This is a genomic window from Peribacillus sp. NPDC097675, assembly GCF_050277655.1.
Taxonomy (GTDB): Bacteria; Bacillota; Bacilli; order Bacillales; family DSM-1321; genus Peribacillus.
Map to the genome: position 1 here is coordinate 1 of NZ_JBNNSK010000009.1, position 57,671 is coordinate 57,671.

56 protein-coding genes (1 of these 56 running past the window's edge) are annotated in these 57,671 nt (G+C 37.5%); 12 read left to right on the forward strand and 44 right to left on the reverse strand.

What is annotated here, in order from left to right:
• Positions 1 to 118 precede the first annotated feature (118 nt).
• From ACQKL5_RS14010 to pdxS, 16 genes are all read right to left on the reverse strand, one after another.
• Positions 119 to 1,132: a glycoside hydrolase family 15 protein gene (locus ACQKL5_RS14010; protein WP_427609507.1), complete on the reverse strand. Its 1,014-nt coding sequence runs from the start codon at positions 1,130 to 1,132 to the stop codon at positions 119 to 121.
• Between the two features lie 274 nt (positions 1,133 to 1,406).
• Positions 1,407 to 1,733 (reverse strand): AzlD domain-containing protein, encoded by a 327-nt coding sequence (locus ACQKL5_RS14015; RefSeq protein ID WP_427609508.1) that lies wholly within the window; start codon positions 1,731 to 1,733, stop codon positions 1,407 to 1,409.
• Positions 1,724 to 2,461 carry an AzlC family ABC transporter permease gene (locus ACQKL5_RS14020; protein WP_427609509.1) on the reverse strand — a complete coding sequence of 246 codons (738 nt, stop codon included), beginning with the start codon at positions 2,459 to 2,461 and terminating at the stop codon, positions 1,724 to 1,726. The genes ACQKL5_RS14015 and ACQKL5_RS14020 overlap by 10 nt, the downstream gene beginning before the upstream one ends.
• A gap of 24 nt (positions 2,462 to 2,485) precedes the next feature.
• Positions 2,486 to 2,992 carry a mismatch-specific DNA-glycosylase gene (locus ACQKL5_RS14025; protein ID WP_427609510.1) on the reverse strand — a complete coding sequence of 169 codons (507 nt, stop codon included), beginning with the start codon at positions 2,990 to 2,992 and terminating at the stop codon, positions 2,486 to 2,488.
• A 398-nt stretch (positions 2,993 to 3,390) separates the two neighbouring features.
• On the reverse strand, positions 3,391 to 3,600 hold the full coding sequence (locus ACQKL5_RS14030) for a hypothetical protein (protein ID WP_427609511.1): 210 nt from the start codon (positions 3,598 to 3,600) through the stop codon (positions 3,391 to 3,393).
• Positions 3,601 to 3,972: 372 nt separating this feature from the next.
• Complete coding sequence (locus ACQKL5_RS14035) at positions 3,973 to 4,587, reverse strand: NAD(P)-binding protein (RefSeq protein WP_427609512.1); 615 nt, start codon at positions 4,585 to 4,587, stop codon at positions 3,973 to 3,975.
• Positions 4,568 to 5,329: a sirohydrochlorin chelatase gene (locus tag ACQKL5_RS14040; RefSeq protein WP_427609513.1), complete on the reverse strand. Its 762-nt coding sequence runs from the start codon at positions 5,327 to 5,329 to the stop codon at positions 4,568 to 4,570. Before ACQKL5_RS14040 ends, ACQKL5_RS14035 begins: the two co-directional genes overlap by 20 nt.
• The gene (gene cobA / locus ACQKL5_RS14045) at positions 5,329 to 6,105 is read right to left on the reverse strand and encodes a uroporphyrinogen-III C-methyltransferase (RefSeq protein ID WP_427609514.1); all 777 of its coding nucleotides are present in this window, start codon (positions 6,103 to 6,105) and stop codon (positions 5,329 to 5,331) included. Before cobA ends, ACQKL5_RS14040 begins: the two co-directional genes overlap by 1 nt.
• A 68-nt stretch (positions 6,106 to 6,173) precedes the next feature.
• Positions 6,174 to 6,329, reverse strand: coding sequence for a DUF3906 family protein (locus ACQKL5_RS14050; protein WP_427609515.1), 156 nt, complete (start codon positions 6,327 to 6,329; stop codon positions 6,174 to 6,176).
• A gap of 207 nt (positions 6,330 to 6,536) precedes the next feature.
• Positions 6,537 to 7,142: an adenylyl-sulfate kinase gene (cysC, locus tag ACQKL5_RS14055; protein WP_427609516.1), complete on the reverse strand. Its 606-nt coding sequence runs from the start codon at positions 7,140 to 7,142 to the stop codon at positions 6,537 to 6,539.
• 31 nt (positions 7,143 to 7,173) lie between these two features.
• A complete protein-coding gene (gene sat / locus ACQKL5_RS14060; protein WP_427609517.1) occupies positions 7,174 to 8,322 on the reverse strand; it encodes a sulfate adenylyltransferase in 1,149 nt (382 codons plus the stop codon).
• A gap of 25 nt (positions 8,323 to 8,347) precedes the next feature.
• A complete protein-coding gene (locus ACQKL5_RS14065) occupies positions 8,348 to 9,055 on the reverse strand; it encodes a phosphoadenylyl-sulfate reductase (RefSeq protein ID WP_427609714.1) in 708 nt (235 codons plus the stop codon).
• 166 nt (positions 9,056 to 9,221) lie between these two features.
• Positions 9,222 to 9,338 (reverse strand): YezD family protein, encoded by a 117-nt coding sequence (locus tag ACQKL5_RS14070; RefSeq protein ID WP_427609715.1) that lies wholly within the window; start codon positions 9,336 to 9,338, stop codon positions 9,222 to 9,224.
• A gap of 531 nt (positions 9,339 to 9,869) precedes the next feature.
• Positions 9,870 to 10,403 carry an NADPH-dependent FMN reductase gene (gene ssuE, locus ACQKL5_RS14075; RefSeq protein ID WP_427609518.1) on the reverse strand — a complete coding sequence of 178 codons (534 nt, stop codon included), beginning with the start codon at positions 10,401 to 10,403 and terminating at the stop codon, positions 9,870 to 9,872.
• Between the two features lie 220 nt (positions 10,404 to 10,623).
• A complete protein-coding gene (pdxT, locus tag ACQKL5_RS14080; protein WP_427609519.1) occupies positions 10,624 to 11,202 on the reverse strand; it encodes a pyridoxal 5'-phosphate synthase glutaminase subunit PdxT in 579 nt (192 codons plus the stop codon).
• Position 11,203: 1 nt separating this feature from the next.
• The gene (gene pdxS, locus ACQKL5_RS14085; RefSeq protein WP_427609520.1) at positions 11,204 to 12,091 is read right to left on the reverse strand and encodes a pyridoxal 5'-phosphate synthase subunit PdxS; all 888 of its coding nucleotides are present in this window, start codon (positions 12,089 to 12,091) and stop codon (positions 11,204 to 11,206) included.
• A gap of 133 nt (positions 12,092 to 12,224) precedes the next feature.
• Here pdxS and ACQKL5_RS14090 point away from each other — a divergent pair, with 133 nt between their 5' ends.
• Entirely contained in the window at positions 12,225 to 13,622 is a 1,398-nt protein-coding gene (locus tag ACQKL5_RS14090; protein ID WP_427609521.1) for a PLP-dependent aminotransferase family protein, read from the forward strand.
• Positions 13,623 to 13,671: 49 nt separating this feature from the next.
• Here the strand turns inward: ACQKL5_RS14090 and ACQKL5_RS14095 are convergent, their stop codons facing one another.
• The 7 genes from ACQKL5_RS14095 to ACQKL5_RS14125 form a co-directional block, all read right to left on the reverse strand.
• A complete protein-coding gene (locus ACQKL5_RS14095) occupies positions 13,672 to 15,006 on the reverse strand; it encodes a D-serine ammonia-lyase (protein WP_427609522.1) in 1,335 nt (444 codons plus the stop codon).
• 43 nt (positions 15,007 to 15,049) lie between these two features.
• Positions 15,050 to 16,798 (reverse strand): aminodeoxychorismate synthase component I, encoded by a 1,749-nt coding sequence (pabB, locus tag ACQKL5_RS14100; protein WP_427609523.1) that lies wholly within the window; start codon positions 16,796 to 16,798, stop codon positions 15,050 to 15,052.
• Positions 16,799 to 16,901: 103 nt separating this feature from the next.
• Complete coding sequence (locus ACQKL5_RS14105) at positions 16,902 to 17,924, reverse strand: LLM class flavin-dependent oxidoreductase (protein WP_427609524.1); 1,023 nt, start codon at positions 17,922 to 17,924, stop codon at positions 16,902 to 16,904.
• A gap of 86 nt (positions 17,925 to 18,010) precedes the next feature.
• Positions 18,011 to 19,012 (reverse strand): LLM class flavin-dependent oxidoreductase, encoded by a 1,002-nt coding sequence (locus tag ACQKL5_RS14110; RefSeq protein WP_427609525.1) that lies wholly within the window; start codon positions 19,010 to 19,012, stop codon positions 18,011 to 18,013.
• Between the two features lie 273 nt (positions 19,013 to 19,285).
• Positions 19,286 to 21,532 carry an AAA domain-containing protein gene (locus ACQKL5_RS14115; RefSeq protein ID WP_427609526.1) on the reverse strand — a complete coding sequence of 749 codons (2,247 nt, stop codon included), beginning with the start codon at positions 21,530 to 21,532 and terminating at the stop codon, positions 19,286 to 19,288.
• 236 nt (positions 21,533 to 21,768) lie between these two features.
• Positions 21,769 to 23,565: an oligoendopeptidase F gene (gene pepF, locus ACQKL5_RS14120; RefSeq protein ID WP_427609527.1), complete on the reverse strand. Its 1,797-nt coding sequence runs from the start codon at positions 23,563 to 23,565 to the stop codon at positions 21,769 to 21,771.
• Between the two features lie 167 nt (positions 23,566 to 23,732).
• Complete coding sequence (locus ACQKL5_RS14125; RefSeq protein ID WP_427609528.1) at positions 23,733 to 24,464, reverse strand: YqcI/YcgG family protein; 732 nt, start codon at positions 24,462 to 24,464, stop codon at positions 23,733 to 23,735.
• A gap of 263 nt (positions 24,465 to 24,727) precedes the next feature.
• Here ACQKL5_RS14125 and ACQKL5_RS14130 point away from each other — a divergent pair, with 263 nt between their 5' ends.
• A complete protein-coding gene (locus ACQKL5_RS14130) occupies positions 24,728 to 24,985 on the forward strand; it encodes a small, acid-soluble spore protein, alpha/beta type (RefSeq protein WP_427609529.1) in 258 nt (85 codons plus the stop codon).
• A 433-nt stretch (positions 24,986 to 25,418) separates the two neighbouring features.
• Here ACQKL5_RS14130 and ACQKL5_RS14135 read toward each other — a convergent pair whose 3' ends face one another.
• Positions 25,419 to 26,507 (reverse strand): branched-chain amino acid aminotransferase, encoded by a 1,089-nt coding sequence (locus tag ACQKL5_RS14135; protein ID WP_427609530.1) that lies wholly within the window; start codon positions 26,505 to 26,507, stop codon positions 25,419 to 25,421.
• A gap of 558 nt (positions 26,508 to 27,065) precedes the next feature.
• Here ACQKL5_RS14135 and ACQKL5_RS14140 point away from each other — a divergent pair.
• The 3 genes from ACQKL5_RS14140 (at position 27,066) to ACQKL5_RS14150 (ending at position 30,243) form a co-directional block, all read left to right on the forward strand.
• Positions 27,066 to 27,392, forward strand: coding sequence for a hypothetical protein (locus ACQKL5_RS14140; RefSeq protein WP_427609531.1), 327 nt, complete (start codon positions 27,066 to 27,068; stop codon positions 27,390 to 27,392).
• Between the two features lie 823 nt (positions 27,393 to 28,215).
• Positions 28,216 to 29,028, forward strand: a complete 813-nt coding sequence (locus tag ACQKL5_RS14145; protein WP_427609532.1) for a formate/nitrite transporter family protein — start codon at positions 28,216 to 28,218, stop codon at positions 29,026 to 29,028.
• A gap of 147 nt (positions 29,029 to 29,175) precedes the next feature.
• On the forward strand, positions 29,176 to 30,243 hold the full coding sequence (locus ACQKL5_RS14150; RefSeq protein ID WP_427609533.1) for an AI-2E family transporter: 1,068 nt from the start codon (positions 29,176 to 29,178) through the stop codon (positions 30,241 to 30,243).
• 97 nt (positions 30,244 to 30,340) lie between these two features.
• Here ACQKL5_RS14150 and ACQKL5_RS14155 read toward each other — a convergent pair whose 3' ends face one another.
• The 9 genes from ACQKL5_RS14155 to ACQKL5_RS14195 form a co-directional block, all read right to left on the reverse strand.
• The gene (locus tag ACQKL5_RS14155; RefSeq protein WP_427609534.1) at positions 30,341 to 30,793 is read right to left on the reverse strand and encodes a YueI family protein; all 453 of its coding nucleotides are present in this window, start codon (positions 30,791 to 30,793) and stop codon (positions 30,341 to 30,343) included.
• Between the two features lie 530 nt (positions 30,794 to 31,323).
• Entirely contained in the window at positions 31,324 to 31,446 is a 123-nt protein-coding gene (locus ACQKL5_RS14160) for a hypothetical protein (RefSeq protein WP_402868629.1), read from the reverse strand.
• 112 nt (positions 31,447 to 31,558) lie between these two features.
• Positions 31,559 to 31,984, reverse strand: a complete 426-nt coding sequence (locus tag ACQKL5_RS14165; protein WP_427609535.1) for a nucleoside 2-deoxyribosyltransferase — start codon at positions 31,982 to 31,984, stop codon at positions 31,559 to 31,561.
• Between the two features lie 757 nt (positions 31,985 to 32,741).
• Positions 32,742 to 33,092: a type II toxin-antitoxin system HicB family antitoxin gene (locus tag ACQKL5_RS14170; protein WP_427609536.1), complete on the reverse strand. Its 351-nt coding sequence runs from the start codon at positions 33,090 to 33,092 to the stop codon at positions 32,742 to 32,744.
• A gap of 469 nt (positions 33,093 to 33,561) precedes the next feature.
• On the reverse strand, positions 33,562 to 34,212 hold the full coding sequence (locus ACQKL5_RS14175) for an amino acid ABC transporter permease (protein ID WP_427609537.1): 651 nt from the start codon (positions 34,210 to 34,212) through the stop codon (positions 33,562 to 33,564).
• Between the two features lie 14 nt (positions 34,213 to 34,226).
• Positions 34,227 to 34,865 carry an amino acid ABC transporter permease gene (locus ACQKL5_RS14180; RefSeq protein WP_427609716.1) on the reverse strand — a complete coding sequence of 213 codons (639 nt, stop codon included), beginning with the start codon at positions 34,863 to 34,865 and terminating at the stop codon, positions 34,227 to 34,229.
• A 135-nt stretch (positions 34,866 to 35,000) separates the two neighbouring features.
• Positions 35,001 to 35,822: a transporter substrate-binding domain-containing protein gene (locus tag ACQKL5_RS14185; protein WP_427609717.1), complete on the reverse strand. Its 822-nt coding sequence runs from the start codon at positions 35,820 to 35,822 to the stop codon at positions 35,001 to 35,003.
• 34 nt (positions 35,823 to 35,856) lie between these two features.
• The gene (locus tag ACQKL5_RS14190; protein WP_427609538.1) at positions 35,857 to 36,585 is read right to left on the reverse strand and encodes an amino acid ABC transporter ATP-binding protein; all 729 of its coding nucleotides are present in this window, start codon (positions 36,583 to 36,585) and stop codon (positions 35,857 to 35,859) included.
• A 454-nt stretch (positions 36,586 to 37,039) separates the two neighbouring features.
• Entirely contained in the window at positions 37,040 to 37,453 is a 414-nt protein-coding gene (locus ACQKL5_RS14195; protein WP_427609539.1) for a hypothetical protein, read from the reverse strand.
• A 571-nt stretch (positions 37,454 to 38,024) separates the two neighbouring features.
• Between ACQKL5_RS14195 and ACQKL5_RS14200 the strand changes: the two genes are divergently transcribed.
• The 3 genes from ACQKL5_RS14200 to ACQKL5_RS14210 all read left to right on the forward strand — a co-directional run bounded on the left by ACQKL5_RS14200 (position 38,025) and on the right by ACQKL5_RS14210 (position 41,477).
• The gene (locus ACQKL5_RS14200) at positions 38,025 to 38,477 is read left to right on the forward strand and encodes a nucleoside deaminase (protein WP_427609718.1); all 453 of its coding nucleotides are present in this window, start codon (positions 38,025 to 38,027) and stop codon (positions 38,475 to 38,477) included.
• Between the two features lie 35 nt (positions 38,478 to 38,512).
• Positions 38,513 to 40,279 carry an adenine deaminase gene (gene ade / locus ACQKL5_RS14205; protein WP_427609540.1) on the forward strand — a complete coding sequence of 589 codons (1,767 nt, stop codon included), beginning with the start codon at positions 38,513 to 38,515 and terminating at the stop codon, positions 40,277 to 40,279.
• A 139-nt stretch (positions 40,280 to 40,418) separates the two neighbouring features.
• Positions 40,419 to 41,477, forward strand: a complete 1,059-nt coding sequence (locus ACQKL5_RS14210; protein WP_427609719.1) for a lactonase family protein — start codon at positions 40,419 to 40,421, stop codon at positions 41,475 to 41,477.
• A gap of 124 nt (positions 41,478 to 41,601) precedes the next feature.
• On the opposite strand, the gene ACQKL5_RS14215 is transcribed toward ACQKL5_RS14210, so the two are convergent.
• From ACQKL5_RS14215 to ACQKL5_RS14225, 3 genes are all read right to left on the reverse strand, one after another.
• Positions 41,602 to 42,402: an endonuclease I family protein gene (locus ACQKL5_RS14215; protein WP_427609541.1), complete on the reverse strand. Its 801-nt coding sequence runs from the start codon at positions 42,400 to 42,402 to the stop codon at positions 41,602 to 41,604.
• Positions 42,403 to 42,483: 81 nt separating this feature from the next.
• A complete protein-coding gene (locus ACQKL5_RS14220; RefSeq protein WP_427609542.1) occupies positions 42,484 to 43,098 on the reverse strand; it encodes an NUDIX hydrolase in 615 nt (204 codons plus the stop codon).
• A 345-nt stretch (positions 43,099 to 43,443) separates the two neighbouring features.
• Positions 43,444 to 44,784 (reverse strand): aspartate aminotransferase family protein, encoded by a 1,341-nt coding sequence (locus tag ACQKL5_RS14225; RefSeq protein ID WP_427609543.1) that lies wholly within the window; start codon positions 44,782 to 44,784, stop codon positions 43,444 to 43,446.
• Positions 44,785 to 45,176: 392 nt separating this feature from the next.
• On the opposite strand from ACQKL5_RS14225, the gene ACQKL5_RS14230 reads away from it, so the two are divergent.
• Together ACQKL5_RS14230 and ACQKL5_RS14235 are read left to right on the forward strand one after the other, a co-directional pair.
• Entirely contained in the window at positions 45,177 to 46,142 is a 966-nt protein-coding gene (locus ACQKL5_RS14230; RefSeq protein WP_427609544.1) for a D-2-hydroxyacid dehydrogenase, read from the forward strand.
• Between the two features lie 181 nt (positions 46,143 to 46,323).
• Positions 46,324 to 46,524, forward strand: a complete 201-nt coding sequence (locus tag ACQKL5_RS14235; protein ID WP_025908891.1) for a cold-shock protein — start codon at positions 46,324 to 46,326, stop codon at positions 46,522 to 46,524.
• A 227-nt stretch (positions 46,525 to 46,751) separates the two neighbouring features.
• Here the strand turns inward: ACQKL5_RS14235 and ACQKL5_RS14240 are convergent, their stop codons facing one another.
• The 8 genes from ACQKL5_RS14240 to ACQKL5_RS14275 all read right to left on the reverse strand — a co-directional run bounded on the left by ACQKL5_RS14240 (position 46,752) and on the right by ACQKL5_RS14275 (position 56,066).
• The gene (locus ACQKL5_RS14240) at positions 46,752 to 47,582 is read right to left on the reverse strand and encodes an enoyl-CoA hydratase-related protein (RefSeq protein ID WP_427609545.1); all 831 of its coding nucleotides are present in this window, start codon (positions 47,580 to 47,582) and stop codon (positions 46,752 to 46,754) included.
• 190 nt (positions 47,583 to 47,772) lie between these two features.
• The gene (locus ACQKL5_RS14245) at positions 47,773 to 48,765 is read right to left on the reverse strand and encodes an ABC transporter ATP-binding protein (protein WP_427609546.1); all 993 of its coding nucleotides are present in this window, start codon (positions 48,763 to 48,765) and stop codon (positions 47,773 to 47,775) included.
• A 12-nt stretch (positions 48,766 to 48,777) separates the two neighbouring features.
• Positions 48,778 to 49,788 (reverse strand): ABC transporter ATP-binding protein, encoded by a 1,011-nt coding sequence (locus ACQKL5_RS14250; protein WP_427609547.1) that lies wholly within the window; start codon positions 49,786 to 49,788, stop codon positions 48,778 to 48,780.
• Positions 49,789 to 49,835: 47 nt separating this feature from the next.
• On the reverse strand, positions 49,836 to 50,765 hold the full coding sequence (locus tag ACQKL5_RS14255) for an ABC transporter permease (RefSeq protein ID WP_427609548.1): 930 nt from the start codon (positions 50,763 to 50,765) through the stop codon (positions 49,836 to 49,838).
• A complete protein-coding gene (locus tag ACQKL5_RS14260; RefSeq protein WP_427609720.1) occupies positions 50,765 to 51,694 on the reverse strand; it encodes an ABC transporter permease in 930 nt (309 codons plus the stop codon). Before ACQKL5_RS14260 ends, ACQKL5_RS14255 begins: the two co-directional genes overlap by 1 nt.
• 119 nt (positions 51,695 to 51,813) lie before the next feature.
• A complete protein-coding gene (locus ACQKL5_RS14265) occupies positions 51,814 to 53,448 on the reverse strand; it encodes a peptide ABC transporter substrate-binding protein (RefSeq protein ID WP_427609549.1) in 1,635 nt (544 codons plus the stop codon).
• Between the two features lie 769 nt (positions 53,449 to 54,217).
• Positions 54,218 to 54,769, reverse strand: coding sequence for a GNAT family N-acetyltransferase (locus ACQKL5_RS14270; protein WP_427609550.1), 552 nt, complete (start codon positions 54,767 to 54,769; stop codon positions 54,218 to 54,220).
• Positions 54,770 to 54,830: 61 nt separating this feature from the next.
• Entirely contained in the window at positions 54,831 to 56,066 is a 1,236-nt protein-coding gene (locus tag ACQKL5_RS14275; RefSeq protein WP_427609551.1) for an NAD(P)/FAD-dependent oxidoreductase, read from the reverse strand.
• A 347-nt stretch (positions 56,067 to 56,413) separates the two neighbouring features.
• On the opposite strand from ACQKL5_RS14275, the gene ACQKL5_RS14280 reads away from it, so the two are divergent.
• Both ACQKL5_RS14280 and ACQKL5_RS14285 read left to right on the forward strand, forming a co-directional pair.
• A complete protein-coding gene (locus ACQKL5_RS14280; RefSeq protein WP_427609552.1) occupies positions 56,414 to 57,040 on the forward strand; it encodes a CAP domain-containing protein in 627 nt (208 codons plus the stop codon).
• A gap of 217 nt (positions 57,041 to 57,257) precedes the next feature.
• Positions 57,258 to 57,671: the 5' portion of an exonuclease domain-containing protein gene (locus tag ACQKL5_RS14285; RefSeq protein ID WP_427609553.1), read on the forward strand. It continues 186 nt past the right edge of the window; only the first 414 of its 600 coding nucleotides appear in the window; the start codon lies at positions 57,258 to 57,260; the stop codon falls past the right edge of the window.

Here is a 57,671-nt window from a genome sequence, read left to right on the forward strand (position 1 = left end):
TCAATGAATAATTATAACAATAGAAAAACAGGTGGAGAAAAACGAGTTGTTTTTCTCCACCTGTTTTATTTTAGGGACTTATTAGACAGCCCCCTAATTAATCGTATATGAAATTAGTTCACTTAATTTGTTCATTTTGCAACATGCTGGTTTTTTCCAAAAATAAATATGATAAGGAAACTGACCAAGCTAATGGGGTATTCCCATTAGGAATATTACTTCCCCCAATATATAATTCTGGTACTTCCCAATTCAAAGGTATGATTTTTTTTGTTTTATCAATATAGTCCATTGCCTTGTTCACCATACCTAATTCGAGGTAGCACAATCCAATCCAAGGTAGGCCGAAGCACCATTCGGCTTCTTGGCCATCATTATAATATAGGTCATTCTCATAACGGATACATCCGTGGGTCCTTTCAAGACGGTCAGTAACATTCTCTAAAATTTTCAGAGCTATATTACGGTCAACAAGACGGTATGGATAAATCAATGATAAAAGGGAAAGATCAGTTTCTTTCGTGTAGCTTTCTCTCGGGAGCAGGAAACGAAGTGCCTCCTCCCCATTCTTGATTAATTCTTCCTTTACCGTGACAAGCATTTTCACGGAAGTTAACCCGGCTACACAAGCACCAATGCTCGATGCATGTATTTCAATATTTTCTTCCCACATTCCGTTATCGCCGGCCTGCCAATATTGAAGGCACTCCAAATAGTCGACTAGCTTTTGAACAATTTGTAAGTCGTGTTCATCTCTCAAGACCTTTTGTCCATTCCGGTAACCTTCTCCGACACCCCATAAGAAAGCTCCAATAGCATCATTCTGGGCATGCCCCCATTCAACTGGAAGTTCTTTAAGATCAGTGGAATATCTCGCATGAATATACTCAAATAGATACTGAGGTTTCTTTTTGGTATGAATGTCTATCTTCCATTCATACGTACGAAATATATCAAATAAAGCATGGTAGGCTTTTATATAACGGTCGGATGAATCATTTACATAAGGTAACACAGTATAAACTACGTCCCTTATCCATACATAATTATAATCTTGCGAAATACTTGCCGTATATGCTCCATTAGAAAGACGCATACGATCAAGAACCTCTAAGGCACCATTTACATTCATTACTTAAACACCTCCGAGCGATTTGCTTATTCCCATTGTTAACAGCCATTCGGTTTTTAAACATTCACCATTAAATTAAAGCGCTTACAATTTGATATCATCTCTTATAGAATATGTAGTTCAATGTAAATTTGATAATCAAGCACCCCCTTTTCTTTTACAGTGCGTATTTATTTTAATGGTTCTTTTTTCACAAAAAGAATACCAGTAAGAATATCCCCTTACTGGTTATATCGACCTATTTTAAAAACATTTAGCACTTTCATTAACTTTCTTATAATAATATTCGTAATGCCATTAGAGAAAGTATTCCTACAAGCACAGTAATCATTAAACTTCTTGTTAAAATGGCCACTGCAAAGGAAGGTATTGCAGCACCTAGTTTCACTATATTGTCTTTTACGGAAAAGACCTGGTCAGCCAAAAGAAGTTCCTGGGCAAGCAAGGCAGCCATGACCGCAACTGGAACTTGTTTGAGCCAATTAATACCCCACTCTGGAATTTGAATCTTGCTCAGTATAATTAACGGAATGACTCTAGGGATGAATGTGACGATTGAAGCCCCTAAAATGACAAAAAGTATATAAACATTTATTTCCACCGTTCAATCACCATCCCTATAGTTGATGCAAGTATGGTAGCAATGATAACACCTGTACTACCGGAAAATACAAAGCTTGCTAGTACAACAATGAAGATGGCGGTTACGGCTACGACAATATCAAAAAAGTACTTTTTTTGACTTAAAATCTGTAATACGAGAAGTCCGATAAACATCGCGGGCAATGCAAAGTCCATACCATATTTCTCGGGAGTGGGAATCCATTGACCAAAAAAGCCTCCTGCCATGTTTGCAATGAACCAGTTTAAATATGCTGTAACATTCAGGCCTAACATCCACTTAAAATCGACAGTTTTCTTTAGTTGAGCATGGTTAATGGCAACAGCAAATGTCTCATCTGTTAACAAAGCACCTGTTAATAGATTTTGTTTCGTTGTTTGATATTGAAAATATGGTGCCAATGCCGCACTTAATAAAACATGACGGCTATTAATGAAAAAAATCGTAAAAACAATGGCAGAGACCGGATGACTTGCCGCAATCATCCCTGCCGCTATAAATTGTCCGGAACCTGCATAAAGTAAAAGTGACATTAGTGCAACTTCAACCATGCTTAAACCAGCGGTCTTTTCTACTACCCCTGCTGCGAATCCAATACTAAGATAACTAAGTAAAGTAGGGATGCAATCTCTTACGCCTAACCAAAAGCTATGCCTACCACCAAAATCAGTAAATGCACGATTTTTTTCCAACCTATCCTGCGCCATAAGTTCCGCCTTTAGTATGTATTTTTACTCTCTCAATAGCTCTGGCAATTCTCGATATATTTTAATAACATCCTCTATCTTCATCCTAACCAGACCGCTTGAAGACGGAGCTACAAATTCCATAGTATCCTTTGATAAGGGTTCTTCCTGTAATCCCCATGGAATGTTTCGTTTTTGTCGATACTCTTGATATACTCCCTTACCGACGAAACAAACTAGTTTAGGTTTATAAACTGCGATTTTTTCAAGCAGCTGCTTTCTTCCTTCTTTATACTCTTCTTTTGTGATATCAACAGCACCTTGAGTTGGTCTAGAAACAATATTAGTAAACCCATAACCTAAGTCTAATAAAGTGATGTCTTCAGAAGGATGATATTTTCTTCTTGTTAATCCTGACTCGAATAGAATCTTCCAGAAGCGGTTGTTCGGGTTGGCATAATGATGTCCTGTCTGTCCGGAACGAATACTAGGATTGAAACCAACAAATAAAATATCCAGATTTTTCTTTAGATGATCGGGTATGCTATGCATTGTAAATCTCCTTCTATATCGTAAACTTATCTATTTTTTATTATTGTACAAAACTGTAAAATATTTAACTACCTTTTCGGATGTTTTTATCTTGAAAAAAATATCTAAAGCCTATTAAGATATTGTATAAAAAACTTTTACATTTTCAAAAAATATAAAAGTAAACTAAGTACCGCTAATCTCTATTTACCTTGACATGGGGAGCTTATTTCTTTCCTAGTTCCACTTACAATGTTTATAAAACCGCTATATGTAGTTCGCTTCAGATTCTCCTTTTAAAAAACTGTTTCTGCCTGTGAGTGCACTTGTACATTTCCAAACATTAAAGAAACAGCCATCACACAGAAGGCTGTTTCTATTTATAGTTCATACCACTATCCAGAACCTAAAAGATTGAATTACTCTTCTTTCATATTATCGTGTTTTTTACACTTATTATCATGCTTACACTTGTCCTCTTCTTTTTTCTTAAGTGCAGCATTGAACTTATTATCGACCGTAAAAATATACCCTGGAAAGATTTCAATAGTAATCGAATCACCCGATTGAAACTGCGCAAGAATTTTCCCTATACCAAATTTATTAGAACCTTTGGAAAAAATGGACATTAAATGACCCCCTTTTCATTGCCTTCAACCATAGTATATGGATGCCTTGTCCCATCCGCTTGGACTTATTCTTTTAGATTCTGGAAAATAGTTGATAGGTAATGAGGGAGGGGAATTTAAAAGTAAAAATAATAAACCGATGAGCAGTTTGACAGGAAATTATTCTGGATATCAAAAAACAACCACGAGGGTTGTTTTTAAGAGACATTTTGCTTTTGTTGAATAAGTGCTCGTTTTTTTTACGCAGTTATTTTTGTGACTGTATGTTAGGTTTCAGCAAACCACCCGATGATAACCATTTCATAACTATCGGAACCGCCACCACGCCACCTATAATGAATGCAGCACAATAGAGCCAATTCCAATCAGCCATTATTCAACTTCCACCGGCATAAGACTTACTAAAAAACGATATCTTTCTTTAACGGAATGCTTATACAACTCTTTAATCGAATCTTTTAGTAACCTATATTTTTCTGTTGTTGTAAATGAACTGTTTTTAATGTGCATTCTTGCTTCGAAAAGAAATTCGAGATACTCTTCATATGATTCATCATATACTTCCATAAGATCATTACGAATCTTTTTAGCAAGCTGTGGGCTTGCACCATTAGTAGAAACACTAATTGAAAGCTTTCCCCTATGCAGTGATGCTGGGATATGGAAATTCCCGAGCTCAAGATTGCTGATAACGTTGACAAGTTGGTTCTGGTGAGCATTTTTGTATATTTCCTCATTTATCTCTGAAGAGTTGGTTGCCGCAATGATTAAAAAGGCATCTTTATAATCCGCCGGTTCAACTTCTTTAAGAACGACATGAACGTTACCCTGTTCTTGAAGTGGCCTGAACCCTTCACATATCTCAGGACTTATTACAGTTACAGTAGCTCCTGCTTCAAGCAAAGGAACAGCTTTCATTAAAGCGATTTTACCACCGCCAATAATGACACACTTCTTATTTTCAATCTTAAGCGTAATCGGATACATAAGCACTCTCCCCAGACAATTCTAGTATTCTTTCTCCTATTATTTGTTCAATCTTTGGATGATAGCCGAGATAATGGCAAAGGACAAATTCTTGCTTGCTTGCCCGTTGGATTTCCACTATAGCCTTTTGCATCGATTGCATTAAAAGCCCGGTGAATAATAGATAAGGAATAATAAAGATTTGTTTTACTGGATATGAATCCACCTGTATCAGTGCATCTTCAAAACTTGGTGTGGCAGCTGTCAAATAACAGTCTTTCACTGTAGTATTGGGCATCCGAATTTGAAGTAACTCTGCTATATGGCTTAAGTCCTTTTTCACGTCAGGATCACTGCTACCCCGGCCAACTAAGAGAACCAGTGATTCCCCAGTCATCATTTTTTTCGTTTCTAGCAATCGCTCTTCTAGAATATCAACCATTTTCTCGCTGACGCCTATCGGTCTGCCATATTTCAATTCGACCTCCGGAAAATGATTTTTCATTTTACGTAAAACATCCGGAATATCATGTTTAGCATGTGCAGCAGTTAATAATAGAACAGGGATTACGTTAATTTTTGTAGCCCCCCGTTGTACACACGTTGCATAAGCGTCCTCTATCGTCGGACTAGCCAATTCCAGAAAGCAATACTCTTGAATCGTGTTTGGCTGCCGTTTCATACATTCTTTTATAAAATTAACAGCTTGCGAAGAAGCCTCTTTAACACGACTTCCATGGCATATGTAAAGAATAGCTTCCATCAAAAGGCCTCGTTGGCCAATAACTTTTCGACTTGCCTTGGTTCAAACCAGTTAATTTTTTCATTTAGTGCAACCACTTCTCCTACTAAAATCATACAAGGATTCGAGATACTTTCGTTTTTGGCAGTTTCCAATATATTAGCCAGTGTACTGATGGCCGTTTGTTGTGTATTTAGTGTCCCCCAATGGATTAATGCTACAGGTGTTTCCGGTTTTTTTCCATGTTCCAGGAGTTTTTCTTGGATATATGGAAGATTTTTAATACCCATATAGATGGCCAATGTATCGATACCTTTAGCGAGAGATTCCCATTTGATATTATCTTCTTCATCCTTTTTTCGATGACCTGTTATAATGGCGAATGATGAAGCATGTTCTCTATGGGTCACCGGAATCCCCGCATATGCAGGAGCGGCTATACCTGCAGTGATGCCTGGCACAATTTCAAAGTGTATTCCATTTTCGGCAAGCTCCTCTGCTTCCTCTCCCCCTCTCCCGAACACAAATGGGTCTCCACCTTTTAAACGTGTGACAACCTTACCTTTTTTTGCATACTTGACAAGAAATCGATTGATTGTTTCTTGTTGCAGAAGATGATAATCCGGCAATTTCCCACAATTAATCAATTCGACTCCTTCTTTTGCATATGTCAACAATTCTTTGTTGACAAGACGATCATATAAAATTACATCCGCTTCTTGGATGCATCTCAATCCTTTTACCGTTATTAAATCTGGATCTCCAGGACCGGCTCCTACTAGATACACTTTCCCCATTTGCAATCCGCCTTTCCCTAGGAGTATTGTTTAAAATCATACATGCTCCACTTTCAATGTTTTTCTTTTCATATGACGATACGTCTGTAATGCAAGGTATTCCCAAAGAAATGTTTTTCCAAATCAATTTCAATGAACTGGGCTACCATCTCCTCTGAATCAGCCGTGATTATGACATGGTCTAGTTCATTATTGATTGTAACTTCAAACTGATAAAGATTCATCGTTTATTTATCTTTTGATATATTTGTAAGACTAATCTGTTGGACATAGGTGAGAATAAAACCTGTAATTTCAACACACATCATCCAATGGCATGCTGCTTTAGGAAGTTGTAAGTATAGTCCTGCTCCTTTGAACATATTCCTTTTTTAAAGCACGTGCTGGTCTCCAAATCTTTACGGACTCCATTTCTTTCTCTTAATCTATATTTATATGGCTCTCTTTGTTGTCAAATAGTCGATAACCTGTTCGACGCACTCTTCTATGCTATACTGATCGGATTCCAAAACGATTTCAGGATGTTCAGGTTCTTCATAGGGAGAATCGATTCCAGTAAAGTCTTTAATGATACCTTTACGTGCCTTGTCGTAAAGACCCTTCGGATCGCGGACTTCGCATTCTTCAAGTGGACATTTTATGTACACCTCAATAAACTCACCTTCATCAAGCAGGTCGCGTACGATTTGACGATCTGCCCGAAAAGGTGATATAAATGCCGTTAATACGAACTGTCCACTGTCAACGAAAAGCTTGGAAACTTCACCAATACGTCTAATATTCTCCGTGCGATCTTCTTCTGAGAAGCCTAAATCTTTATTGAGACCATGACGGATGTTATCCCCGTCCAAAACATAACTTCTTATATTCCGATTATATAGCTCTTTTGCGACAGCATTGGCAATCGTTGATTTTCCAGATCCTGAAAGCCCGGTGAACCATAAGACGGTACTCTCATGTCCGTTTTGCTTCCGACGTAATTCCTTAGATAAAGAGGATTCATGCCAAGTTACATTACTACTGCTACTTTTACTCATTAATATCCCTCCTTTAATCGCTTACTATCCATTAGTTATATACCTCATTCTTTTTAAGACCTTCTATTAACACTTCAATTACTTCTTTGCGGCTGAATGTCGCTGGCGGGATTTCTCCGTTTCGCAGCATTTCCCTAACCTTCGTACCCGATAAGATAACATGATCTTCTTTGCCATGTGGACATGTCTTTGCAGAAGCCATATTTCCACATGTTTTACAATAGAAACTATGTTCAAAGAATAATAATGTTATTCCTAACTCATCAGAAGTAAAAGTACTGAAGATTTTTTGTGCATCATACGTTCCATAATAATTGCCGACTCCCGCATGGTCACGACCGACAATAAAGTGAGTACATCCGTAGTTTTTACGTACCATTGCGTGGAAAATAGCTTCTCTAGGTCCTGCATAACGCATCGCAGCAGGGAAAACAGCGAGTGAAACTCGCTCTTTAGGATAATACTTTTCAAGTAATACTTTATAGCTATCCATACGAACATCAGCAGGGATGTCGTCGGATTTGGTAGCACCAACTAATGGATTTAAGAAGAGTCCGTCTACTATCTCCAGCGCTGTCTTTTGAATATATTCATGTGCACGGTGAACAGGATTCCTAGTTTGAAATCCAACAACCGTTTTCCAACCTTTTTCTTCAAAAGCCTTACGTGTTTCAATTGGATCTAAATAATGATCCTCGAATAATGAACGCTCAATTCGTTTAACAAGTTTAATTTCTCCACCCACATAAACATCGCCACGATTATACAGGTTTTTAACACCCGGGTGGTTCTCATCATCCGTTTGATAGACTAGAGTGGCTTCCAATTGCTTATCAGGAGTGAAAATATCGGAAATCGTAAGGACTCCATAAATTTGTCCTTCGTGCGTCAACTTTACTTTTTCCCCGATAGAAAGTTCCTTTGCAATATCATCATCAAGAGGTAATGTAATAGGTATACTCCACACATGTCCGCTCCTCAGGCGCATGTCCTTGACAACAGATTGATAGTCTTCTTTTGTAAAGAAACCTTCAATTGGACTATAGGCTCCATTCCCAATAAGTTCTAGGTCACTTAGAGCAATTTCATCTATCTCCACTGATTTTTCAATATTTGTCAAATCATAATCTGGTTCAAAACGGTTGATTAATGTTCCTCCATGCGGCAAACTTATAGTCACTTTGATATCCCCCTGAATTTTTTATTTAAGATAAATGTAATCCACACTCTGTTTTTTGTGCACCTTGCCAACGTCCTGAACGAAGATCCTCTGCATTTATAGCTGGTGCCGTACATGTTTTACAACCGATACTTGGATACCCATTATCATGGAGTACATTATATGGTAAGCCATTTTTATGTGCATACCTCCAGACATCTTTCCAAGTCCAATGTATGAGCGGGCAAATTTTTATGGATTTGAATTTGTTATCCTTATTTATATATTCGGTCAAGGCCCTTGTTTCCGATTGTTCCCTTCGAAGACCAGATAGCCAAGCGGTCGCCATGGAAAGCACATCAGTTAGCGGCGTAATTTTGCGGAGGTTACAGCATTTATTTGAATCACGAAGCCATAATTCATCACCGAATTGAGCTGCCTGTTCTTCTAATGTCAATTCCGGTTTCTTCATTTCAATTGATAACTGTGGGTACCGCTTTTTTACTTGTTCGATTAATTGGTATGTTTCTGTAAAATGAACATCCGTATCTAAAAAAACGATTTTAGCTGCAGGGTTGACCTTTGCTAGCAGGTCCGTCAAAACAATTCCTTCAATACCAAAACTACAAGCATAAATGAGCTTATCAGCATACTCGGAATTAGCCCATTCGAGTACTTCTAGAGCGCCTTTTGACTCACTATCTACTGGAAATGAAGGAAGTATCGCTGTATCAATGTTTTCATAGTTTAATATTTCTGCCAATTCTATCCCCCCTAAGTATCTCCTTATGATCCCTCAAGTATTTGTTATAACCTCTCAAACATAATTAATTGTTTAATAAAATAAAAAGGCAGTTTTAACCAATAATTCCTCATATATCAGTTAAAACCACCTCTAGTTTTTCTAGTCAGCAGTCACTTTATTTAATTCTCATTTTTTCATTTCTTTCCATCTGAATAACCTTACCGTCCTGAATGATAAGTGTTATGGATCCATATTTCATCGTTTTCAGCATTTCTTGCAACCGTTCAAATATTTCCCCCAGCTGATTTTCTTTTTCCAAGGCCATTCCTCCTCTAAGAAAACTCGTCGACTATCTTGTCGTAAAGATGATCAGCTTGTTAAATGGATTCACCTAAATATAAGACCATCATTTATATATTCATTAATTTTCAAAATAAGAAAATCCCTCCATGATGGAAAGATTGATAAGGTAATCTTATTAACCTTATCTTCAAAAATGATGACATTTTCCCTGGGTTTAGCACCTTGAATACATCATGTAGGTCGCTGAATATCAAAGGGTCAGACCCTTCCTCACCCTGGTAAAGTTTTATTATTTTAAATATTAACATATATTAAATCGTTGTCAATCTAGTTTTCATATAAAATAACTCGGTTTAATATTTTGGATGAACTGCTATTATTATACACAAACTGCTTATACTTGCTACATTATTCTTTACATTAAATAAAAAGGCTTATTTATTCCAAAACACACTCGAATTAAATAAGCCAATAGTCATCTATAAGGAAATCATAATATCTTTACTTAGATTATTATGCCTTACTTTCTTTTTTGAATGGCTTCTACAAATTCATTTACTTGGCTTTGTGTACGATTCAGCAATTCTTCATCCCTAATGGGGCTTAATGGATTCTGCTTTTCCACTTCCTTATCCACAAAGTATAAACCCTGCATCGGTTCTCCTTTTAAAATTGAAATTAATGGTTTCAAAGCATAATCTATTGCTAATAAATGCCTGTTGCTTCCCCCAATCATAATCGGTAACACTGGCTTATCTTTAAATGCGCCCTCAGGCAATAAATCAATTAAAGCTTTCAACACCCCTGTATACGATGCCTTATAGACAGGGGAGCCGATAATGATACCGTTAGCTTGTTTAATCTTTTCTGCAAGCAATAGTATATCTTCGCTGTCATAGCGTCCTTGGAATAAATCAATTGGTGAAAAGTCCGTAATAGAATAATATTCAGTGGTAAATCCCTCTTTTTCAACTAATTTCTCGATATATTTTAATGAGATATCTGTTCTTGAAGGTATAGCAGGACTGCCTGACAAAATTACGATTTTGCTCATTTATGATTCCTCCTTATGTCTTATCCAGAAAAAGATTATTGATCCAAGCAAGGCCATGTCTATCCTCTCATGAGATATGATTCCTTTCAGATCAAGAATTCCTTACTTAATTATCTAAATAATCAGAAAAAAGTCAAATAATATGGTTGGTCTTTATATACTAATCCTCCACTTTAAAAAAACTGTCCGTATAGGACAGCCCATTGTAAAACACCCCGACTTAATATACAGGATTTTTAATCATATCAATAAAAAGTTGCATGAACCGATTATCTTCTGTTAGTTCTGGATGAAATGCACTGATGAGGACATGTTCTTGCCTAGCAGCGACAATATTTTCTTCAAAACTTGCTAATACCTCCACATTTTCACTTACTCGTACTGCAAGTGGAGCTCTGATAAAGATCCCCTGAAAAGGATCATCCATCCCTTTTATAAGTAATGGTGCTTCAAAGCTTTCCCGCTGCCGGCCGAAACCATTCCTTTTCACCGTAATATCCATCAACTCAAGATGAGGTGCTTCCGAACTACATAATTCCTTGGCCACTAATACCATGCCAGCACAAGTGCCGAAAATCGGTTTCTTTTGTTTGTAAAACGCGGCAATCGGTTCCTTGAAACCGTAATGATCCATCAGTTTTCCCATTGTGGTACTTTCTCCACCCGGTATGATTAAGCCGTCAATATCTCCTAATTGTTCGGGCTTCTTGACAAGTACTGCCTGTTCACCTGCCGACTTGACTTGATTCATGTGTTCATCGACAGCCCCCTGTAAACCTAAAACCCCTATGGTTATCATGTTACCACCCACGTTCCTGCATTCTCTCAGATGGGACTAACTTAGAAATATCCATTCCTTTCATGGCGCTTCCCAATTCTCTTGACAGTTTACCCATCAATTCATAATCGGTAAAATATGTAGTTGCTTGTACGATGGCAGCTGCGAATTTTTCGGGATCCTCCGATTTGAAAATACCTGAACCAACAAATACACCATCTGCTCCAAGTTCCATCATCAGTGCAGCATCAGCTGGCGTAGCTATACCACCTGCTGCGAAGTTTACTACAGGCAATTTCCCAGTTCTTCTGATTTCTTTAAGAACTTCATAAGGCGCACCAATGTTTTTTGCTTCAGTCATTAATTCATCCTCACTCATCATACTGACTTTACGTATTTGGGACTGAACTTTTCTCATGTGCCGGACAGCTTCAACAATATTCCCCGTTCCAGGTTCACCCTTAGTTCGAAGCATGGATGCCCCTTCACCGATTCGTCTGGAAGCTTCACCTAAATCGCGGCAACCACATACAAAAGGTACCGTATAATCGCTTTTCAATATATGGTATTCTTCATCGGCCGGAGTCAGTACTTCACTTTCATCGATGTAATCCACTCCCATCGATTCTAAAATTCTTGCTTCAACAATATGGCCAATTCTTGCTTTAGCCATAACAGGTATGGAAACGGCATTCATTACCTCCTCAACGATTCTCGGATTGGCCATCCTTGCCACCCCTCCTGCTGCACGAATATCCGATGGTACCCTTTCAAGGGCCATAACAGCGACAGCACCTGCTGCTTCGGCAATTTTTGCTTGCTCCGCATTTACGACATCCATAATGACGCCACCCTTTTGCATTTGTGCCATTCCTCTTTTAACAGTGTCGGTTCCTACTAACTTTTCCATTATTCTTCCCCCTAATATTTGCATTTTTTAGATTTGTTTATTAGTATAAGCAAGAATTGACCACATTAAAAGTATCAGTTTTTCAAAAAACTATAGGGTCAGTAGTTAATCTTGAATTAAGGTGGAAGATAAAATGAATATGCTAGCATGCAACTTAAATCGCTTAAACGAAGAACCATTGTATGAACAGTTATATTTACACATAAAGAACGAAATCATTGATGGACGGCTTCCCTTTGGTACAAAACTTCCCTCAAAGAGAAAATTAGCGGAGTTTCTTCAAATTAGTCAAAACACAGTCGAAACTGCATATGAGCAGTTATCTGCTGAAGGCTATGTTGAGGTCATCGCAAGAAAAGGATATTACATTCAGACCTCAGAGGATTTGGAATATACACAACCTTTGAATGCTCCCGTGACAAAGACGGTAAATACTGTAGAGGATTTCACGTATCATTTTCATCCCAGCCAAATTGATACAGAAAATTTCCCATTTGAAAAATGGCGTAAATACATAAAAAACAATATAGATAAATCTCATCAAGAGCTTCTTTTACTGGGAGAACCTCAAGGGGAGTATGAGTTACGTTGCGAAATAGCGCACTACCTGTATCACTCACGAGGTGTCCAATGTACGCCGGATCAAATCATCATAGGTGCTGGTCTGGAGATTTTACTGCAACAGCTAATTCTTCTTTTTGATAAAAAAACTGTTTATGGAGTTGAGGATCCAGGTTACCATTTAATTTTACGAATTTTGAAAAGTTATCCAAATGACGTGTTTCCTCTTGAAGTAGATGAAGAAGGCGTGAGGGTCGACCCAATTGAGCAATCGAATATTGATATCCTTTATACGACCCCCTCTCATCATTTCCCATATGGCACTGTTTTGTCGGTTAATCGGCGCACACGATTGTTAAACTGGGCTCAAGGAGCAGAAAGCCGTTATATCATTGAAGATGATTATGATAGTGAATTCCGTTATAGCGGTAAAACGATTCCCTCACTACAAAGTTTGGATGCAGGAGATAAAGTGATTTATTTAGGATCATTTTCCAAATCATTGATTCCGTCTATCCGGATCAGTTATATGGTCTTGCCTCTCCCATTACTAGAAAGACATAAAAATGAATTATCTTTTTACCATTCAACTGTCTCCCGTATCGATCAGCATGCATTAATGCAGTTCATGAGAGAAGGAGATTTCGAAAAACATTTGAATCGAATGAGAAAAGTTTATCGTCGAAAATTGGAAAAAGTCTTAGAACTGTTTAAGCCCTATCATCGACAGATAACGATAGTGGGCGAACGATCAGGACTTCACATCGTTCTCATCGTAAAAAATGGAATGAAGGAAGAGAAGCTTATCCAAAAAGCTTCGGAAGCTCACCTTAAAATATACGGTTTATCTTCCTATAGCATTCAAAACAAGGACGAAGATCCACCCAAAATCATCCTTGGTTTTGCAGGGGTTCCCGAGACAGAATTGGAAAATGCGATTCATTCCTTGTTGCACTCCTGGGGATTCTAAGATACAAAAAAAGAAGTTCAGTAAGATTCTGAACTTCTTTTTTTTGATTCTACATCTCAGATAAGTATGTATCCATCATTTCTTTCGGTACCATACTTCCCCCTGTAGCCCAAACGATGTGTGTGGCCTGATTCAACTTCCCTGTCAATCCTTCCTCCCGAATATACCTTTCTCCCTCTTCGCTCTGGAACATCTGGACCGGTCCATATACACCTGCCAGTGCAGAAGGCTCCAGGTAATAATTTTCAGTTTTGGCCAGCTTTCTAAGTAACTCAAATAATCTTCCATCTTCAATCGTGTAACTTCCACTCAACATAGATGTCATCATTTCCGATACCAGCTTGGAGGGCCTTCCGACCGCGAGTCCATCTGCTTCCGTTTTATTGTCCACTCCAAAGTCCTGCACGGAGACTTTGTCATGAAGTCCTGTTGCCAATCCAAGTGTCATACATGGCGAATGTGTTGGCTCTGCAAAGAAGCAATGGACATTTTCTTGAAAGGCCAATTTAAGCCCATATGTGATCCCCCCAGGGCCTCCACCCACTCCACATGGCAAGTACACGAACAGTGGATGATCTTCGTCTACTAAAATCGACCTTGCTTTCAATTGCTCTTGCAATCGTGATGCTGCGGTTGCATAACCAAATAGCAAGTCAACTGAATTTTCATCATCAATAAAATGACATCGGGGATCATGAGAGGCCTGCTTTCGCCCCTCTTCAACAGCTTTGCTGTAGTCCTCTTCATATTCTTTTACAATGACACCGAGGGAAGTTAGTTTATCCTTTTTCCACTGTTTAGCGTCAGCTGACATATGAACAGTCACCTTGAATCCAAGTCGTGCACTAATGATTCCAATGCTTAATCCTAGATTGCCTGTCGACCCCACCGCAATGGAATAGTTTGTAAATAACTCTTTGTAATCATCACTTGCCAGTAATTCATAGTGATCGGTTTCCTTAAACCCCCGATCCTTCATCGCTATTTCTTCCGCTTTTTTTAACACTTCATAGATTCCTCCACGGGCCTTGATGGAACCGGAAATCGGTAAGTGACTATCACACTTAAGCATTAATTTCCCTGGAATGGCTAGATTATAAGACTCTTCTAATTCATGCTTCATAGAAGATATTTCTATTAGGGGAGACTCGATGATTCCTTTCATTGGTTTTGTTTCTGGAAAGTCTTTGGCAATATACGGAGCAAATCTTTTTAACCTTCCCTCAGCTTCCTTCACTTTTATTGGTTGAACAATAGGATTACTATAACGGCTTTTGTATTTAGGATTTAGCCAAAAAATTTCTTCCGTGTTCATAATTCGTTTAAGTAAGGGGTTCTCTTGCCATTCTTCTTTTGCCCATCCCGCATTTTTTTGCTCTTGCATATCAGTCCCTCCAAATCATGGTTATTCTGGTAATCTAGATATTTCATTGATATGTAAGGTTGACCTTTACCCTTCCTCTTACACTATTAATAAACCAAACTTCTTCAGCTGTATACATTTCATTCATTTTTATTTTTCTTTCCTGCATCTTGCTTCTCTTTAAAAGATCCTGACGATAAGTCCCTGCAAGCAAACCAGAATCCAAAGGAGGGGTGAAAAGCTCTCCATTTATCTTCACTACGACATTTCCATTCGTGAACTCAGTAATTTCCCCTTTTTCATTCCAGAGTAAAACATCATCGAAATCGGGATGCCTTCTTTTAAACTTGTCATAAACGCTTCGATTAGTCGTCTTATGATAAAGGAATGGATTTTCACTACTAATAGGACTTTCGGCAACAATAACAGAAAGCTCCGGATTCAACCCATCAATTATTTGCCCGGAAACTTTAATTTCTCCATTTTCCGTAACAAGGACCCGTACTTTTTCTAAAGTGTCAGGATGTAATGACGCGTATTTATCCAGTTGATTTCTGAGTGCTTTATCCGAGAGCAAAAAATCAAAATAATTAGCGGACTGTATTAATCTTTTAATATGCTCTTCCAATAAAAAATACGTACCATTTTCCAGCCTGAGTGTCTCTAAAAGCTTATAGTCTGGACGTTCTTCTGCTAGTAGTTTTGCTTTCAAGAAAGCTTCATCATATTCTTCCGCTGGATTGGAATCCCAAGTGATTCCCCCACCCACGCCATATTCGGCTTGATTGGTTTCCTTATCAATCACAACTGTGCGTATCGGTACATTGAATATAGCTTCACGATTCGGAGTGATATAACCAATGGCACCACAATATACTTCACGTGGCGAACACTCGATTTCAGAGATGATTTCCATTGTCTTAATTTTCGGTGCACCCGTTATCGACCCACATGGAAAAAGCGCTCGAAATAGATCAATGATAGTTGTTTCTGGCTTCGTCCTTGCTGTGACTGTGGAAGTCATTTGCCAAACGGTTGGGTATTTTTCCAGATTCTTAAGCTCTGGCACCTTTACCGTCCCTGGTTCGGCCACCCTCGCCATGTCATTTCTAAGCAAATCGACAATCATCATATTTTCAGCCTGGTTTTTTTCGGAGTTTGCTAACCAACGGGCATTATCTAAATCTTTCTCAGTATTCGCGCCACGCTTTACTGTTCCCTTCATAGGACGAGTGACCAATTGTCCCTCTTTCCATCGAAAGAATAATTCTGGAGAAGCTGAAAGTATCCTATATCTCCCTAGATTCAAATATGCACTATAGTTTGAACGTTGAGCCATCAAAAGGCGGTTATAAAAGGCATGGTCATCCCCATTAAACTTTGACCGTAATCGCATGGTGTAATTCACCTGATAGCTGTTACCCTTCTCTATCTCTGCTTTAATCGTTTGAAATCCCATATGATATGTTTGGGGGTCAATCTCAGATTCCCAATCCGATACCTGAAAGGGATCCAAGGGTTTATCCAAGAACTTCTCCGGTTTTTCAAAAATCCCAAACCATAATAATGGCATTCTTACACCAGCTTTTACTTTAAAACCTTTTTCAAAAGCTGGTGCCGCTTCATAAGAAACATAACCTGCCGCATAAAAGCCCCCCTCAATCGCGAACTGCACTTTTTCGAACGCTGGTAAAACTTCCTCAAGGCTATGGGCGATTACAACTTCTTTCGGTTCATTGAAGTACATCGGTTTAATCTTTCCATGCCCATCTGTAAAATGAAATATAAGTGATAATGGATCTTCCTGATTCATGTTTCGCTCCTTTCATTCTAAATTGAATATTCGCATATATTAAATTATAAGTTTTAAAAAAAGCTTGCAGAAGCAATATCTGCAAGCCCTTTTATTCTAACACTTATTTCATTCCTGTGACTTCAGCAACGATTTCATAAGAACGAAGACGAGCTTTATGATCATATATGGCAGAGTTAATAATCATCTCGTCAGCCTGAGTTTCATCAAGAAAAGCCTGTAACTGTTGCTTCACTTCGTCGGGATTTCCGATGATTGATGCGTTCAATTGCTTCATGACGATTGCTTTTTCATATTCACTCCAAATACCATCCATCGTATCGACTGGTGGAGCCATTTGTCCAGGAGTGTTTCGGATCAAGTTTAAGAATTGCTGTTGATAAGAGGTCGAAATTTTTTGGGCCTCTTCAGTAGTATCTGCAGCAAATACATTGATGCCAACCATTGCGTGTGGTTTATCAAGAACTTCGGATGGCTGAAAATTATTACGATAACGAGCTAAAGCCGGTTTAGTATTCTCGGGCGAAAAATGACTGGCAAACGAGAACGGGAGACCAAGTTTTGCCGATAATGCTGCACTGAATCCGCTTGAACCAAGTAGCCAAAGCGGGATATCCTGACCTTCACCAGGTATGGCACGGACCCGGTTATGTTTTGAATCTGGATGTAAATAGCTACGAAGCTGTGCCAACTGTTCCGGAAAATCCTGTCCATTATTACGGACATCTCCCCGAAGGGCCATAGCGGTATATTGATCGCTACCCGGCGCCCGGCCTAGCCCCAAGTCTATCCTCCCCGGATACATTGCCTCAAGCGTTCCAAACTGTTCTGCAATAACAAGTGGTGCATGGTTTGGAAGCATGATACCGCCAGAACCAACACGAATTTTTTCTGTCCTGCCAGCTACATAGCCGATTAACACCGAAGTCGCTGAACTAGCGATTCCTGGCATGCTATGATGTTCAGCTACCCAGAAGCGCTGATAACCCCATTTCTCAACGTGTTGGGCTAAGTCCACCGTATTTTCAAATGCTGCCGAGATTGTGCCTCCTTTAATAATCGAAGCTAAATCCAGTACAGAGTATGATATATCACTCAATTCTTTTGTTGATGATTCAGAATTCATATAATCCACTACTTTCTATTGGGTAAGATATTATTGGGATGCACAGTCATCATATAGAAAATTCATGAATATTGCACATGAATTGCTTATACTTCCCTCATAAATTCCTTAGCTATCAAACGAAACGAGTTCAAGCGATCCTCCAAATCATGTGAAATTGTGATTAACATGATTTCATCAGCTTGATATTGTTCTTGTAAATCCATGAGGCGACGCTTCACTTGAGATGGAGAACCAGCAATCATTTTCTCTTCTATTTTCTCCTTCAAGTCTTTTTCCCTTTCCGTCCATACATATTGTTTGGCCTCTTCTACACTGGGAACCGTATTGCCTTCCCCTTGTTCGCTTTGAATTCTCCATAACGTATTGCTTAAAGCGATTTCCTTCGCTTTTTCTTCATTTTCTGCACAAATTACAGCCACTGTTAAAATCGTTTCTGGGGATGTAAGGGACCCTTTGGCTTGAAATTGATCACGATAAAGCTGTAAGCTTTTCACTCCGTCTTTATGACTCATGAATTCTCCGAAGGCATAAGCAACACCATTTTCCGCAGCAAGCTTCGCACTTTTCTCACTTGTACCCAGAATCCATGGTACAGGTAAAGTCTCCGGAACGGGAGCCGCCGATATTGAAGAAAACTGGTGACTGTCTGGAAAGTCCCTTCTCAAATAATGGAGTAATTCCTGTACAAGCTCCGGCATTTTGTAGACATTTTGCAAATAATTATCAGACAGCGCCATCGTTACTTCTGCAGAACCTCCAGGGGCACGACCAATTCCGAGATCAATCCTTCCAGGAAAAAGCGTAGCCAACATGTTGAATGTTTCGGCAACTCGATACGGCTTATAGTGTGGAAGTAAAACAGCACCTGCCCCAATTCTAATATTCCTCGTTTGGGTACCAATATAACTAATCATTACCTCGGGTGATGAACAAGCAAGACCTGGCAAATCATGATGTTCTGTCAACCATATCCTGCTATATCCTAATCTATCTCCTTCCTGCGCAAGAATTAGCGAGTTGTGCAATGCCTGTTGTGCCGTTTGGCCAGACGAAATGGGTGATTGATCTAGAATGCTGAGTTTCATTCACATTCCTTCCTTTCAAAAATTCTTTATGTATAATCGTAAAACATCTATAGGAAAATGTCGTCTAATTAGCCTGCAAGTCAAGTCCTTTCTTAACGAAATATTTAGGATTTCAACAAATTTAAGGATAACAGCACAAGTTATATTCTACCGAGGTTATCTGTTGGATAATGCTGATGTTTGTATAAACCGATCATTATATATATTCTAACGAGTTGAATTGTAAAATATTAAAAAGAAAAAGACCCGTAAAATCAGGTCTTTCCCAACAAATCAATCATTCTTTTTAAATTGAGAAGAAAGTTCTGTAGCAATAATCGATGAATCTAGACGAGCGGATACATATGGTGGGTGGATTCGATTGTTTGTTTCAACTGGGACCCCTAACCAAACATACCGTTTATCAAAGATAATGAACGAGAAGGAAACCGGCAAACAAATAAAAGTATCTGAAAGAATGTCCGGATTTCTATTTCCAGATATAATCGTCAACTTTACTTCAGGGCTTCTTTTCATGACAATTTGTTTCCATTCATCAGACAACTGGGTTAAATCCGGGATCGCCATAATCATTTCATCTTTAGTTGAAATAAGATCTTCGATTATTTTTTCCAATTTACGTGCATGCATCCACTGTAATCTGGGATGTTGGTGTTTCACCCATTTTCCTATGTCTTTCCTTGCAATTAACTGTCCATTTTGCATTTGATGATCTACAAGTTGCCGAAGCGTTTTGCTACGATAAACATGCTTATTTATAAAAGAGGTATCACTCACATGAAGGAATTTTCCTTTTGTCCTCGTTATCGCCACATTAATGAGTCTTTCGCTTTCTTTTCCTGTCAATAACATTCCTGCACGATCCTGGGGATAGCTATCTACCGTATCAAAAACCATAATATCACGTTCGCTTCCTTGAAAACGATGGACAGTTGCAGCAATGATATCTGTCGATTGCCTTTCTAACCGGTACAGATCTTCCAAAAGCTTTTCCATCCATTCAGCTTGTGCCCTGTATGGTGCCACATAACCAATCGATTTGGCACCATCTACATATGATTCATGGATCAACTGAAAAGACAACAATAATTGCCAAAGATTCAGCCTGGAGTGTGACGTGCGCTCCGTCATGCAATATTCACCCGAATAACTCGTATCGATAAGAGCAGCGGCCTGTCCTGCAAACGGTTCAGCAGATCTAATACTTTCTCTGCTCGATGAAACACTTACATGGTCTCCTACAAAATTGTTGTAGACTACACGATTCGTAAAGGCTGATATTTCTGGGTGCATACGGCGCTGTTCTCTCAGGAGAAATAAATGTGGATGAAGTTCCCCTTCTTCAACTGATTGTGCAACCCCTGCTCTATGGAAAATATCCTCTTTCAACCAAAGTTTCACCAACGAATCGCGGGCGGCAGCAATAGGTGGCAATTGTTTAAAATCACCGCATATGATAATGTGCTTGGATAAGGCAGCGGCAAAAGCTACCTGTGGTACGTATGCCATGCTGGCTTCGTCCAATATGATCAGGTCATATTCCTTTTGATATACCGTTTCATCTTTAGCGGCTTTTGCAAGAGTCGTCCCAATGATTTTAGCTTCTTTCACGAATTCCATTTCTTTTTGACGGATCTTTTCCAATACTCTAGCCAATTTCTTTTCTAATTCTAGTAAATGATTGGAGTCCCTTTTACTGAATGAACCGGCTAAATCATGTTTCAATAAACGCTTTTCTTCCGCAAGTTGCTCTTTTTCAGCCAACAATTCCGGTTCATGTTTTCCTAGTAATTGGCCCGTTACGATATCTTCATGGATTGCTAAAGATTCACCGCTTTGCGATCCATATCGAAGAACGTCCCCTTCTTGAAAACGATCTTTCTTTTTTATGAACGAAGATATCTCGGCCATCAATACATCAACAGCTTGGTTACTATGGGACAGGACTAATATCTTTTTACCCTGGAAATAATGGTTTGCTGCAACACGTGCCAATGTATAGGTTTTACCCGTACCCGGTGGGCCCCACACGAAAGTGACTGGATTGAATTTTGAACGAGCATAAAGTTCTTTCACACTACTTTGTTTCGCTAGGGAAGGATGCTTTTGAGGCATGGAAGGGTCCATCAGACGCTTAATCCTCAGTCTCTTTTTCTTACTTCTCTTAATTTCATCTAATCTTGTGATCAACTGTTCTAATAGCTCCCAAGGGTCATGGAAAAGAAACGCTTCACCAATAAAATCGCCCATCGACCGTTCAAACGAGATGATGATACTTTTCCCCTCCGAGGATAATACTCTACCATCCTGTTTAATTCCTCCCCATTCCAACCTTACGTTTGAACCGACGGGAACCTTCACAGAAGAGCCCGTTTCAAAGAAATAGGTAAAATCACCATCATTTGATAGTAGATGTCCATTGGAAACTAAATATTTTGTACTTCCGTATTTCTTTAGATGCATAATCTCAAGCTGAAGAGCCTGTTGCCATTCTTTTATATAATTTACCGTTGAATTCATTGTTCACGTTCCCTCATAATTTATGCTATTGAAAGTAAAAGGAAGCTTTAGTATGAGATTAAGGTTTTAATGTTTTTTGCTAAACCACCTACTTAACCATCCATAAATCGTATACTTCCCCAACACATAGAATAAGACCCAATCAATAAAGATTGGGCCACTCTTTTGCCAATGATTTAACTATAGCACTTTTTAATTTAGCATACCATGGGCTCTACTGGAAAAATTGGATTAGATTAGTTTTCGGTCAACTCTGCAAATTGATCAACCAGGTTACTGAAAATCTTCATCGCATTTTCAATCGGCTCCGGTTTTGTTAAATCCACTCCTGTTTTCTTAAGTAATTCTAATGGAAAGTCCGAGCTACCGCTTTTCAAGAATGTTAAATAATTTTCAAGGGTTTTTTGGTCTCCAGAAAGTATTTTATCCGCTATTGTAATGGCAGAGACATAACCAGTTGCATATTTGTAGACGTAAAATGGACGATAGAAATGCGGGATTCGCGACCACCCATATTTCACTTCATCATTGAAAACAAGTTCAGGGCCATTATACGTGCGAAAAACCGATTCATACGCATTATTTAATACATCTACATTAAGAGGTTCATCATTTTCAGCTTTCTCATGAATGATTTTTTCAAATTCCGCAAACATGACCTGAGTGAAGAAGGTTCCTTTAAAGCTATCAATAAAATGATTAAGCAAGTGCTTTTTCTTTTGGAGATCCTCAGTAGTTTTGAGTAAGTGACGAATCAATAAGATTTCATTTACGGTTGAAGCTACCTCCGCGACAAAAATGGAATAACCAGCAGTAATCTTCGGTTGATATTTGGAACTGAAATACGAATGCATGGCATGACCTGACTCATGGGCCAATGTAAACACACTGTCAAGATCGTCACGGTGATTCAACAAAATGAATGGATGTACCCCATAAAGTCCTAAATTATAGGCTCCTGAGCGTTTTCCCGGTGTTTCCCTGACGTCCAAATAACGACTTTCTTTAAAGCTGTTCAGGATTTCCACATATTCCTCACCTAGCGGCTTAAGCGCCTCGATCATCATTGCGTAACCATCATCATAGGAAATTTCTTCTTTAGCGCCTTCGACAAGTGGCACGCTTAAGTCATAAGCACGTAATTCGTCTACTCCCAACAGTTTTTTGCGCAAATTGATATATTTATGCATGGGTTCTATATTATCTTTCGTGGATACAATCAGGTTTTCATATACTTCTTTAGGAACTTGATCACCAAAAAGGGATTTCTCCAAGGCAGATGGATAGTTCCTCAGTTTCGACAAGTTGACATTATTCCTGATAGCCGTGGAAAGAGTTGACGCTATTGTATTTTTTAATTGTAAATAAGGTTGGTAATAAGCCATATAGGCCTCTTTTCGCTTTTCCCGGTCATCGTCTTCTATTAATTTCGAGTACATGCCGCGGGTCAGTTCTACTCTTTGACCCTTTTCATTCGTTACTTCTCCGAATTTGATATCAGCATTATTGATCATTCCGAATGTTTTTTGTGGAGCTGAAAATGCTTCCCCTATTTGTGAGAGTACTTCTTCCTGTTCTTTCGCTAACACATGTGCTTTATAACGGTATGAGTCAAATAAATCTTCTTCAAAATATTTTAGCCCTTCAACTTTCGCTATGTATCCTTTAAGTGTTTCTTCATCTAAGCTTAGGAGGAAAGGCATGAAGAATGCAGAAGCGCTGCTAATCTTTCTCCCTAATTGGCCTGCTCGATCCAGTAATGCCTGTGATGAAGTTACCCGAGTATCCAAATCCGCTTGAAGCATGGCAAACACATAGAGTTTATTATAGATATAACCCATCTCTTCACTTAAATGTAAGTAATCATATAACTCTTGCGCCGAATGGATATGACCATCATAAGCTTTTAATTCATCTGTCATCTTAAGGACTTTTTGAAAATCCTTTTCCCATGTGTCCTGATTCTCATAGATATCCTTGAGGTTCCAGGTTTCTTCCTGCTTAACTTCATCACGCGTTTTGAACGTTTTCATTACAACACTCCCTTTTCATATCCTTTACTATCCTTTTATTATAAGCGAATTTTCGAAAAACCTGCATAGAAAAACGGCTCTGCAGGAAAATCACCATATATTTTTCTTTTTATATGTTTTAAATTGGGTAATTAAAATTAAAAACGAGAGCAGCATGCCCTCGTCTTTTATAAATCTTTATGATGAAATGGACACTTTCCAAGGATTGGTTTACTATCATCACCAATGAAGAACTGTTTCCATTCATTGTGGTTTACATCACCAAAGTGGCTGATATCAGGATGTGTCGGTAGGTTATCCCACTTTTCAACTCGTTCACGAACCTTTTCACGTGACATGATTCCACCCTTTTCAGTCCCTTCCAACCCTTCAAATATCATCCGAGGCTGAAAACCTAGGACGAGGCTATTTCCTAAATCACGCGTTTTACGTTGTTTATAGGCAGGTGCATTACCAAAGATAAAGATTGGTTCTCCGGCAAAATGAAAATCCCAAAGATAATGTTCAGGGTCTTTTGGTTTTTCTATCGGCCATGGCGTTCGATCTTCGCCATGTAAATATTGAAGGATCTCCCAAAAGCGCTTACGATATAATTCTAGGTCTCCTTCTTCATTTTCTGGCTCCATAAAGACAAAAAGACCATGTCTGGTATAGGGAGGCTCCTGGAATAACTGCAGAAATTCCTCAACAGCCTTTGGAAGATTGGACCAATTTTCTTGTGTGATATATGCATAACGCAGCTCACCTTTATTTTCTGCCCTCATACCAAAATAGCACGGAAAAGTCTTATCTGTCACCGTATCATGAAATGTTTGGTATTCCTTTATCAACCATTGCGGTACTTTCTTCGGGTTGGTCATATCCTCTTTCGTTAATAAACAAGAATTTGCAGTCAGCATTTTATTTCTCCTCACGCCAGATTTATATTAATAGTTATTTACCCGCAAGTTATAAAATAAAACGTCTAATACACCTCAAATTATTGAATAATCATGCTAATAATCCCCATGAAGCCACCAACAAGGTGACTTATTTGAATCATTGCCCCCTCTTTAGAAATCACAGTTTAATTATATGTTATTTAAATAAATGTTAGTGTCTCACCATAATCATACGACTAATTATGATTTTGGGAGAGCATAAAACAAAGGAGTGATAGTGGATGACAAGAAGAAAAAAAATCCTTGTGGAAAATGCCCGGACTGAACTTAATCAATTAAAAGCAAGAGTTGCCGGAACAAAAAATCATGAAGATGCTAAATTTGAAGCTGCAAAGGAAGTAGGTGTACCTTTAAAAAAAGGATACAACGGAAAAATGACAGCTAAGCAGGCAGGAAAGATTGGCGGTTATCTTGGAGGTAGCATGGTTAAAACACTCGTAAAAATGGCTCGGGAAAACCTAAACAAAACCAGTGATTAATTTTTTTATAGGAGAGGAACCCTCCTCAGCCTATCTGTCCTTTAAATTTATATCGGTTCAATAGACTTTTATGCTTGTAATGCCAAAAAAGTTTAGAAAATAAAGAATTTAATATCCTGTTCCATAATCATGCTGGATTGTGCTTATTTACCTCTTCTACTTGGGAAACCATTTCTTCATTTTACATTTGTAAACGTGAGTAGAAATATTGCAATATTTAGCGAATGGAAAAGTGTTTACAACGGATAAATGAAAATGAACTTTCGTCTGTACATTAAGGGTAACCACCGGAAAGAAGCGGTTACGTGTTTGCTATGTAAATTTAACATTTAAACAACAAAAATAGGCAGACACGTCGTTAAACCAACATGTCTGCTTATTTTTTGTAATATGAGAAAAGAGCCTACAAATTATAGCTTGGTCTTTTTGCGATCTAAAGAGTTACTTTTTCTTCAACTTTCGTAATCCAATTTAATTCGTCTTTAATTTTCCCTGTTTGAACACCTGTTAATGTGTCATAGAGCCTTTTAGATAACTCACCTGTTTTTCCATTTTGTACTACCATTTCTTCACCATTCCATAGGAATTCTCCAATAGGAGAGATGACAGCTGCTGTTCCAGTTCCGAATGCTTCCTCTAATTGACCTGATTTATAAGCGTCATAGACATCCTGCATGGAAATTCGTTCTTCTCTCACTGGAAGGTCCCAATGTTTTAGCAATTCAATAATGGAATCACGCGTTATACCTGGGAGTATGCTGCCATTTAAAGCCGGTGTAATGATTTCTCCATTAATTTTAAAGAAAACATTCATGCTTCCCACTTCTTCGATATATTTCTTCTCCACTCCATCAAGCCAAAGAACTTGAGCATAACCAAGTTTTTCGGAGACTTCTTGGGCTTTAAGGCTCGAAGCATAGTTTCCGCCCGTCTTAGCTTCACCTGTACCACCATTCACAGCACGGGTGAAAGATGATTCAACTGCTATCTTAATAGGATGAATACCTTCTTTATAATAAGAACCTACCGGCGACATGATGATAATGAACTGATAACGATCTGAAGGAGACACCCCTAAATAAGGTTCCGTCGCTATGATGAAAGGTCGGATATATAATGAAGTACCTTTTGCTCTCGGAATCCATTCATTATCAATACTAATTAGGGTTTTTAATGCCTTCAAGGCAAAATCAACATCCACATCAGGAATACATAAACGATCATTTGAACTATTTAAGCGTTGAAAGTTTTTCTCCGGACGGAATAAAATAACTTCATCTTCCTCGGTTGCATATGCTTTTAATCCTTCAAAAACAGATTGTCCATAGTGAAAGATCATTGCTGATGGCTCTAATGAGAGCGGTTGATAAGGAACAATTCTTGGATCATGCCACCCTTGCCCTTGTGTATAGTCCATAATAAACATATGATCGGTAAAAGTTTTACCGAACTCCAGCTGGTCCGCCTTTGGCTTTTCTTTCTTTGTTGTACTAAGCGTGATTTGCATGTCATGTTCCTTCATTACCAAAACCCCTTGTTGAATAATTTTACAAGATTTCACTTCCATAAAACCTATCTTAATTAGTTTACTCCTATAAGGTTTCATAGTTCAAGCCCTTAAAACTAAATTTTCCGAATTTTTTAAAAAAAATTTAATTTTTCTCCTATTTAAAGGAATTTTTATTCTTTTCATACTGAATTGTCCCCCGACTCCTCGCTCTTTTAAATTTTATATCGTTTTTAATAGTATACATATGTTTTCATAGAGTTAATTATCCTATGGAATATATTCTATCTTTCCCTTATTTGTTCAATATAATAAAAAGTATTTCCACGTACATTCTTGTATATAGTCGGCATCTCCATTTTCGCCCTTCTTATTTGGAAAAATCAGGATCATACAACTACCCAAATTTGTGAATATTATAATTTTCGACCAATAATTTTTCAATAGTTTACTAGCATATCACCAATCTCTACTCTCGTTATGTAATCCTCTGACAGAAGAGGATTTGAAACAGGAACGGGGAGTTACTGGGGGTCGGCGCAGGAGCACTCATAACGGCTCCTATGGTATCTTATGCAGTCTGTAGAATCTCCTCTACTTATTATATTTTTAGGTGGCAGATATTTCATCCTTATGTTTCTGGGTGCTTCAAATATTGTACCTCCAATAGCAGGTAAGACTCCTGCAGGCATGAAAAAAGATATCGATAAAGAGAAAAGAATTGAAAAAAGATTTAAGACAGCCTCCTGCAAAAGAAGCATTTTAATCAAAGCACTTTTGGATGCTATGTTCCATGAATTGATTAATACTAGCACAGGAATTAACGTGATATTCGTAGCTTATCCTATAGGCTCAGGATGTCGTTGGTCTTTCCCATACGAGCGCCGCCACTCTAGTTAGTATCATGGGGGATCCTTCAATGGAGGCGGAAGACTTGGTTGGGCTGCTTCTTCTTATTATATGGGTCGTCCGAAAGTTTTCATCACTTTCTTCATTCAATTTGCAGCTTTCCTGTTACTCCTGACTGAAACCCTTTAAAATTTCAAGGGTTGATCCTACTCGTTGTTAGAAGCTACCAGGGCGGGTTCGCTAACCTTCCTACATTTGCTGATGATCTATTTGAAATAAAGGAAATAGGCGCAATGCATGGGTGTCCCTCGTTACTTGGTGGAGTACGAGGTCCTATGTGGGGAACATAAATTAGAGAAACTGCAAACAGCCGCATTCCATTATTTTACGTTTTTTTGCATTCATCATTTCTGTTTGGCGTCGTGTAGATATCAAGAAAATGAGAAACCCACAAGTACAGAAGGGACTCAAGCTTTATTTAGAAAAAATCTCTTTAATAAAGTTAGGTTTAACTATTAATTGTATAAAGAGCATTATCGAAGCAGGACCCAAAGTGAACACGTTTATATAATGCTTTTTTCTTTATCTCCTCTACTTTATAAAGGATTGGTATTCCAAATATGGATAATAAGAACCACCCAAAAGAATGTTTTATCTTTATTTTTACCAATACATTACATATAATTCCCTTAAAAGTCCTAATTAGGTGTAAATTATCATCTTAACTATAAAAAAAAAAAATAATTTTTAATTTATTATAGTAAATTTTTATTAGAAGTGGCATAATAACTGATGGCATCGTTGAAATGGTAAGTTAACCCTTGCCTCTTAACTGCCAAAAAAAAATAAAGAAAGTACATCAAGGGGGAGCAAAATGAGTTTTAACAACCCGCAACAAATGGCAGAGATTGCAATCAATGCAGGGAAAAAGAAAGCCACGTTGCCACTAAGAAGCATTTTAATTTTAGGATTTCTTGGAGGCGCGTTTATTGCCTTAGGTTTTCTATTTTACATCCGAGTTACAGCTGGATTACCACCTGAATGGGGTACATTGAACAACTTAATAGGCGGATTGGTTTTCCCGCTAGGTTTAATCCTAACGGTAGTAGCAGGAGCTGAATTATTAACAGGAAACATGATGGCCGTCTCTATGGCAGCACTTGCTAAAAAGGTTACCGTTAAACAATTGACAATTAACTGGATCCTAATTGCCATTGCTAACTTGGTTGGATCTGTTTTTGTGGCTTATGTATTTGGACATCTTCTTGGATTAACTGAAACAGGTATCTTCCTAGATAAAACTATTGCTGCTGCTCAATCAAAAGTGGACGCAAGTTTTATTGATGCTTTCATTTCTGCAGTAGGATGTAACTGGCTTGTGGCTTTGGCTATTTGGATGACATATAGCGCCGAAGATACAGCTGGTAAAATCATTGGTTTGTTCTTACCAATTGCCGCTTTCATCACAATTGGTTTTCAACACGTTGTAGCCAATATGTTTATTATTCCAGCCGGAATTTTTGCAGGATCACTTACATGGGGTGATTATATCATGAATTTCATTCCGGTATTTCTTGGTAATGCTGTCGGCGGTGGTATTTTGGTAGGTTGTCTCTACTTTGGTGCTTATGGTCGTTCAGGAAAACAGCAAGTAAAAGAAGTAAAAAATTTGAAAAAGACATCATAATATTTATTCAGACCTCCATTTATATGGGGGTCCTTTTTTATGTTTAATATGATGAACTGTTCCACTTTCAATTTCTCCTTTTTACGTTTAGCTTCTACCCTACCAAGGGAAATAAGAAAGGCATAGAGAGATAAGGGGGAATTTAATTTGTGGATAAACAAACCTTTTTTTAAATATGCAACAGGGATCATTTTAACCATACTCATTATTGTTTTACTAGGTAAAATAGAGTTTGTTTTAATTCCCATTCAACAAATCATTGCGGCAATGTTTTTCCCCATTATATTGGCTGGACTTTTATATTATATATTGAGACCAATTGTCAATTTTCTAAGTAAATTCATTCCTAAAACTTTTAGTATTTCCTTGGTTTTTTTAATCATATTTAGTGTGATTGGTTTAGGTAGTTACTATGGTAGCCCTATACTTGTTGACCAATTCCAAAAATTATCCGATAATTTTCCGAGTAAAGTTAAGGAGCTTTCGAGACAATCAGAAGATGTAATTGAAGAAAACGATTTGGGAATGATAAATATACATACTATAAAAGAAAAATCTCTTTCTTATTTCAGTGATTACTCAGAAAAAATCGTTACAAATGTCAGCACTATCTTCTCGACAGTTACAAGTGTTATTACAGTACTAGTTATAACACCGTTTATACTATTTTATTTTCTGAAGGATGGCGAAAAATTAAGACCTTTCTTATTGAAGTATATCCCTAGAGAAATGGAAGTAGAGGGCTACACTATTTTAAAGGATGTTGACAAGACTCTATCAACCTATATTATAGGTCAATTTATCGTTTCAGTTGTGATTGGAATATTATTGTATATTGGATACCTAATTATCGGCCTAGATTATGCGCTAGTATTTGCCCTTTTGGCAATGGTTTTTACCATTATTCCCTTTCTGGGTCCTTTAATTAGTGTCCTTCCAGCTATATTCATTGCTTTACAATCGGATCTTGGTTTAGCTGTAAAGGTGGTCATTGTCTTTGTGGTGGTTCAACAGGTGGAAGGTCACCTAATTACTCCTAATATTATGGGGAAAAGGCTTAACATCCATCCATTAACGATTATATTGCTACTTCTCGTTTCCGCTTCCCTATATGGGTTTATAGGGATATTAATTGCCATTCCAGTTTATTCTGTTGTAAAAACTATTATAGGGAACTTTAGGAAATTTTATAAACTGAGAAAGAAAAGTATATAAAAAGGCAATCTCTAAGTGGATTGCTCTTATTTTTAAACTATATGGGACCCTTATGGTCCTTTTTTTGAGCTTTTTAATAAAAGGTCCATAGCTTCGTTCATTCTTTTCTAAATACTTTTTTGACTAAACTTTTAAAAAAACTTGCTTTGACACTATTTTTCTTAATAGTTTGCGGTTTCTTCTTTTTCTCTTCAATATAAATGTTTTCTTTATCAATGGCATTTTTTTCAGCTAAAACAAGACCTAGTTTTGAATGATCATCCTTATTTAAGACAATCTTGTACGGAATGCTATATTCATTTGACAACTTAATGTATTTTCCTAAATATTGATAATCCATTTGACCATTCAGAAGCAAACTAGCCTGGGGATATTGTTTCATCTTATCTTGTATTTCTGGATAAATATCCTTTTCGAACACTTGTGATTTCGTTAGTACAATGATGACTCTTTCCCGTAATGTGCCAAGAAACTCCTTGCGCTCGCCAGGCTTAATTTCCTTTGGTCCAAATATCCCTTGTTCAAGATAATCCTCTACTTTACGCGACAAGTTTTGCTTCACCTCCTAACTCACTACTCACTATATGTTATATCGCTTATAACAGTGCCCAATTTTTCATGAATCTTCTTTCTAAGTATAGTTTAATTAAAAACATGTAAAATAACCTCTTCAATTCTAAGCTCCGATGAACCCGAATGAAAACTCTAATTGATAAGAAAATAAAACACTTATAACAATAGAATGACACAATATTATACATTTAGACACTTTTTATCCACATAAAAATATGCAATTCATGATATAATTTACAAATAAGCAGATAATGATTATACCCTGATTTCACATTACATATAAGGAGGTAATAAACAGATGTACGATGAACTACTTAAAACAATCATTGAATCAATTTTTGTTGTTGGAGCTATAGCCATGTTTGTTATTTTAGGATTTGTGAAGGGACCCCAGTCTTAAATTTCACTCCTTTATTTACAATAACCTGATTCCTTTTTTAGTAATCAGGTTAAACTTATGTACTTAATAAAAAGAAAAAAAGCATATCCTTTGCGGCATGCTTTTCCTTACCAATTATCCGTCTTATCTAATAATTTATCAATATCAAATGTATAGAGATGAACTGGAATTGATTCTTCGGCCATTTCTTCAGTTGCTAGCAGTAACTTATCAATGTCTATAGTAGCCAAATAAATTTCCTCCCTTTTTAATAAGCTATACCCGATATTTTCATATACTAAACATTACGTTATAATTTTTATTTTTTTGAGGGTATCTTCAACTATTTATCCTGAATCATTTTCAATTAAGTTCAATGGCACTTGGATCTTTTTGTTCAGCTGGAGAGAGCGAATTCATTAACTTCACTAATTTATATAGAGTCCCACTACAGATGATGACATCTGGAAGGTTATGGAATATTGATTTTTTATTAATATGATAATTTTCTTTTTCAGGGGAGTACACAACTATCTTTTTATTTAAAGACAGAGCATGCCCTAGTTCATAGAGATTCCCTTTCCCAGCAGTAAGAAAAATTAACATAAAGTCTGCTTCTTCTATTCCCTCTTTTTCATAATCTCCAATATTATTCGCAACTTCTTTATTCCCATTCTTCTCAATAAGATTCCAATCGTTAACACATGTGAATCCCTTTGCAGTTAATTTCTTTATCAATGATTTAACTTGTTTTATATTTTTTTCATCCGATGCTATATAATACTTCACTCATACACCTCCATATTATTAATACTTTTTACCTATAATAACTTTACTATACATATTCGTTATAAAGAACTAAATATCCTTTCGAAAAATTAAAATAATTACTTACAGCTCTTTTTTTAAAAAGACAGGAGCACAAAACCCTTCATTCCAGTATGGTGCTTGCCCATATTATTAAAGTAGGTTGCATTATGCGACCAGTTGACTTGAACAGCCTTTACCTAAATTACGAAATTAACTTTATGCCTTTTTCAGGAATTATGCTGAGAAGACAGGCAGGATATCCTATTGGGCTTAAGATTAAACTATTGGGCACATTCATGGCTTGTCTTACATCTCGGTAGGTATTTACAATAATAAAGTAAAAGTTCTCTCAGCAATCTGAGGTCATTTACCTACATCTATATTTCTAAAAGAGAATTATGACCGCGTTCGGTACTGCGAATAATTGGATAGGTAGCATTCCTCACATTTGAAACTTAATTAAGAAATATGATAGAAAATATTAAGACAACAAAAAAGGAAATTACCAACAAATTTTCTATTATGTACTTTGTGAGAAATACGCACATTCGTTAGCTCTAATTCATTTGAGATCATTGACTAAAATAGTAAAAATCAATCGTTAAGTAAGATATTTGTTGAGAGAATTTGACTCACTATATTTTGGAAGGTGCATTTACCTTCTAAATAACTTTTTATTAATTCTAGATTTGCCATTGCTAGCGAATGTATACAATAAATTTCATAGAAAAAAGCCTTATCCTCTTTCCAGGACAAGGCTTTGCTTATCTTTTTCATAGATGATATGTTCAATTTCAATGCGAAATGGATCAGCCTCACAAATATTAATACCTCTATCTACATTCACTTTTTCCATTTCTGTTGCATCGGGAATTAACTTTTTGGCATGAATAAAATGTTCGATCATAGAACGTAACAGTTCTTGAGCACATGCTAGAGCATCCGTCCTATTTCTGCCGCTAACGGAAGAAATAAAACCCTTTCTTTTAAAATCCGGGAAACAAACTTGAATTGTAAATGAATCAATAATCAAAGGATGCTCTTCATAATAAAAAACAGCAGGATACTTAAATATCTGACTGACCAAAAAAATACATCCCCCCTCTGAAATTTTTTGTTCAATTCAATTATAACATATTTTACCAAACAAACATATTTTTTTATTGTTTGTCAAGTTTGTAGAGCATATTAAATTAAGTAGGTAGCATTGCCAACATTTACTACAACGTATATAAATAAAAGAAAAATCACAATCGTAATCATATTTAAAGTGATGCCAATAATATTACATACCTTCCCAAGCAGTCGCCAAATTCATACCACACTCTCCGGATAGAGCGATTTTCTTTTTAGTACTTGAAGCAAAGAACAGACCAATTCCCCATAATTAATGATGGAAACGCTTTGCAATTGCTTTTCTTGATTTCAAGCATTTTTACACCTTTCTTCATTATAGGTATAAGATTTTGACACGAAAAAGATCCATATGAAAGCTTATAACAATGAAAAGAGTTGTTAAAAAAAGAAACTCCGACTCAAATAATGAGTCCGAGTTTTCAGGTGCGTTTTAATTCTAATCTCCTGGCTAGTAATGACAAGCTGAAATTCACCAAGAAATACATAAGTGCTACTAAAATTAAAATGGGCTTTAGGAAATTTTGATTTTGCCCATAAATAATTTGACCTTGATGAGTCAATTCTGGTAATGAAATGACAACAGCCAACGATGTATCTTTCAATAAAGAGATAAATTGGCTAACGATTGGTGGTACCATTCGACGCAGTGCCTGTGGAAGAATGATATGTATCAAGGCTTGAACATAACTTAAACCAGATGATCGAGCTGCTTCCATTTGTCCTTTATCAACTGACTTCAACCCACTTCGAATGACTTCAGATATCATGGCTGATTCGAAAACCGTCAGTGCCACAATAGCTGCTGGTAATATTTCGAATTTAATTCCTACTTCCGGTAACGCTAAATATGTAAAAAGTATAATTAACAGTAGTGGTAAATTACGAATTGTTTCGACAGCCACAGCTAATATTTGTGATACAACAGGTATCTTTGCATAACGTAATATTCCTATAAGTCCACCAATGATAAAACTCAAAACGATAGATACAAAAGCCACCTGAATGGTTACCCAAAAACCTTCTAATAAAAACTTCAAATGATCTGGCGTGTATGCTCCTATAAAATCCATGTCTTATACCTCCCTCAATTACTCTTAGCCAGGCGTTTTTCTAAATAACCTACGCCAAGGCTTAAAGGAATGGTAAGAATTAAATAAAACGCTGCTACGAAAATGTATACATCAAATACAACAAAGGTTCTCGAAGAGATTAAATCACCGTGGTACATAAGATCAAGCCCAGCAACTACTGCTAAAATAGAAGAATTTTTAACTAGATTGATAAACTGGTTACCAAGAGGGGGAATGACAATTTTCACGGCTTGTGGCAAAATTATGTATCTCATCGCTTGTCCATAAGTCAGACCTGAAGAACGGGCAGCTTCCATTTGTCCTCTTGATACTGAAAGTATCCCGGCTCTAATGGCTTCTGCTATAAAAGATGACGTGTAGATAGTCAAAGCTAACGTACCTGCATATAATCCACTTAACTTTAAACCTAGAAAAAAGAAAAATGTGATGATCAATAATGGTATATTCCGTATGAACTCCACATAAGCAGTCCCAATCCAGTTCAATGGCTTAATCGGGGCAATTCTCATAATTGCAATAAGGACTCCAAGGATTAAGCTTGATACTAAAGCAATCAAACTCGATATGATTGTGTTTTTGAAACCAAGTAAATACATATCCAAATTTTCTGTCAAAATGGAGAAATCAAGCATGATATCCACTCTCCTCTAACTAATCAGGATGAGCAATTTGCTCATCCTGATAGATACAAATATTAATTTTTAGAAGATAACTAAAGATGAATTCAAATTCACCCCTTATTCTCCTCCCACATTTAATTCAATAGACTATTTTTTCTTAATCCATTTATCATGAATTTCGTCATATTTGCCCGAGTCTTTAATGGCTTTTAGAGCTTTATTTAATTCATCTACAAATTTCTCATTTCCTTTTTTGACAGCAATCCCATAAGGCTCATCTGTAAATGTACCACCAACAAGTTCGTAGGTCGGATCCTCATCAACCATTCCATAAAGGATTGAATCATCTGTCGTCAAGGTATCTCCTTGACCTGATTTAAGAGCAGCAAATGCTTCTGAATAATTCTCGAATTCTAATACTTGTGCTTCAGGGGCTTTTTCACGGATATTTATGGCTGATGTAGAACCTTTTACAGCCAATACCTTTTTACCTTTTAAATCATCGATTCCTTTAATATCGCTTCCCTTTTTAACAAGTAATGATTGTCCAGCATCAAAATAGACATCAGTGAAGTCGACTTCTTTTTTACGTTCTTCCGTAATGGTCATAGTAGCTACAATCGCATCAATGTCTCCATTATTCAATAAAGGCATTCTTGTTTTTGAAGTTACTTCTTTAAATTCTACTTTTTCTTCATCGCCAAGGATTTCACCGGCTAGTGCTTTTGCTATGTCGATATCAAAGCCTTCTACTTCTTTTGTATTTGGATTTTTCAACCCGAATAAACGCGTATCATTTTTTACCCCAAATACGATTTTATCGTTTTTCTTAATTTGAGCTAACTTATCTTTTTCTTTACTTCCACCATCTTTACCTTCATCTGATTCCTTATCTCCGCCGCAACCAGCCAACAAAATGACAGCCAGAACCGATAGCAATGATAATTGTAACCATTTCAATTTCTTCATTTTCTTCAACATGTAAATCACCCCTGTTTTTTATTTAATGATTTAATATACGGCTAAGAAATAGACGTGCCCTCTCTTCTTGAGGGTTATCGTAAAAATCAGCCGGTATTGCCTCCTCCAAAATCCTACCCTCGTCCATAAACACGATTCGGTCCGCCACTTCACGGGCAAATCCCATTTCGTGTGTTACCACGACCATCGTCATTCCTTCTAGAGCAAGGGTTTTCATTACATCGAGTACCTCGCCGATCATTTCTGGATCCAAGGCTGAGGTCGGTTCATCAAACAACATGATTTCTGGGCCCATCGCCAACCCTCTAGCTATGGCCACACGTTGTTGCTGTCCACCGGAAAGCTGAGAAGGAAAAGAATTTGCCTTATCTGCAATCCCGACCTTTTCCAAATACTTTTGAGCAATTTTTTCCGCTTGCGCATTCGTTTGTCCTAATACCTTCTTAGGTGCCAGCATGATATTTTCGAGAACCGTTTTATGAGGATACAGATGAAAATGTTGAAAAACCATACCAATGTTTCTCCGTAGCTTATTGATATCTGTTTTTTTATCAGCTACATTCAATCCGTTAATGGACAAAGACCCTTCCGTTATTGTTTCTAAACGATTAATACAGCGAAGAAGCGTACTTTTTCCTGAACCAGATGGACCAATTACTACGACAACTTCTCCCTTATTAATTGTAAGATTAATATCTTTCAATACATGGAAATCACCAAAATACTTATTAACCTGATCAAAAACAATCATCTTTATCCTCCCTAGCCTGTAACATATACAAGAATCAATAAAGCTATAGATAATCAAAATATTCAGAATAAAAAACTGAAAATACGTTATTTGATTGATTATCATTTCTAAATCCCATTTAAAAGCTTATGTATACTCTCTATCTTCTACCACAAACAATTCACTTATAGCTATATCAGACTATCAATACAAATAATATTATTTCTGCTATAACACTATTTATTATATATAATTCTAGATAAAATTACCATAAAAACTTATATTTGTTAAATATTATATTTTATACCATTATAATGATGTGGAATTTTTTCTAATTTAAGATGAGATAAATATCACTACCCTCAACTAAAAGTACCTACTTAAAAAGAAACGATACATATTCATAAAATCCACATTAAGAAGGCAGAATGTTGTTCATTCACATTCTGCCTTTCTCTAATTTCATTAGATATCTTTACTCATTTATCAAAGCATCTTCAAACGGTGCTGAAAATTGGCCTTTCGGTCCAAGCATATCCGTTTCCGACTCTCTTTTTTCACCATCTACTTCATAATAGCCAGCAGGAAAGTAATCAAATAAGGCACTTTCCCTATGTAATTCCAAAAAGTAATCCGATAAATCATCCATAAATTGCTGATATTCTTTTTGCTGAATGATTTGCCCATACTCATCAATTTGAAAATTCTCATTAATTGCTTCCTGTATTCCATCATGGTTGGATGCTGCAATATATAAATCGACATCTCCGCATTCCATACACAACAGTACACATTCTTCACTAGCTTCATCATAAGAATTTCGAACAATTTCTTTCAAAATGGCATCAATTTTATTGAAGTTAACTAATTGTATAGTAGTCTGAATCACAATAATCCCTCCATATTTAATTTTCTCATATATCTCCTCTTCATTTCTCTCTTCAGTAAAACAAAGATGAGTAACAATAATAGTATTCGTCTGGCATAATCACTTCAGTTACTTATTCACTTATTCAACTCAGTTACTAAAATTCATCACTCATTTTAGTTTTCTTCTTGGGAACTATCTTCTTTTTAGTTAAAACCCGTTCCTGCCTAGGTTCAATAATAGCATGATAGATGAAAAGATGAAAAAAACCTGCACACTGTTCTTGTCCATGACTCGAAAGGACACCATCAGTTTCACTCTTGAAGCTTCATATTCTGAAAAACATATTAAAATATACCTTGTCATAGAAAGGCACATCACAAAGGACCGCGCACTTATAAAAAGTGTTAAACATTCTGCCATACTTTCCAAGGAACTTTCCTGCTAACTGAAAATTCATTGTTCAGTTTAAAAAAAACATTCCATATATTACTATTTATGTTATATAATATATAAAGTAGATGTTACAAAACATAACATCATTATGATTTATAAAAACTTTTAAGGGGTGTTTTATTTGGACTTGAAATTCATGGAAATGGCAGTTCAATTGGCTACGGAAAATGTAAAGAAAAAAAACGGAGGTCCTTTTGGAGCTGTGATCGTTAAGGATGGGGTCATTATAGGAAGAGGCTGTAATAATGTTACTACTGCCTTTGATCCCACCGCACACGCAGAAATACAAGCTATTCGTGATGCCTGTAAAAACTTGAACAGCTTTCAACTTACAGATTGTGAAATCTATACGAGTTGTGAGCCATGCCCGATGTGTATAGGGGCACTTTATTGGGCACGCCCTAAAGCCATCTATTATTCTTGTACAAAAGAAGACGCAGCCCAAATCGGCTTTGATGATGACTTTATTTATCAAGAGCTTGCAATACCAATGGAAAACCGTTCGCTCGCCATGCATAGAATAGACTTTAACAACCATGATTTACCATTCCGGACTTGGGAATCTCTTGAAGCCAGAGTGGAATACTGACAAAAAGAATATAGATACTGATGTGGAGGCTCTAAATGAAAGAAAAATTACTAAAAAAAAGAATAGACGTTGCCTCAGGAAGAATTCCTGCTGATTGTGTCATAAAAAACGGGAAAATCATCGATGTATTTAATGGTGAGATTGTTACTGGGGACATAGCAATTGTAGATGGATATATTGCAGGAGTTGGAAATTACGAGGGAATATCAGAAATAGACGCCTTCGGTACATTCGTATCTCCAACATTTATTGATGGTCATGTTCATATTGAATCCTCCATGGTACGCCCTTCCGAACTAGCTAAAGTTCTGCTTTTACATGGAGTAACCTGCATCATTGCGGACCCTCATGAGATCGCCAATGTTTCAGGAATCAAAGGAATTCAATATATGATCGAACAATCCAACCACCTCCCCTTTGACTTTTTCTTCATGATGCCATCTTGTGTCCCCGCTACTAATTTCGAGGATGCAGGTGCCATTTTAAGAAGTGAGGATTTATCTCCATTTTACAAAGATCCACGTGTGCTTGGTTTAGCTGAAGTGATGAATTTTCATGCCGTTTCTATTACAGATGATGATATGATCCAAAAATTAATCGTTGCACAACAAAACGGTAAAAAAATTGATGGCCACGCTGCGGGACTAACAGAACAACAGCTTAATGTATATATGACTGCCGGTATCCATACCGATCATGAATGTACCACAGCAACACAAGCAAGAGAACGACTCCGGAAAGGCATGTATCTGATGCTTCGCGAGGGGACTGTAGCCAAAGACTTATGTAACCTTCTCCCTGCCGTTACCGAGAGAAATTCCCGCCGTTGTTTATTCGTCACGGATGATCGGCACCTAGATGATCTTGTAGCTGAAGGAAGCATTGACCACCATGTAAGAATATCAATCGAAGAAGGAATACCTGCTCTGACCGCGATTCAGATGGCTACGATAAATGCAGCCGAATGCTTTGGCCTAAGGGAGCACGGTGCTATTGCTCCTGGATATAAGGCCGACCTTCTTCTATTCGAAGATCTTAACTCCATCCAAATTCAATCCGTTTTTAAAGATGGCAAACTTATTGCAAAAGATGGCCAATTAGTAAACTTTCCAGTCCTACCCTTGCATCCGATTGAGGAAGAATTAAAACACACTGTCCGAATACAAGAGTTATCAGATACAGATTTTAAAATAAAGCTACATGATACCCTTGCCAATCTTATTGAGATTACACCGAACAGTTTAATTACAAAACATACAATTGAATCAGTTACTCGTGACCAAAATGGTTTGTTCCTGTCTTCTCCTTCGAAAGATCAAATTAAACTTGCGGTCATAGAGCGTCATCACATGACCAAGCAAATTGGACTAGGAATCGTCAAGGGTCTCGGCTTGCAATCAGGAACAATCGCCACAACTGTCTCACATGATTCACACAACTTAATAATGGCTGGTACGAATGACTACGATATGTGCGTTGCTGCTGAAGAAATTAAAAAGATGCAGGGAGGATTAGTCATCGTACAAGATGGTAAAACATTAGCCGCGCTCCCGCTTCCGATTTCCGGACTAATGAGTGCAGCTACTTCCACGGAAGTAGTTCACTTATTAAAGGAGATTGATATCGCTTTATTGAAAATTGGTGCCAACAGACAATTCAACCCATTCCTGACACTTGCTTTTTTAGCACTTCCTGTTATTCCTGAAATTAAATTAACTGCCCAAGGTTTATTTTCGGTCTCCTCATTTCAACATATTCCTATAGATGCAAGCATTTCTAACAGAAAAACCGAAACATTTTAAACTCCCATGGCATTGTGGGAGTTTTTCAATTAATAAATGAAAAATTTATTGTAAATCAAGGTTCAACTTCATTTAATTCGGGGAAAGATATATGAGTTCATATGTTAAAATAAACTTATTATCTTTCTAGGAGGGAATTATTATGGGGAATCAGTCACAAAAATACACAGGGTATATTGGTACTTACACTAAAGGGGACAGTCAAGGGATCTATCGCTTTACACTTGATCCAAATGAAGGGAAAATTACAACACCAGCCCTTGCTGCAGAATTAAAAGATCCTACTTATGTCACTATAAGTGAAGATAAAAAACATTTGTACGCCATTTTAAAAGAGGAAGGCAGTGGCGGTATTTCTGCGTACTCCATCGACGAAGAGTCTGGTGAACTTTCCTACCTTGGTAAGCAACTCACACCGAATGGATCTTATTGCCATATCAGTATAAATAGTGATAAAAACGTTATAGCCACCGCCAATTACGGAGATGGTATCATTGAAACATATAAGCTCGATCCGGATTTCATCCCTTCCGGCGTTACATCCACGGTGCGTCATACAGGAAAGGGGCCAAATAAGGAGAGACAGGAAAAGGCACATGCACATTATGCAGGATTTACCCCGGATGAAAAATTCATTGTGGTCGTAGATCTTGGAATTGATCAAATAAACACCTATGAGATACATAACGGATCATTAGAAAAAGTAAATAGTTTGACAGTAACTCCGGGAAGTGGACCAAGACACCTGACCTTCCATCCTAATGGAAAAATCGCCTATGTAGTGGCAGAACTTGCACCAGAAGTCATTGTATTAGCTTATGACAACCGTAATGGAAGTTTTTCTGAATTACAAACCATCCGCACAACCCCAGAAAATTTCCAGGAGAATAATCAAGGCAGTGCCATTCACATCTCTTCTGATGGAAAATTTGTTTATGCTGCAAATCGCGGCCACAATAGCATTGCCGTCTTCCAAACCGATGAGCAAACCGGAAAGCTGACCTTAGTAGAACTAGTTTCCACAGAGGGGAATTGGCCGCGTGACTTCTCCCTTGATCCGAGCGAAAAGTTCCTAGTTGCTTCTAATGAGGAATCTGGAAACTTGACGTTATATTCTCGAAATGAGGAATCTGGAAAACTAACTTTACTACAAAAGGATATCAAAGTACCTTTCCCAGTTTGCGTAAAATTCCTTTAATTAGTTTTTAATATAAAAATAAGAGGATTGAAGCAGTTGAATACTGCTCAATCCTCTTTACTTTATTTCGACTTGTGTTCATGTTATCCATATAACAACAATCATGACCCTATACAATGAGCCTTTAAATCCACTCACCTGCCATTTCAGGAAAATCAATATATGGATTACGGTTACCTTGCACTTCGAATATGGCTTGATTTCGGTGTTTTTCATAAAGACTGACCGGGAATTGACGATGCCATTCCATTAAAAGGGTTAAATCAACCTTATCTTGATCAATGATGCCTCCATATCGGAGTAAAAAATATAAAGTGGCCCTAGCCACAATCCCTTTACCGTATTCAGGTTCAAATTTCCCTTTTTCAGCTTTACCACACCCCACCTTTATAGCACGCACTTTCAATTCTTCTGGAATATAATCCATGAAGTCATGGTAGGGAAAATTCCCTCGGCTACTATTACAGGCCGGCTCACAGGCAAATAAATGATGCAGATCCCCCCTCATTGGCTCTTTTTTACTAAACCATGACTGAGGAACAACATGCTCACAATTGAGGGTCATACTTGTAGTCTCAGTGTTCTGACCCCCTTTAGACAATTGTTCAAGTACACGAATATCTTCTTCTATGACTTCGACAGGATCCATACCCTTCCCTGAATATAAGCTTTTCAATTTCCCGTCTTCTTGAAGGTCAATCCATGGATACAAAAAACGGTGGGGAGAATAACTCGGTTTGTTTGTATGTGAGATTTCCAGTAAAGAACTCAGTTTCTTCCGCGTCCAACGGCCACCGTTATAATATGTTTCTTGGCTTTTCTGATCTTCCTTTTCATCATAATAGTCACGACTCACTTTATAACTTTTATGCTCTGCTATTGCTCTTTCCCGTTCAATTTCTAATAGCTTCATATTGTACTTCATCCCTTCACCCCTTCGACTAATTTTTACCATACTTAAAGTTTATTAGGGTTTTGGTAGAATGAAAAGGTGCTTTAGAAGGGTCTAGCGAAGAATTTCAATGAAGTGGGTAAGAATGGTTGCCGTCATGCCCCAAATGACCCGACCTTCGTATTGATAGAAATATTCTTTTGTCTGCCTTGGCTGCCATTTATAATTCTCCCCACCTACAATTAAATCGTGTGGGAAATTTTCTACTGGCTCAACATTAAAACTCACATGATATATTTCTGGAGGGTTTTCCATAAAAAAAGAAAGTGGGACCGTAAAAACTGTTTCAACTTCAGCTGGATTTGGTACCAATTGTTGATCCCTCGGTATAAAGCCTACGTATGGATAAACAATCATTCCAAAAGGTGAAACAAGAAAATCGATAGGAAAAACATTATAAATATTTTCCATATTGACCCCGAGTTCTTCGTGCGTTTCACGGAGGGCTGCTGTCTGCTCATCCAAATCATTGTGATCGATTCTTCCACCAGGAAAACAAATATCACCTGGCTGCCTTCTTAGTTGATGTGAGCGCTCTTCGAAGAGGACATGTATTCCATCTTCCTTTTCGATAAGTGGTAACAATACTGCATACTTCGAAAAATTTCCACTTCCTAAAATAACAGGCGTATGTAAAGTTAATTTTTTCGTTATTTCTTCATTATTCATGAACTACACCTCTTTTGAGAGTTAATAATTTCAATGCCGATTGCCTCTAAATAGTTTTATATTTTAAACCACACGGAACTGAAATACATACTTTTATTATGTACCAAATTGACCAATTTTTTAAACAAAAAGGTGAGAGCATATCTCATCAGAATGTGCTATTATCCTACTAGAATCCTAGGAGTGACATTGCTAAAGAATCTGTTCCTTTACTAAAGAAGCTTTACTGAACCATTTTCCTTGTAAGTCAAGATATTTGATTACAGTGTATCATTTCCAGACGAAAATAAACGAAAAAAAAGAACAGAATAATATAACTTCTGTTCCACCATTTTAAGGGTATCTCTATAACTCTGCTAGAGTTTGTTTTAATGTTTTTACAATGAACGCATAATCCTCTTCGGTTATGCATAATGGGGGGGCCAATGTCAATACATTATTAAAGCCGGCTACCGTATCCCCATTTTTACCGATAATCAATCCTTTCTGCTTGCATGCAGAAATAATTTTATTCATTTCGGAAAGAGCAATCGGACTTTTAGTTAGTTTATCTTCCACAAGTTCTATTCCGACTAACAATCCTTTTCCACGTACATCACCAACATTTGGATGGGATTTCAGTTCATTTAAATCCTCTAAAAAACGTAGTCCCAATTCTTTTGAGCGTTCTATCAGGTTTTCATTTTCATATATTTCCATATTTTTTAAAGCTAGTGCGCATGATGCAGGATTACCACCAAATGTATTTACATGCCGAAACCGATCATACTCTTCTTTGCCAACGTACGCTTCATATATTTCTCTTTTGACAGCTGTTGCGGATAAAGGAAGATATGCACTCGTAATTCCTTTTGCCATTGTAATTATATCTGGCTGTACATCATAATTCATATAACCGAACTTCTTACCCGTACGGCCAAAACCGCAAATTACCTCATCAGATATTAGAAGAACGCCATTTTTATTACATATTTCTTGCACTCTTTTCATATATCCCTTTGGAGGCATTAGGATACCGCCACCCGTTATAATGGGTTCCATAATGACTGCCGCTATTGTTTCACTCATTTCCCACGTGATGGCACGCTCTATTTCAGAAGCACTTTTCTCTCCACTTTCATCCTCTGGATTACGATACGAATCAGGAGGTGTAACGTGTAGAAACCCTGGAGCAAGTGGTTCATATTTATACTTTCTTTGTGCCTGACCGGTTGCTGCCAAAGCCCCCATTGAATTCCCGTGATAAGACCGATAGCGGGAAATGAATTTATAACGTCCATGATTTCCTTTTTGCTGATGAAACTGACGGGCAATTTTAAACGCCACTTCATTTGCTTCTGAACCACTATTGGAAAAGAAAATCACATAGTCTCCGCCAAGCCAATCATTTAATTTCTCTGCAAGTTTAATGGCTGGTACATGGCTGTTCGTCAATGGGGAATATGGAAGCTCTTTCAACTGTTCGTAAGCTGCTTCTGCAAGTTCTTCCCTACCATAACCAACATTGACACACCATAACCCAGACATGCCATCCAGGTATCGATTTCCATCGATATCAGTAATCCAGGCACCCTTTCCTTTTTGAACTACCATCGTTCCTGGATTCGGTCCAGCACCCTTCATATTATGCCAAACATATTTATCATCCATTTCTTGTAGATCTTTCATGCTCTTTTCAACTTGCATAAACCTCTCCACCCCTTTCTATTCTCTAAAGAAGGTCGCTCTATAATGACCGATCCCTATTCCCTTTTCAGGAACTAGCCTTGAATTTCCATATGCCACTTATATAGTGGTTACATGTATCAAAATCATTTATAACTGCCTTTATCGAACTCTCCAATACAACTCTATTTCTAATTTTAATTATATTTTTAAAATGAAGCTTTTACATTAGACGTTTTGTATAGTAAATGAATAAATATTTTAACATTCTGTTTGCCTTCTAATAGCTTAATTGAAATGCCCACTTTCTCGCCCGGTCTAAACAATTATAATGGTCTAAAAAAGGGGTTTAATTGAATTCCGATAACAGTTTACGTATAATTCAGAAAAGTGATACAGAGAGGAGAATGTTTATGACCCACCAGAAAATCATTATTGCCCAAAATTTGAATAAGCAATTATTGGAGAAAGTACAAGTATTAATTCCTGATTGGAATATTATTACGGGTAAAGATCCGGCTATTTGGAGAAATCATATCCATGATGCTGAAATAATCGTAGGTTGGAAAACAGAAATGAATAAACTCATAGAAAGTGAGAAAATAAACAATCTAAAATGGATACAGACATGGAGTGCAGGAGTAAATGCTCTGCCACTGGATACTCTTGAAAAAGCTAATGTTCAGGTAACCACGGCAAACGGCGTGCATGCCTATCCCATTTCAGAGACTATTTTTGCCTTGCTCCTTGCGTTTACAAGGAAAATAGATACATATGTTAAACAACAACAGAAAAAAATATGGCATCACGCTCAAATGAAAGAGGAAATTCATAATAAAACAATCGGAATCATAGGTGTTGGAAAAATCGGTAAGGAAACAGCTAAAATTGCCAAAGCCTTCGGGATGACTGTGCTTGGGATTCGTCATTCCGGTAGGTCAGAAGAATTCGTGGATGAAATGTTCACACAAAGTCAATTAGAGGATTTTTTACCAAGATGCGATTACGTTATTGTTACTTTACCTTTAACCTCTAAAACAAGGTATATGTTCGGAACAAATGAATTCAACTTAATGAAACCTTCTGCTTTCTTCTTGAACATCGGTCGTGGCTCAATCGTCATTCAACATGAATTGATACAGGCCCTTGAAGACCAACAGATTGCAGGTGCCGGCCTTGATGTATTTGAGACTGAACCGCTTCCAGCAAATAGTCCACTTTGGCAAATGGACAATGTCATCATTACCCCTCATACTTCAGGAAATACTGAATTTTACGATCAACGCCTAATTGAAGATATATTCATTCCGAATTTAGAGAACCACCTCCTCGGAAAAAAACCTGAAATCAATTTACTTAATTACAAAAAGGGTTATTAGCACTATTCAATATATTGCAAAAAGTTAGCAGCACTATAGTCATTGCAAAAACCGACAGTATCTGTTATTCTTAAAAAGAATTATTTTTGTTCGTGAGGATTGATAAGTGAATCACTTTTCTTCTGAAAAATGAGCAAGGGTAGTAACACAATGTGTGGATTCACACTAGGAGGCAACAAAAATGGAACAAGGTAAAGTAAAATGGTTTAACGCAGAAAAAGGATTTGGCTTCATCGAACGCGAAAATGGAGACGATGTATTCGTACATTTCTCAGCTATTCAAAGCGAAGGTTTCAAATCTTTAGACGAAGGTCAAGCAGTTACTTTTGAAGTTGAGCAAGGTCAACGCGGACCCCAAGCTACTAACGTTCAAAAAGCATAATAATATCTCATATATATAACAGACTCTACTTGTAGAGTCTGTTTTTTTGTCTGCAGATTAGTAAGTAAAAATAACAAAAAAACCCCATCAATAGATGGGGTACACGAAACAGGTTTAGTAAATGGTAACCAAAGTATAACATACAAAGAAACGAAACCCTAATTTTTCCGAAAAGTACAATAACGATTCTTATTATTAAGCATCGTTATATATGATATTTTCTAGTTTCATTCAACTCCCCATGGATAGAAAGGTGGCATATCTGTACTACTCTTCATAGTAAACTTAGCCTTCCTATTTTCAAGAAAAGCTCCGATACCTTCTTGTGCATCTGCTTGTTTTCCAGTCCAATGAATCATCTTGGACTCAATTTTATGCGATTCAACCGGATGATAAGCTCCCAACATAGTCCACATAAGCTGCCTTGACAAGGTTACGGAAATGGATGATGTATTTACCGCTATGTCAGTGGCAATCTTCAGGGCAGTTATCATCAACTGATCGGGCTCTACGATCTCGTTTACTAATCTAGACTCATGGGCTTCCTGAGCGGAAATCATTCCACCAGTAAACACCCATTCAGTTGCCTTCCCCATACCGACAAGTCTTGGTAGGAACCATCCACTGCAAGCCTCCATTGTAATCCCACGCTTTGCAAAGTCAAAGCTCATTTCCGCGTCGGATGATGCAATCCGAATATCCATCGGTAATGTCATGGTAATTCCAATGCCGATGGCCGAACCATTAATTGCCGCTATAATTGGTTTCTTCATATCAAATATCCGTAAAGATAAGACCCCTCCAGCATCACGATACTCCACCAAGGGAGTATGATCCATAAATGTTTCTACACCCTTTTCCAAATCCATTCCAGAACAATAAGCTTTTCCTGCTCCAGTCAAAATAATAGCTCTTACATCATCATTTTCATCTGCCATATCAAAGATGTCTATCAGCTCTTGACACATCTTCTCATTAAAAGCATTCAATCTTTCAGGACGATTTAGTGTAATGATAAGGACATGATCAACCATTTCGGTATTAACTGTAGAATACACTGTTACTCCTCCTTATATCACAGGGTGTAGGCATTCTTTAATCTGAACTATTTTTACATATAATTACATTTTATATGTTTTATCTTCAAAATCAAAGAATTAAGGGATGAATTTTTAAAATATTGTACGTAAATAGTCCACATATAAAAAAGACCAGTTGCAGTATGTGCCAACCGGTCTTCTTATTGAGTTACCAATATAAATGACAAGCAACGAAATGTCCTGGTTTTTGTTCCTTCCATTCTGGCACAGCACTAGAGCACACTTCCATAGCTTTTGGACAACGTGTCCGGAACACGCACCCGCTGGGTGGATTAATTGGACTAGGCACATCACCTTGAAGTACAATCCGTTCCCTCTTAACCGTAGGATCTGGAATAGGGACGGCTGAAAGTAAAGCCTGGGTATACGGATGAAGTGGATCCTTTGTAAGGGAGTCACTGTCAGAGAGTTCCATCATTCGCCCTAAGTACATAACTAAAATACGGTCTGAAATATACTTTACCATTGACAAGTCATGAGCAATGAATAAATAAGTCAATCCCATATCCTTTTGTAATTCTTTCAGTAAATTTACTACTTGTGCTTGAATAGAAACATCAAGGGCCGATATGGGTTCATCACAGACAATAAATTTTGGGTTTAGGGCCAATGCTCGTGCAATTCCGATACGCTGACGTTGACCACCACTGAATTCATGAGGGAACCGGCTGATATGTTCTGGATTTAATCCGACAAGCTTCAGCAAGTCCTCCACTCTTTTCTTTTTTTCTTTGCCCTTCAAAATCCCATGAATAGCAAGAGGCTCACCAATTAATTCCTCTACCTTCATACGTGGATTTAATGAAGCATATGGGTCCTGGAATATCATTTGGATTTCCCGGCGGACCTGCGACATTTCACTTTGTTTATAGTCAAAAATGTTTTTTCCCTGAAAAAGGACTTCACCATCTGTAGGCTCATAAAGTCGTGTAATCGTTCTACCTGCCGTTGATTTACCACAACCACTCTCGCCAACAAGCCCGACCGTTTCTCCTTCAAATATCGTTAAATCCAATCCATCCACAGCTTTTAAGGATTCCGAACCAATAGAAAAATATTTCTTCAAGTTTTTCACTTCAACAAGAGGAGTCCTATTGCTGAGGGTCTTTTCTTTTAATGACTCATTTTTTAGTGATACCATGACTCTCCTCCTTTATACATTTGTTGTGGTTTGATCTCTTGTTGCTTTTGCCATCGGATGGTGTAGCCAGCATGCTGCTGTCTGGCCTACCTCCACCTCTTCAAGTTCTGGATTATGATCCTTACAAACCTTCATTGCATATTCACATCTAGGGTAAAATGGGCAACCCTTGGGCGGATCTAATAAATCGGGAGGAGACCCGATGATCGGAACCAGCGGGTTCGTTTTCTCCATATCAAGCCTAGGCACGGTTTTGAGCAGTCCTTTAGTATAGGGGTGCTGCGGGTTTGCGAATATAGCTTCTACCGTCCCCGTTTCCACAACCGTTCCGGCATACATAACGATTACACGATCACAAGTTTCTGCGACCACACCCAAATCGTGGGTAATTAGAATTATGGAAGTGTTCATCCTTTGTTGGATGTCTTTCATAAGTTCTAAAATTTGTGCTTGGATCGTCACATCCAATGCCGTGGTTGGTTCATCAGCAATCAATAATTGGGGATCACAGGCAAGGGCTATCGCAATCATTGCCCGCTGACGCATTCCCCCGGAAAATTCATGCGGATATTGCTGCAACCTTCTTTCAGGTTGAGGGATGCCAACCAATTTTAATGTTTCAAGTGCAATTTCATAAGCCTCTTTTCGAGAAATATCTTTATGCTTTAAAATAGATTCCATAATCTGGGTTCCTATTTTCGTAGTCGGATTAAGTGAAGTCATCGGATCTTGAAATATCATACTGATGTCATTCCCCCGGATCCTTTGCATATCCTTTTCACTCGCTTTTACGAGATCCTTACCATTAAACATGATCGACCCTTTATCATACTGTGCCGGGGGTGTTTCCAATAATCTCATAATCGATTTCGCGGTTACGCTTTTTCCGCATCCCGACTCCCCGACTATCCCAATGGCTTCCCCTTTTTTCACTTGAAAGTCTACGCCGCGAACAGCCTGTACTTTACCAGCATACGTATGGAAGGTGATATGTAAATCATTGACCTCTAATAAGTTCCCCATCCTCGTCCCTCCTATTCTAGTTCAATATCTTTATGATTAGGACTCTATTATTTTCTAAGCTTTGGATCCAGTGCATCCTGAAGACCATCGCCCACTACATTAAAGGCAAACATGGTGATAGAAATTAGTATGGCTGGAATTAAAAGCTGATAGAAGTTACCGACTAAAATGCTTCCTAAAGCATCACTCGTCAGTGTTCCCCAGCTAGCCTGTGGCGCTGGGACACCCAGCCCTAAAAAGCTTAACGTCGCCTCAGCAAATATTGCAGAAGGAACTGTCAAAGTTAAATTCACTAAGATTGGCCCCATTGTATTGGGTATCATATGTTTCCTTAATTTCCAATTCGTATTAGCTCCAGATATGGTAGCTGCATGAATATATTCATTTTCCTTTAGCTGTAATACTTGACCTCGAACCAAACGTGCCATGGGAATCCAACCTGTAATCGTCATCGCAATGATTATCGGTAATATACCGGGATTTAAAACGACCATCATTAAGATAACCATCAAGAGGTATGGAATTGCATAAATTACCTCAGCAAACCGCATCATTAAATTATCTGTGCGTCCACCTCGTATCGCTGAAATCCCCCCATAAATGACCCCTATAATGAAGTCGATGAGTGCAGCCATCAATCCAATAAATAAGGATATCCTTGCCCCATACCACGCTCTTGTGAATAGGTCTCTTCCTGCTGTATCCGTACCAAACCAATGTTCAGCATTTGGCCTAAGATTCTTTTTGGCGAAATCTTGTTCGTAATAGGAATATCCATTCATATAAGGACCAAAAATGGCCATCAATCCTAATAGGACAATAAGGATAAACCCAGTCATGGCAAGCTTGTTTTGTTTAAATCTTCGCCATACATCGGACCAGAATGACACAGTTGCCCTAGAAATTTTTTCTGCTTCCTTGAAATTATCTTCTGCGGGCGAGAACATATCTTCAGTTAATTGCACTTTTTCTGCCATTATTTACTCTCCCCCGTCACTTTAATTCTCGGGTCAATCAACGTATAGGCTACATCTACTATGAAAATCAATATGATTAGTACGGCACTATACACAATCGTGGAACCAAGAATAACCGGGTAATCCCGATTGAAGATTCCTTTAACAAACATCTCACCCATCCCAGGAATTCCAAAAATACGTTCTATAATGAAACTTCCCGTGACAATATTAGCCGTCAGTATACCGAGGATCGTAATGACAGGCAATATGGCATTTCGGATTGCATGTTTTATAATGACGCTACTTCTTTTCAAACCTTTGGCCTTTGCGGTCAATATGTAATCCTGACCCATGACTTCTAACATGCTCGTCCGCATCAATCTTGCAATAAAAGCGAGCGGCATCATCGATAAGGCAATGGAAGGCAAAATGGTATGTTTCCATGTTGCCCACGTAGCAACCGGAAGAATTTTGAATTCAATGGCAAGGTAATTTATCAAAACAGTAGCTAAGATAAAGTTAGGAACAGATATTCCTACAATCGCAATGATCATTGACAGGTAATCAGGCCATTTATTTCGATACAAAGAAGCTATCACACCTAAAATTAGCCCAAAAAAGATAGCGATGGCTAACGCTTGCGCACCTAGGTGTAAGGAAACTGGAAATCCGTTCACTATGTAATCGTTCACCGATATGGATGATGATTTTAATGAAGGACCAAAATCAAACCTAAGTACTTCCAATAAATAATTTCCATATTGTGACAGCAACGGTTTATCCAAGCCATAGTGTGCTTGTAGGTTATCGTAAACAGCAGGAGGCATTACCCCTTCTTTGGCGAAAGGATTTCCTGGTATGGTATGCATTATGATAAAAGTGATCGTTATGACCGCCCATAAAGTTATAATCGCCCATTTTAATCGATTCATCGTATATCTCAACATGGTAATCACCTCAATTCTCGTTTTCATAGAAGTTTAAAGCAGAAATGAATTCATGAAATTTTCAACTGAAAAATGGGGTATGTCCTTAAACGGACATACCTCCCATCACTATCTTGCCTTTATTTTTTATCTGCATAAATAAAGCTAGGATATTCGTTGATTGGTGCATAAATCCCTGTAACATTCGATTTAACCATATATGGTTTAGTATAGAAGTAAATCGGGATAATCGGCATTTCATCAATTAATACTTTTTCAGCTTTGTGTAGAATAGGCATGCGATCTTCTGGTTTCAATGCAGTTTTTGATTCCTTAAGATACTTGTCGTATTCCTTGTTAGACCAATCGGCATCATTATAAGCGCCATCAGTCTCCCAAAGCATGAATGTCATTGGATCAACATAATCACCAATCCAGCCAGCACGTGAAATTTGGAAGTCTCCTGCTTTTTCCCGATCCAACTTAACTTGGAATTCAGCATTTTCCAGTTTGACTTCAACACCTAAATTTTTGCGCCACATTTCTTGGACGGCTTCAGCAATCTTCTTATGGGCATCTAATGTATTAAACAAAATGGAGAAGTTAGGCATTTTTTTCATACCCTCTTCAGCAAGACCTTCTTTTAATAACTTTTTAGCTTCATCTACATTTTCTTCGAATAGGTTCCCAGTATTTTCTTGGAAATCCCCAGTTGCATCAGGAATCCCTGGAGGGACAATACCATACGCTGGCTGTTGGCCACCTTGTGTAACATTCTCCGTGATCATTTTTCTATCGATAGCCATGGAAAGAGCTTTTCTGACTTTAATATTATTGAACGGTTTTACTTTAGTATTTAAATTGTAATAGTACACTGCAAGATCTGGACCATTGTTGAATTCCTTATCTCCAGAACTCACCAATTGACCTTGTTTGTCCACTGGAAGTGGATAGGCCAAATCTAGTTCACCATTTTCATACATTTGCCATGCTGTATTCTCATCTTCTATAAGAGCAAAATTTACAGCATCCAATTTAATTTTATCTTTATCATAATAATTGTCATTTTTCTCGATTTTAATGTTCTCTTTATGTTTCCATTCAGTTAACTTGAAAGGACCATTCGAAACATGAGTTTTTGCCTCAAGCGCCCAATCCGGATTTTCTTCTTGGACTTTTTTATCGATAGGAAATAAAGCATAGAAAGATGTTAGATCTAGGAAGTATGGAGTAGGCTCTTCCAAAACAACCTCTAATGTTAGATCATCAGTAGCTTTTACACCAACATCCTCTTCCTTACCCTTTTTACTATTGTAAGCTTCTCCCCCTTTAAGATAATAAAGCTGGTAAGCATAGTCAGCAGCAGTATCAGGATTCAAAGCATATTTCCACGCGTATTCAAAATCATTGGCAGTGATTGGATCGCCATTCGACCATTTCAAACCATCTTTAAGTTTGAAAATCCATGTCTTACCATCTTTGCTAGTATCCCATGACTCTGCAACGGCAGGAACAATCTTACCTTCCTCCGTTTTCTTTGTCAGCCCTTCAAAAGTATGATGTAGAATCCATGAATCATGGGTCCCTTGCGCTTTAGCAGGATGAAGTGATCCTGGTTCAGAAGAGTTATTCACATTTAAAACTTTTGGACCATTTGATTTGCTAGTGCCTTCTTCTTTTTCATTTGAAGTTTCCTTAGAACCTCCATTACAAGCGGCCAGTACAAGTATCATTACTAAAAATAATGATAGTACTGAAAATTTAGACTTTTTCAAACGTTTTCCCCCTCATTTATATTTCTTTCGAGTCCCCATTCTAGGGTTTCCCTTATCTTGCTTCTATCAACTACCGACTTGGTTCATCCCGAAAATTATCTGCGAGGATTAGTTAGAAGTTTAAAGCTCATTCACTAAAATAGATTAGCAAACCGCTTGCACATTTACTCTTTTTTCCTCGGGACACCAAAAAAAACAGCAGTTTAATAGCTTAAAACCACCTTCCTTTCAAACCTCGCAAAAGGGCAATATGATTATATTCGACTTAAAAATGTTAAACCCTTCAAAATATTACAAAAAATTAAAATTATCTATCAATTACCCTTGATATGTAATCTTTTGTTACAAATTACTTATTAACATGACTATTCTCATATCTTTGAAAAGAGTCATTCATAACTTATTGCTTCCTTCTATTTATCATCATGGTCAAAAAGCTTCACTTAAGTGGAAGGAAGACCAATATTTCTACACCCCTCTAGCATTTTAACCTTTAATTAACGTTGCTGTTTATTCAGCCTCCTAAACGATGACTTTCCCCGAATAAATCAACACCAATTTCCATGAACACAAAAAAACACTCGTTGCTCCATGGCATCGAGTGTTTCAAATCCTTATTCCGTGCGTATAAAAGAGGAACCCACTTAAAGAAAATTAATATAAACAAAGCCCCCATTAGATCACTTTGAAATGATAATGAACTGGAATTCTGTTATTTTAGCAGGAAGAACCAACCTAATAAACTCGAAATAATTACTTTATAATTCCTTTAGCTTCCCCAAAGTGAAAACTCAGCTTTCAATAAGGAAAAGATTAAGACATCTTGAGATTGATTGTTTAAGTAGACAAAATCTCTAAGCTTTCCTTCTTCTGAAAATCCAACTTTTTTCAAAAGTCCAGTCGATGCCAGATTATTAGGAAAAGCTAATGCAGCAATGCGATGTAGTTCGAGTTCTTGAAAAGAAAATCGTAATATTTCTCTGACCGCTTCACAAGTAAAGTATTGTCTCCAATAATCAGGGTGAACTTCGTATCCTATTTCTGCTCTTTTATTAGATTTGTTCAATTGATTTAAACCCACAGTACCGATGAACTTTCCTGTATCCTTTAAGACCAAACCCCATTGAATTCCTCTTTGATTAATAAAAGAGCTTCTAAACGAGTTGATAATCCGATAAGACTCTTCCATCCTATGCAATGTTTCAATTCCGCCATAACGGGTTACTTCTTCTCTTGAAAGGATATCAAACAGACTTTCTGAATGCTGGCGACATATTTCAACCAGATGCAGCCTTTCTGTCTCTAATTCAGGAAACTTCATCCCTTATCACCCCAATAATCATCCTATATCGTTATTCTACTTTAAAGGGCGTGTTTCCTGTTTAATGGACTTTCCCTTGCATAAAAGATCTTTCCTTTAGATATAAAGCTGAATCGGGATGTCTATTCTTTGTTATCAAATCTCTTATGATTTGTGAGAGAATTACACTATAAACTGTCCCATTTCCACCATACCCCATTAAAAAATAGCAATGGGGGTAATCCGGGTATATTCCAATCGTCGGTAAACCATCATGTGACTCACCAAAGAATGCCCCCCAATAATAATCTGCTTGGACCACTTTCTCCAACTCTGGGAACAATCCGACTAGCTGTTTCAATAATTCATCCCGCTTATGAATAATCTTCGAATCTCTCTTTTCAAGGTATGTTGTTTTTTCATCAAGACCTCCTATAATAATTCGATTATCAACTGTTTTCCTTGCATATAAATAGGGCCTTGCTGTTTCCCATATCATCATCCCTTCATCCCATTTGGCGATATCAGCTATTGGATTCGTTGCAATGGCATAGGAACTCAGGATTACAGCATTCGGATCTTTCACCTCTTCTTGGGCTTCATAGCCTGTTGCGAAAATGACATGTTGGGCCCTAATGGAATGCCCGGAATCAGTTTTCAATTCCGTATGATCATCCTTTAAAATCTTTCCATTGATGGTCGTGTTTGAAAATATACGAACACCCTGTTCATAAGCTTTTTTTACCAATAAATGTGCATGTTTATATGGATTGATTTCTGCGTCATTTCCCGTTACAAGTGCTCCTGCTTTTAAAAAGGAAAAATGTTTCCCTATCTCTTCTTCCGAATAGTACTCAACCGGAAAGTTGTGAGTTTTAAGATTGTGATATTCTTCTTGCAGCATATGCACATCATCAGGATTAGAAGCGTAATATAAACTTTTTCTAATCTTAAAGTCTGGATCATCAGCTAGGCTGGGGACAACCTTTCTTTCAAGCGTATGTATGGCTTCCAAGCAAAGCTGAACATGCCGTGTTCCAGCTTCTTCTCCAAAACTATTAATCAAGGAAGTCAATGTTTTATCATTTGAATATTGTAAAAGACCTGTATTCGCAACCGTGCTTCCAGTACTTAAATCCCTCTTATCAACAAGAACGACATTAAGCCCAGTTTCCGCCAAAAAATAAGCGCAATGAGCACCCGATGATCCAGATCCTACGATGCAAACATCACACGTGATATCTTCTTCTAATGTCGGATATTTCATTTGTTCTTTATACGTCTCATTCCAATATAACTTTCCCGATTTTAAATCCATCCTTATCTTCACCTTCCTATGTTTTTCCAGTCTTGGACTTGTTAAATAGTTCTATTTACATCCTCAGAGGTCCTGTAATCCTAATCCTTCTTTACCCTAATCATAATCAATCACAAACGTAAAATAATGCTTTCTAAACAATTATTTGTGTATGCCTCATACACCCATAGGCCTAATGAAATCATCTTGTTATGATATCTAGTTAGTATGTACCTATTAAAATTCACCTCTTTACTATCCCTTTATTCCTAGTTTTTTCACTTTCTAAAATAATCCAGTTTACGTTTTCCTAATTTTATAGCATACTGGATTCTCATTCAGGAATTTTCGTAACAGGAGGAAATCAAATGAAGAAAATTATTTTATCATCCGTACTAACTTTATCGTTGCTAAGCCCAACCGTAGCACTAGGTGCAGATATCTACACAGTTACTGATGGGGATACTTTAACTAAAATCGCTACTGAACAACAAATCAGCCTTTCCGATTTGCTTATAGCAAACCCTACAGTAGATGATCCTAATAAGATTAAAGTCGGACAAGCCATCTCCTTACCCACCACTAAAAATGCAACAGTTCAGGCTAATAGCTCATCGATTGAACAACAGATCCTTGATTTAGTAAATGCGGAACGTACACAGGCGGGACTGAAGGAACTGAAGATGGATGAAGAACTTTCGAAGGTAGCAAAAGCGAAATCAGAAGATATGCGTGATAATAACTATTTCTCGCATACGAGCCCTACAAATGGCTCACCTTTTGAAATGATGAAGTCATTTGGAATTAGTTATACATATGCAGGTGAAAATATCGCAGCCGGCCAAACCAGTGCAGCTTCGGTGATGAAATCATGGATGAACAGTGCCGGCCATAAAGCTAACATCCTGAATAAGAATTATACTCATTTAGGAATTGGATATGCTAAAGGCGGTACATACAGCCGCTATTGGACGCAGCAATTCATTGGAAAATAGGGAGTTTAAGTGCAGCATAATTGCTGCATTTTTTTCTTCATGATCCCCATCAACCTCAGTTGAAAAAAAGCCTAAATTTTCTCATCTATTTCTCCCTATCTCTTTATAACTTGATATCATACTGTAGCTTATACCCGATATATTGACAGATATTATCCTACGCTAGATTATAAATTTCAGATATAATGGATAAAAGTAAACATTGGAGGAGAATCAATTGTCTAATAGATTAGGTTTGGTGCTGGATGTGGAGACAACTGGATTACGACCGAACTCGGATGAAATTATCGAGCTCGCTCTTATCCTTTTCACCTATAACAGCGAGACTGGAGAAATTTTAAATTTTATTGACCAGGATTCTTTCTTAAGAGAGCCACTCTCTTATCAAGCAAGAAAAAATTATAATCAAGCATATAGAGTCCATGGCATACCATATAGTTCGGTAGAAGGCAAAAGCTTTCACGATGAAAAAATCAGGTCATACATTGACCGTGCTGATTCAATATTTGCCCATAACGCTTCCTTTGATCGCAGTTTTCTCTATCAGATGTACCCAGAAATCAATGATCAAAAGTGGTTTTGTACAATGAGAAATGTTCCTTGGAAACAATATGGTTTCGTAAATAGTAAA

Excerpts from the sequence above, each read along its gene's own strand:
- ACQKL5_RS14135 (WP_427609530.1), bottom strand. The coding sequence starts at position 26,507 with ATGAAGGAACATGACATGCAAATCACGCTTAGTACAACAAAGAAAGAA.
- ACQKL5_RS14040 (WP_427609513.1), bottom strand. The coding sequence starts at position 5,329 with ATGGAAGCTATTCTTTACATATGCCATGGAAGTCGTGTTAAAGAGGCT.
- cysC (WP_427609516.1), bottom strand. The coding sequence starts at position 7,142 with ATGAGTAAAAGTAGCAGTAGTAATGTAACTTGGCATGAATCCTCTTTA.
- ACQKL5_RS14230 (WP_427609544.1), top strand. The coding sequence starts at position 45,177 with ATGACCCACCAGAAAATCATTATTGCCCAAAATTTGAATAAGCAATTA.
- ACQKL5_RS14200 (WP_427609718.1), top strand. The coding sequence starts at position 38,025 with ATGGAAATGGCAGTTCAATTGGCTACGGAAAATGTAAAGAAAAAAAAC.
- ACQKL5_RS14220 (WP_427609542.1), bottom strand. The coding sequence starts at position 43,098 with ATGAATAATGAAGAAATAACGAAAAAATTAACTTTACATACGCCTGTT.
- ACQKL5_RS14215 (WP_427609541.1), bottom strand. The coding sequence starts at position 42,402 with ATGAAGTACAATATGAAGCTATTAGAAATTGAACGGGAAAGAGCAATA.
- ACQKL5_RS14125 (WP_427609528.1), bottom strand. The coding sequence starts at position 24,464 with ATGCTGACTGCAAATTCTTGTTTATTAACGAAAGAGGATATGACCAAC.
- ACQKL5_RS14105 (WP_427609524.1), bottom strand. The coding sequence starts at position 17,924 with ATGAATTCTGAATCATCAACAAAAGAATTGAGTGATATATCATACTCT.
- ACQKL5_RS14180 (WP_427609716.1), bottom strand. The coding sequence starts at position 34,865 with ATGCTTGATTTCTCCATTTTGACAGAAAATTTGGATATGTATTTACTT.
- ACQKL5_RS14035 (WP_427609512.1), bottom strand. The coding sequence starts at position 4,587 with ATGTATCCGATTACGCTTAAGATTGAAAATAAGAAGTGTGTCATTATT.
- ACQKL5_RS14115 (WP_427609526.1), bottom strand. The coding sequence starts at position 21,532 with ATGAATTCAACGGTAAATTATATAAAAGAATGGCAACAGGCTCTTCAG.
- ACQKL5_RS14250 (WP_427609547.1), bottom strand. The coding sequence starts at position 49,788 with ATGGGGAACTTATTAGAGGTCAATGATTTACATATCACCTTCCATACG.
- ACQKL5_RS14025 (WP_427609510.1), bottom strand. The coding sequence starts at position 2,992 with ATGCATAGCATACCCGATCATCTAAAGAAAAATCTGGATATTTTATTT.
- ACQKL5_RS14010 (WP_427609507.1), bottom strand. The coding sequence starts at position 1,132 with ATGAATGTAAATGGTGCCTTAGAGGTTCTTGATCGTATGCGTCTTTCT.
- ACQKL5_RS14145 (WP_427609532.1), top strand. The coding sequence starts at position 28,216 with ATGAGTTTTAACAACCCGCAACAAATGGCAGAGATTGCAATCAATGCA.
- ACQKL5_RS14245 (WP_427609546.1), bottom strand. The coding sequence starts at position 48,765 with ATGGTATCACTAAAAAATGAGTCATTAAAAGAAAAGACCCTCAGCAAT.
- ssuE (WP_427609518.1), bottom strand. The coding sequence starts at position 10,403 with ATGAGCAAAATCGTAATTTTGTCAGGCAGTCCTGCTATACCTTCAAGA.
- ACQKL5_RS14110 (WP_427609525.1), bottom strand. The coding sequence starts at position 19,012 with ATGAAACTCAGCATTCTAGATCAATCACCCATTTCGTCTGGCCAAACG.
- pdxT (WP_427609519.1), bottom strand. The coding sequence starts at position 11,202 with ATGATAACCATAGGGGTTTTAGGTTTACAGGGGGCTGTCGATGAACAC.
- ACQKL5_RS14270 (WP_427609550.1), bottom strand. The coding sequence starts at position 54,769 with ATGAAGTTTCCTGAATTAGAGACAGAAAGGCTGCATCTGGTTGAAATA.
- ACQKL5_RS14275 (WP_427609551.1), bottom strand. The coding sequence starts at position 56,066 with ATGGATTTAAAATCGGGAAAGTTATATTGGAATGAGACGTATAAAGAA.
- ACQKL5_RS14020 (WP_427609509.1), bottom strand. The coding sequence starts at position 2,461 with ATGGCGCAGGATAGGTTGGAAAAAAATCGTGCATTTACTGATTTTGGT.
- ACQKL5_RS14030 (WP_427609511.1), bottom strand. The coding sequence starts at position 3,600 with ATGTCCATTTTTTCCAAAGGTTCTAATAAATTTGGTATAGGGAAAATT.
- ade (WP_427609540.1), top strand. The coding sequence starts at position 38,513 with ATGAAAGAAAAATTACTAAAAAAAAGAATAGACGTTGCCTCAGGAAGA.
- ACQKL5_RS14190 (WP_427609538.1), bottom strand. The coding sequence starts at position 36,585 with ATGATTGTTTTTGATCAGGTTAATAAGTATTTTGGTGATTTCCATGTA.
- pabB (WP_427609523.1), bottom strand. The coding sequence starts at position 16,798 with ATGAATCAGGAAGATCCATTATCACTTATATTTCATTTTACAGATGGG.
- ACQKL5_RS14140 (WP_427609531.1), top strand. The coding sequence starts at position 27,066 with ATGCAGTCTGTAGAATCTCCTCTACTTATTATATTTTTAGGTGGCAGA.
- ACQKL5_RS14255 (WP_427609548.1), bottom strand. The coding sequence starts at position 50,765 with ATGGCAGAAAAAGTGCAATTAACTGAAGATATGTTCTCGCCCGCAGAA.
- cobA (WP_427609514.1), bottom strand. The coding sequence starts at position 6,105 with ATGGGGAAAGTGTATCTAGTAGGAGCCGGTCCTGGAGATCCAGATTTA.
- ACQKL5_RS14175 (WP_427609537.1), bottom strand. The coding sequence starts at position 34,212 with ATGGATTTTATAGGAGCATACACGCCAGATCATTTGAAGTTTTTATTA.
- pepF (WP_427609527.1), bottom strand. The coding sequence starts at position 23,565 with ATGAAAACGTTCAAAACGCGTGATGAAGTTAAGCAGGAAGAAACCTGG.
- ACQKL5_RS14225 (WP_427609543.1), bottom strand. The coding sequence starts at position 44,784 with ATGCAAGTTGAAAAGAGCATGAAAGATCTACAAGAAATGGATGATAAA.
- pdxS (WP_427609520.1), bottom strand. The coding sequence starts at position 12,091 with ATGGAAAAGTTAGTAGGAACCGACACTGTTAAAAGAGGAATGGCACAA.
- ACQKL5_RS14185 (WP_427609717.1), bottom strand. The coding sequence starts at position 35,822 with ATGAAGAAATTGAAATGGTTACAATTATCATTGCTATCGGTTCTGGCT.
- ACQKL5_RS14095 (WP_427609522.1), bottom strand. The coding sequence starts at position 15,006 with ATGCAAGAGCAAAAAAATGCGGGATGGGCAAAAGAAGAATGGCAAGAG.
- ACQKL5_RS14130 (WP_427609529.1), top strand. The coding sequence starts at position 24,728 with ATGACAAGAAGAAAAAAAATCCTTGTGGAAAATGCCCGGACTGAACTT.
- ACQKL5_RS14090 (WP_427609521.1), top strand. The coding sequence starts at position 12,225 with ATGAATATGCTAGCATGCAACTTAAATCGCTTAAACGAAGAACCATTG.
- ACQKL5_RS14260 (WP_427609720.1), bottom strand. The coding sequence starts at position 51,694 with ATGTTGAGATATACGATGAATCGATTAAAATGGGCGATTATAACTTTA.
- ACQKL5_RS14050 (WP_427609515.1), bottom strand. The coding sequence starts at position 6,329 with ATGAATCTTTATCAGTTTGAAGTTACAATCAATAATGAACTAGACCAT.
- ACQKL5_RS14280 (WP_427609552.1), top strand. The coding sequence starts at position 56,414 with ATGAAGAAAATTATTTTATCATCCGTACTAACTTTATCGTTGCTAAGC.
- ACQKL5_RS14235 (WP_025908891.1), top strand. The coding sequence starts at position 46,324 with ATGGAACAAGGTAAAGTAAAATGGTTTAACGCAGAAAAAGGATTTGGC.